Source organism: Alkalihalobacterium elongatum (genome assembly GCF_019024285.1).
GTDB lineage: Bacteria > Bacillota > Bacilli > Bacillales > Bacillaceae_F > Alkalihalobacterium > Alkalihalobacterium elongatum.
In genome coordinates this window covers 1-45,619 of the sequence record NZ_WMKZ01000035.1, presented here as the reverse complement: position 1 = coordinate 45,619, position 45,619 = coordinate 1, and the positions used below count along the sequence as shown (strand labels likewise).

The 45,619-nt window shown below is 37.4% G+C and carries 53 protein-coding genes and 3 pseudogenes; 45 read left to right on the top strand and 11 right to left on the bottom strand.

Going from position 1 to position 45,619, the window contains the following annotated elements; all coding sequences use genetic code 11:
- The first annotated feature begins 213 nt into the window (after positions 1-213).
- Positions 214-636 (top strand): hypothetical protein, encoded by a 423-nt coding sequence (locus GKP30_RS21580; RefSeq protein WP_216831533.1) that lies wholly within the window; start codon positions 214-216, stop codon positions 634-636.
- A gap of 16 nt (positions 637-652) precedes the next feature.
- Positions 653-826: a hypothetical protein gene (locus GKP30_RS21575; protein WP_216831532.1), complete on the top strand. Its 174-nt coding sequence runs from the start codon at positions 653-655 to the stop codon at positions 824-826.
- A gap of 55 nt (positions 827-881) precedes the next feature.
- Here the strand turns inward: GKP30_RS21575 and GKP30_RS21570 are convergent, their stop codons facing one another.
- Both GKP30_RS21570 and GKP30_RS21565 read right to left on the bottom strand, forming a co-directional pair.
- A complete protein-coding gene (locus tag GKP30_RS21570; protein ID WP_216831531.1) occupies positions 882-2,417 on the bottom strand; it encodes a vanadium-dependent haloperoxidase in 1,536 nt (511 codons plus the stop codon).
- 150 nt (positions 2,418-2,567) lie between these two features.
- Positions 2,568-2,966 (bottom strand): hypothetical protein, encoded by a 399-nt coding sequence (locus GKP30_RS21565; RefSeq protein WP_216831530.1) that lies wholly within the window; start codon positions 2,964-2,966, stop codon positions 2,568-2,570.
- Positions 2,967-3,411: 445 nt separating this feature from the next.
- Here GKP30_RS21565 and GKP30_RS21560 point away from each other — a divergent pair, with 445 nt between their 5' ends.
- Positions 3,412-3,966 carry an REP-associated tyrosine transposase gene (locus tag GKP30_RS21560; RefSeq protein ID WP_216831529.1) on the top strand — a complete coding sequence of 185 codons (555 nt, stop codon included), beginning with the start codon at positions 3,412-3,414 and terminating at the stop codon, positions 3,964-3,966.
- A 32-nt stretch (positions 3,967-3,998) separates the two neighbouring features.
- Here the strand turns inward: GKP30_RS21560 and GKP30_RS21555 are convergent, their stop codons facing one another.
- Positions 3,999-4,802: a LysM peptidoglycan-binding domain-containing protein gene (locus GKP30_RS21555; protein ID WP_216831528.1), complete on the bottom strand. Its 804-nt coding sequence runs from the start codon at positions 4,800-4,802 to the stop codon at positions 3,999-4,001.
- 213 nt (positions 4,803-5,015) lie between these two features.
- Between GKP30_RS21555 and GKP30_RS21550 the strand changes: the two genes are divergently transcribed.
- The 8 genes from GKP30_RS21550 to GKP30_RS21515 all read left to right on the top strand — a co-directional run bounded on the left by GKP30_RS21550 (position 5,016) and on the right by GKP30_RS21515 (position 10,514).
- On the top strand, positions 5,016-5,636 hold the full coding sequence (locus GKP30_RS21550; protein ID WP_216831527.1) for a GNAT family N-acetyltransferase: 621 nt from the start codon (positions 5,016-5,018) through the stop codon (positions 5,634-5,636).
- A gap of 404 nt (positions 5,637-6,040) precedes the next feature.
- The gene (locus GKP30_RS21545) at positions 6,041-6,556 is read left to right on the top strand and encodes a hypothetical protein (protein ID WP_236035282.1); all 516 of its coding nucleotides are present in this window, start codon (positions 6,041-6,043) and stop codon (positions 6,554-6,556) included.
- Positions 6,557-6,673: 117 nt separating this feature from the next.
- Positions 6,674-7,204 (top strand): YcxB family protein, encoded by a 531-nt coding sequence (locus GKP30_RS21540; protein WP_216831526.1) that lies wholly within the window; start codon positions 6,674-6,676, stop codon positions 7,202-7,204.
- A 236-nt stretch (positions 7,205-7,440) separates the two neighbouring features.
- Entirely contained in the window at positions 7,441-7,893 is a 453-nt protein-coding gene (locus GKP30_RS21535) for a hypothetical protein (protein WP_216831525.1), read from the top strand.
- A gap of 172 nt (positions 7,894-8,065) precedes the next feature.
- Entirely contained in the window at positions 8,066-8,548 is a 483-nt protein-coding gene (locus GKP30_RS21530; protein WP_216831524.1) for an immunoglobulin-like domain-containing protein, read from the top strand.
- A 102-nt stretch (positions 8,549-8,650) separates the two neighbouring features.
- The gene (locus tag GKP30_RS21525; protein ID WP_216831523.1) at positions 8,651-9,169 is read left to right on the top strand and encodes an aldo-keto reductase family protein; all 519 of its coding nucleotides are present in this window, start codon (positions 8,651-8,653) and stop codon (positions 9,167-9,169) included.
- Positions 9,170-9,349: 180 nt separating this feature from the next.
- Positions 9,350-9,700 (top strand): PadR family transcriptional regulator, encoded by a 351-nt coding sequence (locus tag GKP30_RS21520; RefSeq protein WP_216831522.1) that lies wholly within the window; start codon positions 9,350-9,352, stop codon positions 9,698-9,700.
- The gene (locus GKP30_RS21515) at positions 9,687-10,514 is read left to right on the top strand and encodes a permease prefix domain 1-containing protein (protein WP_216831521.1); all 828 of its coding nucleotides are present in this window, start codon (positions 9,687-9,689) and stop codon (positions 10,512-10,514) included. Before GKP30_RS21520 ends, GKP30_RS21515 begins: the two co-directional genes overlap by 14 nt.
- Before the next feature lie 255 nt (positions 10,515-10,769).
- Here the strand turns inward: GKP30_RS21515 and GKP30_RS21510 are convergent, their stop codons facing one another.
- The 3 genes from GKP30_RS21510 to GKP30_RS21500 form a co-directional block, all read right to left on the bottom strand.
- Complete coding sequence (locus GKP30_RS21510; protein WP_216831520.1) at positions 10,770-11,120, bottom strand: DUF2200 domain-containing protein; 351 nt, start codon at positions 11,118-11,120, stop codon at positions 10,770-10,772.
- A gap of 183 nt (positions 11,121-11,303) precedes the next feature.
- A complete protein-coding gene (locus tag GKP30_RS21505) occupies positions 11,304-11,939 on the bottom strand; it encodes a vitamin K epoxide reductase family protein (RefSeq protein ID WP_216831535.1) in 636 nt (211 codons plus the stop codon).
- 231 nt (positions 11,940-12,170) lie between these two features.
- Positions 12,171-12,323 (bottom strand): hypothetical protein, encoded by a 153-nt coding sequence (locus GKP30_RS21500; protein ID WP_216831519.1) that lies wholly within the window; start codon positions 12,321-12,323, stop codon positions 12,171-12,173.
- 168 nt (positions 12,324-12,491) lie between these two features.
- On the opposite strand from GKP30_RS21500, the gene GKP30_RS21495 reads away from it, so the two are divergent.
- A complete protein-coding gene (locus GKP30_RS21495; protein WP_216831518.1) occupies positions 12,492-13,433 on the top strand; it encodes a helix-turn-helix domain-containing protein in 942 nt (313 codons plus the stop codon).
- A gap of 120 nt (positions 13,434-13,553) precedes the next feature.
- Here GKP30_RS21495 and GKP30_RS21490 read toward each other — a convergent pair whose 3' ends face one another.
- Together GKP30_RS21490 and GKP30_RS21485 are read right to left on the bottom strand one after the other, a co-directional pair.
- On the bottom strand, positions 13,554-13,841 hold the full coding sequence (locus GKP30_RS21490; protein ID WP_216831517.1) for a hypothetical protein: 288 nt from the start codon (positions 13,839-13,841) through the stop codon (positions 13,554-13,556).
- Between the two features lie 235 nt (positions 13,842-14,076).
- Positions 14,077-14,838 carry a hypothetical protein gene (locus GKP30_RS21485; protein ID WP_216831516.1) on the bottom strand — a complete coding sequence of 254 codons (762 nt, stop codon included), beginning with the start codon at positions 14,836-14,838 and terminating at the stop codon, positions 14,077-14,079.
- 318 nt (positions 14,839-15,156) lie between these two features.
- Here GKP30_RS21485 and srtB point away from each other — a divergent pair, with 318 nt between their 5' ends.
- From srtB to GKP30_RS21425, 12 genes are all read left to right on the top strand, one after another.
- Positions 15,157-15,873 (top strand): class B sortase, encoded by a 717-nt coding sequence (srtB, locus tag GKP30_RS21480; protein ID WP_328703199.1) that lies wholly within the window; start codon positions 15,157-15,159, stop codon positions 15,871-15,873.
- A complete protein-coding gene (locus GKP30_RS21475) occupies positions 15,873-19,349 on the top strand; it encodes a VWA domain-containing protein (protein ID WP_216831514.1) in 3,477 nt (1,158 codons plus the stop codon). Before srtB ends, GKP30_RS21475 begins: the two co-directional genes overlap by 1 nt.
- A 66-nt stretch (positions 19,350-19,415) precedes the next feature.
- The gene (locus GKP30_RS21470; RefSeq protein ID WP_216831513.1) at positions 19,416-19,712 is read left to right on the top strand and encodes a hypothetical protein; all 297 of its coding nucleotides are present in this window, start codon (positions 19,416-19,418) and stop codon (positions 19,710-19,712) included.
- A gap of 120 nt (positions 19,713-19,832) precedes the next feature.
- Positions 19,833-20,039, top strand: a complete 207-nt coding sequence (locus GKP30_RS21465; RefSeq protein WP_216831512.1) for a DUF1659 domain-containing protein — start codon at positions 19,833-19,835, stop codon at positions 20,037-20,039.
- Positions 20,040-20,082: 43 nt separating this feature from the next.
- The gene (locus GKP30_RS21460; protein WP_216831511.1) at positions 20,083-20,295 is read left to right on the top strand and encodes a DUF2922 domain-containing protein; all 213 of its coding nucleotides are present in this window, start codon (positions 20,083-20,085) and stop codon (positions 20,293-20,295) included.
- A gap of 114 nt (positions 20,296-20,409) precedes the next feature.
- Positions 20,410-20,598: a YvrJ family protein gene (locus tag GKP30_RS21455; RefSeq protein ID WP_328703198.1), complete on the top strand. Its 189-nt coding sequence runs from the start codon at positions 20,410-20,412 to the stop codon at positions 20,596-20,598.
- 166 nt (positions 20,599-20,764) lie between these two features.
- Positions 20,765-20,950, top strand: coding sequence for an acyltransferase (locus GKP30_RS21450; RefSeq protein WP_216831510.1), 186 nt, complete (start codon positions 20,765-20,767; stop codon positions 20,948-20,950).
- A gap of 164 nt (positions 20,951-21,114) precedes the next feature.
- Complete coding sequence (gene yiaA, locus GKP30_RS21445) at positions 21,115-21,585, top strand: inner membrane protein YiaA (protein WP_216831509.1); 471 nt, start codon at positions 21,115-21,117, stop codon at positions 21,583-21,585.
- 59 nt (positions 21,586-21,644) lie between these two features.
- Entirely contained in the window at positions 21,645-22,445 is an 801-nt protein-coding gene (locus tag GKP30_RS21440; RefSeq protein ID WP_216831508.1) for a nucleotidyltransferase domain-containing protein, read from the top strand.
- Positions 22,446-22,554: 109 nt separating this feature from the next.
- Positions 22,555-23,046: a hypothetical protein gene (locus GKP30_RS21435; protein ID WP_216831507.1), complete on the top strand. Its 492-nt coding sequence runs from the start codon at positions 22,555-22,557 to the stop codon at positions 23,044-23,046.
- Positions 23,047-23,093: 47 nt separating this feature from the next.
- Positions 23,094-23,558 carry a hypothetical protein gene (locus tag GKP30_RS21430; RefSeq protein ID WP_216831506.1) on the top strand — a complete coding sequence of 155 codons (465 nt, stop codon included), beginning with the start codon at positions 23,094-23,096 and terminating at the stop codon, positions 23,556-23,558.
- 201 nt (positions 23,559-23,759) lie between these two features.
- Positions 23,760-24,173 (top strand): DUF5661 family protein, encoded by a 414-nt coding sequence (locus tag GKP30_RS21425; protein WP_216831505.1) that lies wholly within the window; start codon positions 23,760-23,762, stop codon positions 24,171-24,173.
- A 35-nt stretch (positions 24,174-24,208) separates the two neighbouring features.
- Here GKP30_RS21425 and GKP30_RS21420 read toward each other — a convergent pair whose 3' ends face one another.
- Complete coding sequence (locus tag GKP30_RS21420) at positions 24,209-25,312, bottom strand: S8 family peptidase (protein WP_216831504.1); 1,104 nt, start codon at positions 25,310-25,312, stop codon at positions 24,209-24,211.
- 715 nt (positions 25,313-26,027) lie between these two features.
- Here GKP30_RS21420 and GKP30_RS21415 point away from each other — a divergent pair.
- The 11 genes and pseudogenes from GKP30_RS21415 to GKP30_RS21365 all read left to right on the top strand — a co-directional run bounded on the left by GKP30_RS21415 (position 26,028) and on the right by GKP30_RS21365 (position 36,047).
- Positions 26,028-26,201, top strand: a complete 174-nt coding sequence (locus GKP30_RS21415; protein ID WP_216831503.1) for a hypothetical protein — start codon at positions 26,028-26,030, stop codon at positions 26,199-26,201.
- Positions 26,179-27,432: a glutathionylspermidine synthase family protein gene (locus GKP30_RS21410; protein WP_236035281.1), complete on the top strand. Its 1,254-nt coding sequence runs from the start codon at positions 26,179-26,181 to the stop codon at positions 27,430-27,432. Before GKP30_RS21415 ends, GKP30_RS21410 begins: the two co-directional genes overlap by 23 nt.
- Entirely contained in the window at positions 27,423-27,839 is a 417-nt protein-coding gene (locus tag GKP30_RS21405) for a DUF350 domain-containing protein (RefSeq protein ID WP_216831501.1), read from the top strand. Before GKP30_RS21410 ends, GKP30_RS21405 begins: the two co-directional genes overlap by 10 nt.
- A gap of 14 nt (positions 27,840-27,853) precedes the next feature.
- On the top strand, positions 27,854-29,095 hold the full coding sequence (locus tag GKP30_RS21400) for a glutathionylspermidine synthase family protein (protein WP_216831500.1): 1,242 nt from the start codon (positions 27,854-27,856) through the stop codon (positions 29,093-29,095).
- Between the two features lie 439 nt (positions 29,096-29,534).
- A complete protein-coding gene (locus GKP30_RS21395) occupies positions 29,535-30,536 on the top strand; it encodes an anti-sigma factor (RefSeq protein ID WP_216831499.1) in 1,002 nt (333 codons plus the stop codon).
- Between the two features lie 599 nt (positions 30,537-31,135).
- Positions 31,136-32,086 carry an ABC transporter permease gene (locus GKP30_RS21390; protein WP_216831498.1) on the top strand — a complete coding sequence of 317 codons (951 nt, stop codon included), beginning with the start codon at positions 31,136-31,138 and terminating at the stop codon, positions 32,084-32,086.
- On the top strand, positions 32,079-33,038 hold the full coding sequence (locus GKP30_RS21385; protein WP_216831497.1) for an iron chelate uptake ABC transporter family permease subunit: 960 nt from the start codon (positions 32,079-32,081) through the stop codon (positions 33,036-33,038). The genes GKP30_RS21390 and GKP30_RS21385 overlap by 8 nt, the downstream gene beginning before the upstream one ends.
- Positions 33,032-33,787, top strand: coding sequence for an iron ABC transporter ATP-binding protein (locus tag GKP30_RS21380; RefSeq protein WP_216831496.1), 756 nt, complete (start codon positions 33,032-33,034; stop codon positions 33,785-33,787). The genes GKP30_RS21385 and GKP30_RS21380 overlap by 7 nt, the downstream gene beginning before the upstream one ends.
- Positions 33,788-33,967: 180 nt before the next feature.
- Complete coding sequence (locus GKP30_RS21375) at positions 33,968-34,957, top strand: siderophore ABC transporter substrate-binding protein (protein ID WP_216831495.1); 990 nt, start codon at positions 33,968-33,970, stop codon at positions 34,955-34,957.
- 72 nt (positions 34,958-35,029) lie between these two features.
- Positions 35,030-35,328: pseudogene (locus tag GKP30_RS21370) on the top strand (antibiotic biosynthesis monooxygenase family protein).
- Positions 35,329-35,409: 81 nt separating this feature from the next.
- Positions 35,410-36,047 (top strand): annotated as a pseudogene (locus GKP30_RS21365) (O-methyltransferase).
- Positions 36,048-36,399: 352 nt separating this feature from the next.
- On the opposite strand, the gene GKP30_RS21360 reads toward GKP30_RS21365, so the two are convergent.
- Positions 36,400-36,789 carry a DUF1259 domain-containing protein gene (locus GKP30_RS21360; protein WP_216831494.1) on the bottom strand — a complete coding sequence of 130 codons (390 nt, stop codon included), beginning with the start codon at positions 36,787-36,789 and terminating at the stop codon, positions 36,400-36,402.
- A gap of 226 nt (positions 36,790-37,015) precedes the next feature.
- Here GKP30_RS21360 and GKP30_RS21355 point away from each other — a divergent pair, with 226 nt between their 5' ends.
- From GKP30_RS21355 to GKP30_RS21310, 10 genes and pseudogenes are all read left to right on the top strand, one after another.
- Positions 37,016-37,492, top strand: coding sequence for a hypothetical protein (locus GKP30_RS21355; protein ID WP_216831493.1), 477 nt, complete (start codon positions 37,016-37,018; stop codon positions 37,490-37,492).
- 296 nt (positions 37,493-37,788) lie between these two features.
- Positions 37,789-38,394, top strand: coding sequence for a class I SAM-dependent methyltransferase (locus tag GKP30_RS21350; RefSeq protein WP_216831492.1), 606 nt, complete (start codon positions 37,789-37,791; stop codon positions 38,392-38,394).
- Positions 38,369-39,055, top strand: a complete 687-nt coding sequence (locus GKP30_RS21345) for a response regulator transcription factor (protein WP_216831491.1) — start codon at positions 38,369-38,371, stop codon at positions 39,053-39,055. The genes GKP30_RS21350 and GKP30_RS21345 overlap by 26 nt, the downstream gene beginning before the upstream one ends.
- Before the next feature lie 188 nt (positions 39,056-39,243).
- Positions 39,244-40,143 (top strand): annotated as a pseudogene (locus GKP30_RS21340) (sensor histidine kinase); the annotation flags it as partial.
- A gap of 389 nt (positions 40,144-40,532) precedes the next feature.
- A complete protein-coding gene (locus GKP30_RS21335; protein ID WP_216831489.1) occupies positions 40,533-41,174 on the top strand; it encodes a hypothetical protein in 642 nt (213 codons plus the stop codon).
- 258 nt (positions 41,175-41,432) lie between these two features.
- Positions 41,433-42,092 (top strand): DNA alkylation repair protein, encoded by a 660-nt coding sequence (locus tag GKP30_RS21330; protein WP_216831488.1) that lies wholly within the window; start codon positions 41,433-41,435, stop codon positions 42,090-42,092.
- 98 nt (positions 42,093-42,190) lie between these two features.
- Positions 42,191-42,586 (top strand): hypothetical protein, encoded by a 396-nt coding sequence (locus GKP30_RS21325; protein ID WP_216831487.1) that lies wholly within the window; start codon positions 42,191-42,193, stop codon positions 42,584-42,586.
- Positions 42,587-42,716: 130 nt separating this feature from the next.
- The gene (locus GKP30_RS21320) at positions 42,717-43,160 is read left to right on the top strand and encodes a hypothetical protein (protein WP_216831486.1); all 444 of its coding nucleotides are present in this window, start codon (positions 42,717-42,719) and stop codon (positions 43,158-43,160) included.
- 377 nt (positions 43,161-43,537) lie between these two features.
- Positions 43,538-43,723: a hypothetical protein gene (locus GKP30_RS21315; protein WP_216831485.1), complete on the top strand. Its 186-nt coding sequence runs from the start codon at positions 43,538-43,540 to the stop codon at positions 43,721-43,723.
- A 137-nt stretch (positions 43,724-43,860) separates the two neighbouring features.
- Positions 43,861-44,187 (top strand): hypothetical protein, encoded by a 327-nt coding sequence (locus GKP30_RS21310; RefSeq protein WP_216831484.1) that lies wholly within the window; start codon positions 43,861-43,863, stop codon positions 44,185-44,187.
- A 282-nt stretch (positions 44,188-44,469) separates the two neighbouring features.
- On the opposite strand, the gene GKP30_RS23925 is transcribed toward GKP30_RS21310, so the two are convergent.
- On the bottom strand, positions 44,470-45,450 hold the full coding sequence (locus GKP30_RS23925) for a rhodanese-like domain-containing protein (protein ID WP_216831483.1): 981 nt from the start codon (positions 45,448-45,450) through the stop codon (positions 44,470-44,472).
- Between the last annotated feature and the right edge of the window lie 169 nt (positions 45,451-45,619).

The window sequence follows — 45,619 nt, the reverse complement described above, 5'->3', positions numbered from 1 at the left end:
CTATTTCCACTAATAATACATATGGAAAAAAGTTTCATATATTCAAAATACATACTATCGTGCAACGCCAATGGGTCTGTCCCCCACTGTGGTAAAGCATTAACGCAGTGGGGGACAGACCCCATTCTTCGAAAAACAAAACTTTTTTCCTACAGGACTTTAGTAAAGTTAGTAGAATTATTCCATTTATGTAAAAAAAAGGAGGTGGAAATTTTGAAACGAGCTTATACATATATGTTAGTTTTTCTTATGGCCTTTAGTATTGTTAATTTAACACCAAAAGAAAAAGTTAATGCATGTACCTATTATAGCTACCCTGCTGTTTCGTGTATTTCAAAGTCGAATTTGCCATCGACTTACCAATTGATGTATCAAGTGCCAGATCGCCGCTTAGGAGCATGGACGGGTGGAGTTACAGTGGGTGCATTAGGTTTTTTACCTTTAAAAGTAGCAGGTGTTGCTTCATGGGGGTTTGCTGCTGGATATAGTTTTTATGATACGTTTGTAGGCAATCAATCTTATAGGGTTTATATGATGAAGAGCCCGGTTAGTAGCAAAAAAATGCGAGTTATGGTTGTATATTATAAAAATACAAACTATTCAGGTGCTATGACAATAAGAATAACAGACAAGTAGTAAGGGAATAACGTTTATGAAAAAATATTATTTATTTAATGCAGCACTGGTGTTTTTAAGTCTATGTTTATTTTCATGGTTTATGTTTTTAGAAGATAGAGAAGGGTCTATTGGAATTTTTGTAGTAGGCGTTATTGCGTTAGGAGTTCTATTTATATTAAATTATTTAAAAAACCTACACAAAAAGTAAAGTTTTTTGGGGTCTGTCCCCCACCGCTTTAAAGCAGTGGGGGACAGACCCCTCTTTATATTGTTATTTTCTTACCGTCAAATTTGGTTAACGTAAATCCATCAAAGTTTTCATTATAAGTTTTTCTGTAGTCACGGAGGACTTCAATGGCTACGGCTTCACCGAGTTTTATGCCTTCTATTCCGTCAGAACGCCAATGAACACCTGCTGTATCTCTCCCAAGGGCAATATTAGAAGCGAGTTTATTTAATTCACCGCCTATTGTTAACGGACCGTCCGAGTATGGAACTAATGAAAGTCCGTTTTTGCTAGCCGTAACGGGGTTAGGAATTTCATATGCCTCATTAAAAAATGCCTTTAGGACAGTGACACCAGCACCTGCCAAGGAGGCGTGGCCAGCTGGATAAGCAGGGTGTGTTGGGCTTCCTTCTGGGTACGCCATCGGGAGAAGGTAAGTCCCGTATTTGTTGAACACTTTAGATATCACTTGAGAGTTTAGTAGCTCTTTATGGATTGGGTAATTAGCAGAATCTGTTAAATGATTGTGGACCCGTCCTCCAAATTCTTCAGGTCGTAAACGACGATGAACTAAGAACTTATGAAACCATGCAGCCTCTAATGCTAAACGAGATACTTTACTTACTAAATCGAGTATATGCGGTCCGCCAAATGTAATAAAGCCGCCTTGAGTTGCTGATTTCAAATAAGGGTTGTTGGGGCTCAGTGCGTCTCTTCCCAAACCATTTAAAATCAAACAAGCAGATAGCGCGGGTTGGTAGGAGAAGTCAATATGAACGTATTTTGCTAAGTCGCGGCCGTTACGTATATATCGAGGCGTTGTGTCTGGAATAGCTGCAACAGGACTTCCGCCGTTCTGGATATTCAACCATTCTTCATAGTCTGTCATGTGGTCAGCGCCAGCTAATGTTGTTTGATAACGTTGAGGGATTGTAGTTGAACCGAAGGGAATGTCTTTAAACAAAAATTGTGAAATAAAAGGTCCCTCAAGGTCTTCCGGGGTAGCACTACGAAATAACGTGCCAGTTGTCACACTTCCATTATCCTTTGGTCCGCGAAAGTCTGAAAATCTTGATAGCTCTGATGCTGCTTCTATCGTAAGCTCATTTGTATCATATTCTTCGAAGTGTACATCACGAGTTAATGCTCGCCAGTATACCTCAGCCATTTCACTTGCTTCCCATGCACTACTGAAGGCTGGAGGTGCAGGTAATTCTGTCTGGTGACAATCAGCTCCAATAAGATCAAAGACATAGGCGGCTTGAGGATTGGCTAATTTCGTTGTTCCTCCCATTGGGATCGCTTCTAAATCCTCCGGATCGCCACTTTTTAACGCCTTCCTTAGTGAGGAATAGGCTTTAAGATCAACTTCACCAAGGGAGTTATGGGGCAATGTTTTAGTAAAGTTTGCAATTTTTTTCTTGTAACGCCGTTCATCTCCGTTACATTTATGCTCGATAGGATCATGCTCCTTGTGGTATCGTGCAGTATCTTTACGTAAATAATAGGCCTTTTTTATTCGTTCCTTGCCAGTCAAAGGACCAAGCACACATTTCCTTTTTTCTTTCCCCACGCGTTTTCAACACCTTTCCCACGGTATGTTTCATTTGGTAGTAAAAGTAAAAGTATTACATAAAACACCCTTTTATTGTATGCATTGATGGTGGGGTCTGACCCCCGCCGCGGTAACGCATTAACGCAGCGAGGGACCGACCACTTTCTTTTATTCCCAAGTGATAATGCCTGGGATGTCGCGATTTTCCTTCCTTAGTTTCAAACGAAATTGGTCTAGCTTTCTAGTAATGGATCGGTGTTTTGCTTCATTCTCTGAAATCTGTTTATGCGCTTGTTTTCTTGCAAATAATAAAACCGCTAACGGTATTCCTCCAATAATAAGCATTTGTAAACCGGTTGGGGCATCAATAAAGATGAGGAAGAACACCATAAAAATCTCCCACATCCATAGAACGATCAAACAAGCCCCCCAAAAACCACTGTCTAGAAAGCTTTCTTTGTTTAAAATGTTCTGGTACGTTAACCTGCCCTCTAATAACAAGTCATCGTACTTCTTTTGTATTTGGCGATCACTCATTTCTGAGAAGTTCATATCTTTAATGTTCATGTGAGTCAAGCCTTTCTGAATTAAATAATACGTTGAGTATATCATTGAGGAAGTGAATTGAAATTGGAGTCTTTCCCCCAATAGAGTAAACGATTACCGCTACGGCGTTACCGATGAGAGAGTTGTGGATAAAGTATTTTTTCATGCAAGTGTAGGTCTGATTACTGTTGATAAAGTCTGAAAATTGTGGATAGTGTGGATAACTTGTACGAAACTTGTGGGTAACCACGAAATGGGGTCTGACCCCCATCGCTTTAAAGCAGTGGGGGACAGACCCCATACAAAACGGTAGTAAGAAAAAAGCAGTTGTTCTATAATAGAACCAGAAAGAAGGTGATACAAATACAAAAAAGTGACTGATAAATTAGTAGAATTACTAAGATTAGGGAATTCCAGTTATTCTTTCATTTGTGAGAAAAATCCAATCGAAAGGTGTGAGTAATTTTTGGCTCGTAAGCCTCGTATTTGGTTCCCTGGGGCGACCTACCATATTACCAGTCGTGGAAATCGCCGTGCTGATATTTTTTATGACCTCAATGACCGATACATGTATTTATCCCTTCTTGAAAAAACCCGCATTCAATATCCTTTCCATCTCCATGCCTACTGTTTAATGACCAACCACATTCATCTGCTGCTAGAAACGAAAGATACCCCTACCAAAGATATTATCAAAAAACTCCATTCTCTCTATGCGATGTATTTTAATAAGCGTCACGATACAAGTGGACATTTGTTTCAAGGGCGCTATCATGCCGAGATAATTCATGATGATACGTATTTCTTAGAAGCGAGCAAGTACATTCATCTTAATCCAGTCGAGGCCAATATGGTGGAGCGGCCAGAAAGCTATCGGTGGAGTAGTTATCCTGCTTATATTTCCTCAATCTCTAATCCCCATGTTTGCACCAAACGCATCCTATCTTATTTTCCTTATCCACAAAAGAAAAGCTACCAAACGTACGTCAATCATGTGGATGCGGGGTCTGACCCCCACTAGAGTAAAGCGTTAAAGCAGTGGGGGGCAGACCCCTACAAAAACGCAATCCTTACTTGAACCAGATCTATGATACTTCCGTCGATCGCGCTGCGGGAGTAGACCCATAATTGTCCACCAGTTGTAGTAGGTGTTCGGTCAAAGACAACTGTTTCAGAAAAATAACCGTAGGCAGGCGGACCTTCTAATGCTGTTGTAAAACGTTCTTCCGAGACGACTACACCGTTGTCATCTTGAATTTGCATCAGAACATTCGCTTCAAAGACACGGGCGAAGCCTTCGATACGGTCGCCACTGCGAACGATATCTCCTGGAAGAGGACGAATGACGACGATATTCCTTGATGATGGAAGGGGAAGAAGCAGGCGAAACCCAGCATAGATCAAATCAAGTGAAAATCCAGGCCTTCCATCGTTGGCGGCTATAATGTTGTTGATTGGAATTTGAAAACGTCTGGAGATGCTGAATAGTGTATCTCCCATTTCGATTTCATACACAAAGGCTGGAGCCCATAGTGGCTGCCCGACAAAGATCAAATTTGGATCTTGAAGCTGGTTCACCCCAGCGAGGAGATCGGTATGGGCCGAAAACCGCTGCCCAATACGAAACAGTGAATCTCTAGGGGAAGTAATATAGATGGTACGAAAAGGACGTTCGGCAAGGACTGGAATGATCAGCGTCCATCCAGGAAAAATTAGACCTGGATCGGTGATCGGGGGGATTAATTGGTTGGCCCTTTGAATTCCCAAGATTGTACTGCCAAACCGTGCGGCGATGGAATATAACGTATCCCCTGGCTGAACGGTATAGACAACATGAGTTTGTCTTACAACAGGCATATCATTCACTCCCTTTGTACCTATGATCATCGTGATAGTTTGGGATGTAGTTTTGTTGTTAAGGGTAGTGAAAACATCATTACGTTTTTTTCACGATTAACAAAATATATAATAAAAATGTGGAAAATATGACGAATGGGGGTCTGACCCCCACCACAGTAAGGCATTAACGCAGTGGGGGACAGACCCCACTCTATGATGGGAGAAATCCTTATGAAAATGATAAGCGTTTGTAATTGGGATGATAAACTTTGGCAGGACGCGCTTCCTCTCTACTTAGAGGCATTTGGAAATAAGGGGGCTAAGCCGACTAAGATCATCAAAAATATGTTTGCAAAAGGAATTGCCGAGCTTCATGTGGGGTACAACGTATCGGGAGTGGTGGCTATGGCTCTCACAGGGAAACTCGAATCTGACGGTGTGATGATCATTGATTATTTGGCAGTATCTGAAAAAGAGCGTGGCCATGGACTTGGCAAACACTTTGTTGATTACCTGCGACAGAAAGCAGTTGATAAGCGGTACCCAAAATTAATTATTGAGGTCGAGTCAGAGGAAACATCAGATAATAAAAGGCGTATCGATTTTTGGCGATCATGTGGTTTTCTTCTCACAGAGTATGTCCATCACTACATTTGGGTCCCAGAAACCTACCGTGCTATGTATCTTCCTCTCATATCCGATTCGAGGAAGGTAACTGGAGAAGAGCTGTTTGTGTATATTAATACCTTTCATCGGCTATCGTTTCGTGGAGGTAGGGGAATGGGGTCTGACCCCCACTACTTTAAAGCGGTGGGGGTCAGACCCCTCCTGTTTATTGGGAATTTATGTTAAAATAAAGACGGTTATCAATAATGTTTAACTACCTTTTTGGCCATCCTTATCGTGTAGCTTTATGACAGTTTAATAGTAAAAGATTGATATTTTAGAAAGGTAGAGTTGATATTTAGTGAAAAAATATGAAAAAATTCTATCTGTTTTAAACAGGATGTTCGCTATCACGCTGACTATACAAGTCATTTTTTATGGTTTTATACACAGACCTCCCAATATCGACTACCATTTTTGGACTCTTGGAGGAACTTTTTTTGTTTTTATAGTCGCTGTTTTATTTATTAAAAGAAAGATGAAGCAATATAAAGATTAAATGTTTAACTACTTAACATCGATTTGGGCGATTCCTATTTTGTTGAATAAACTCAAAATCTATAAAAAATGATAGGTTGGTGATTACTCCCATGAAGTATATGACGGTATTTATTCTCATTTTATTGATCTTATCTGGCTGTAATAGTGGCTACGAGGCGCTTGAAGAAGCGGTACAAAGTCAATGGAAAACTCCAATAGAAATTCTCAATCAAGATGCAGAGAAGCAATTAGTTTATTATTTGGACCAGACTCAACATATTTTAGGCGTGTACCATTATGAGAATGGGAAGTACAAATATGATAATAAACAAAGTGTTGGTTTGACTTTTGAATCAGAAAGTGGTTTCCCTTTTTTTGTTTCAGCTAACCATTTTGAAGGTGTTGGTAATATCATTCATGGTGCAATTCAAACAGATGAACATGAAGTAGATAAGTTTGTTATCCAATATAAAAATGGCAAACATCAGGAAATTAACGCGAAAAACAATACCTTTATAACTGAATTTCCATCGTACCTAACAATAAGCGTAGAAGAGTTCTTTGCGGAAATGGATAATGCTATTGGATACGATCAACAAGGTGAGATAGTAGAAAGTTGGAGATAGGTCATTTTTGGAGATGTAATAAACGAAGCAGAAGAACAGATATATTCAATAATGTGAAAGAAAATAATGCACTATCGGAAAAGGTAACAATCTAATGGAAGTAAAGGAAGTGGTCTTATGGATACGAGCAATGAAATAATCCTTACTGGTAAATTAACCATAGCTGATTACCAGAAGCATAACTACTATCATCACAAAAAATTATTACTATTCTTTTTTATACTGTCTTTCTTCACTTTTCTTATCCTATATATATCTTCAGGAGTAGTGTCAGGGACTAGGACTCTTGTAGAATTTGTGGGGGTAGTCTTAGCTTCAATGTTTTCTGGTCTAATATTGTTAATTATGTGGGTGATTTTGAAGATAAGAATTCGTAATGAGTATAATAGTGACCAGATATTACAAAATGAACTGACATATATTATTACTTGTGATGGTATTACTCAAAAAATAAAAAAGTCAATTAACAACATAGAATGGAATGATATAATCGCTGTTTATGAACATAACGAATTATTTCAACTGTATATCTCTAAAAATAAGGCAATTGTTCTTCCAAAAAAATTCTTCACATCAGTAAAAGATGCAGACTTATTCAAAAAAGTTATTATACAGAATGTAAAGATTAAAAAAGTTAAATTAATGTAATGAAGAATACAGGATTTATTTATTTTAATTTTAGCTGTTCAAGAGCATAACTTTTTCACTAACGGTTTGCGTTAGTAAAATTACGGGCTGTAATAGATGCAGCTTTTCTTTTATGCCTATGGAATAGAAAATTTTCTTAAACTAAAGAATCATTTTAGTATAAGAACAGTTTTTGTAAATATTGTTGTTTATAACACAAATTTGTTATAAGAAGAATTGAAAAGAGGAGAGTTTTCTTGAACAAAATCAGTTTACTTAGGTTAATTCAATATCCGATACTGTTCCTAATTTTTATTTTTTATCTCTTTTTCCTATTCTTTTCTTTGGTAAACGTTTTAGAAGAAGGGTTTAATGGGTTCGTACTATTTGTCTTCTTAACTATAATCATTATTTTGTTAATCCTCTATTATTTTATGATGAAATGGATTGTAAAACACGAAATACATTATTCTGGCTCTTTTATAGTAACTGGCTTAAACATGTCAATGATTATTCTTACTTTTTCCTCTCCAGTTATTGTTTTTTTTGAACTGTTAGCAGAGCGACAATTCATTGATTTGTTGTGGATTGTGATTCTTATTGTGATTATCTACTTAATGTTACCATTTAAATGGGGATTCGTTGTTTATCTAAGAAGAAAGTATTATTCGAATAACCATTACTCTGATTTAGATGATTATGGAAATTGAAGTCTCTATAAATCCCTCACAGCAACAACCTTTGCGAGAAGAGCCTAAAGTAAAGAAGCAGTATGTAGGGGAATGGGGTCTGACCCCCACTGCTTTAAAGCGGTGGGGGACAGACCCCATAAATGAAACTTAATTTCCCATTATACGTCTAATAATAAAAGGGGGAGATATTATGAAGAGATATTTTGGTTTGCTATTCTGTGTGACAATGAGTTTAATAATTTTAGCAGGGTGCGGAAGTTCTAGTAATAGCCCTAAAGGAACTGACTGGGAACCTACAATATATGAAACTGTCAACAACCTCGATGGAGTAACGATTAGTGTAGAGGAAGGAACGGTCTCGTCTACTGGATTGACTGTAATATTTGAAAATAACTCTGACAAGCAATGTATCTATGGTGAATATTTTATGTTGGAAAAGAAGATCGAGGATAGATGGTATCAAGTCCCCGTTGCCCTAGATGGCAACTACGGGTTTAATGACATTGGCTATGACTTGGAGCCTACAGATGTTAGGGAATGGACAGTTGATTGGGATTGGCTCTATGGAAGTCTCGATATTGGTGATTACCGTATAGTGAAAGAGATACTCGATTTTAGAGAAGCAGGAGACTTTGATAAGTACCATTTGATAGCGGAGTTTACAATTGATTAGCCACACAAAAATAGGGTGTAACGAAGAGCTTTACTGGAATATAGCAGTAAAGCGTTAATTGAAGTATAGAGTAGTTTAATAAAAACAAAGAGGAGAGAGGTTATGAAGAAAACCATAGTTATAATGCTTGTTTCTATGCTTCTTGTGCTAGGTTGTTGGGGGTTATTTAACTATATAAGCCATGAAGGCAAATTTACAAAGTTGAGTCATTCGACGTTAGGAATAGACCATTTCGAGGACGATCATGCATATTATTTTGGTTATAATTTTAGGTGGGAGGGTATCGGAAATCCCACGATTGAAAAGATAGAATTTATAAAGAGTGATGGAAGTATTGTGGCGAAAGATGATGATGAAATTCGTATCCAACCCTTTATAGCAAGTTCAGAACGAATAGGTATCCTTGATGAAGAGTATGTAATCAAAGAAGGGCTACATAACGATTTAGTTGAAGTTAAGGATTTTCATGTAGACGAAGATTTTTACCTCGTATTACGTGTAGAACTGGATGTTACTAACTTTAATAATGATATAAGTTCGTTAAGAATTATGTATAAAAAATATGGAGTAACACAATTTCAAGACATACCATTCGATGATGGAGTTGTAACTGACCAATAAGGATTTTTACTAACGAATGCTTTAGTGGGATTGTAGTAGTAAAGCTTTTATTGAAGTATAGAAGCAGAATAGTTAAAGATTAAGGCTGTCATAATGGCAGTTTTTTTTTATACCTTTTAAAAAGAATACCTTGCTTTATTAGGTAATATGTTTTATAACTAATATAGGAGGTGGACAAATTTGGAAGTTAATAAAGAGGTTTTAAAAGGTCATATTGATACATTAATTCTTTCACTTTTAAATAGCAGAGATATGTACGGTTATGAGTTAGCGAAATTAGTTCGAGAAAAAAGTGAAGAGCAATTTGAATTAAAGGAAGGTACGCTATATCTTTCATTAAAGCGATTAGAAAAAAATAAATGGATTTCTTCATACTGGGGTGACGAACAAGGACCAGGGGGAAGACGAAAATATTATAAACTTACGCCTTTAGGTGAAGAAGGCTTTGAAAGAAAGCGAAAGGAATGGCAATTTGTTAAAAAAATTATTGATTCATTTATAGAAGGGGGAGAAGAAAATGAAACAAATTGAAGCGTTTGTTGATGAGGTTTACCATAGTGTCGGTGGAAATAGAGAAGAAATTGAAGAGTTAAAATCAGAAATGAAAAACCATTTACTAGAAGCTGTTCTTGAGCTAAAAAAAGAAGGGAAAACGGAACAAGAAGCAATAGAAATCGCAATTGAAAGATTTGGTGGGGAAAAAGAGATGCGGTCTGTTGTTGGTCAATTATTTCAAACACAAAAAGTATTCGCAAAACGAATACTTTATATAGCATTAATATTCTTTGCCCTTACTTCTATTGTTAGTGGGGTTTTATGGATACTTGATGAAGCAGATATGAACGAAAACTTAATTGTTGCTAGAGAAATAATCAATAGCTTAGAAGGTCAAGAAGTGATTTCTGAAAATATGAAAGCAGGAATATTCGCCTTAGTAGAAGATAAAAGCCAAATTTTAAATCTTCAAATTTATAAAATGGCTGATGTTGAAAGAGTATCAGAAACTGGTTCTGTTTCGTACCATTGGAATGAAGCTACACCAGTTTACGAATATGGAGTATTCAATTCTTCTAGTAAACCAAATTGGATGTTAATTGACTTAGGTTATTCATTAGGAAGCACCGAATGGTATGTGCAAATGGAATCAGTAAAACTTTTTGGTTTTATCCCTTTCATTTTTAATGCAGGCATTGCAATTTATGCAACTTTGTTTACGGTTTGGGCAACGATTAACGCGTATCATCATAGACGACTAAATGCTGGTTGGGTTATAGCCTTTGCTTTATTAAATGTTTTTGGTTATTTGATTTATATTTTAGTGGGAAAAAAGAAAGTAACGGCTTAATAATAGGATAATAGTAATTAGTCATTGGGATTTACTGTTGGAAGGACATTTAATGTAGATATTTAATTATAAACACTTTAGATGGTTTGGTTGGTTTTACCAAGTAACGGGACACCACTATTAGGTTCATTTCATTGTGACACCCCGAATTAAAGAGCAAAATAGTTGGAAATGGGAAAAGCTATTTTAGAGTAATTATTATGACACCATATGATGTGGTTCATCACGCATCACTATACACCATTGGTAAAATTTTTATTTCCGCAAAATCTTCTCCATTGCTTTTCCCTTTGCTAACTCATCGATCAGCTTGTCTAAATAGCGAATTTCCTGCATAGTTGGTTCTTCAATGTCTTCGACTCGTACACCGCATATCACACCTTTGATCAAAGCCCTCGAAGGATTCAACTGAGGAGCTTCCGCAAAGAAGGTCTCAAAGTCAGTCTGTTTTTCCAGTTGTGCTTCTAACTCTTCCTGGTTATATCCTGTCAACCAACGGATGATTTCATCGACTTCTGATTTAGTCCGTCCTTTTTTCTCAGCCTTCGCAACATAATGGGGATAGACACTTGCGAAACTCATTGTATAGATTTTATGTTTGGCCATGGCATGAAACATCCTCGCTCAAATGTTTTTTCATTATTATAGTACGAAAGATCGTCGGATTCAAACGATGTGATCGTCAATTATTTAGTAAAAGTTTTTAACGGGCGCAATTTTTTGTGAATTTTTCTTGTATTATAAAAAGGCGACCATTTCGGCCGCCAAGAATGTTTCTGTTCTTTATTATTATGAACCTGGTGCTGGGATGATTGTCGCGAACCAGAAGCTAATCACAGGAAGTAAGGCTATGATAAACAGAAGGAACATCCAAGTTAAGCCTTTACGATCGAATGCAGAACGTGCATCACGGACAAGTTCACGAAGTGGTGGTAATTTACTCATGCGGAGCATCACAAGTTCAAGCACTAAAAGTAGCACTGTAGCTACCGCAGATACGAGACAGAAAGGACAAATCGCTTCAATGACAAATAATTGTAAATACACAAAGAATGCAGAAGACATCACACCAATGATTGTGATTGGTGTTAACACTTTAAGCACTAACGGATGACGTGTTTGAAACCACAATCCAGAAAGTACGAGAGTTGTCAGGTAATAAAATCCTCCCATTAAAGCAAGTGGAATCCCCATCACATACGCCCATTCACTTGTCATTACCGCCCACGGTGTTCCAGTTACATCAAAGCTTGCTGGTAGTGGAAGTACCCAGAAATGAACTCCCGTTAAGAAAATACTCACAGCCCAACCAATTACGGCAATCGCCGTAAAGACCGCAAATAATTTCGGTACAGTAGATCCATACGAATGCATCGCAGCAACTGTTTCTTTACTTTTAAAATTTATCGTTTTTTCATATACCATCTCTTTCAAAGTAATCCCTCCATCTAATTATAATACCCCGTTAGGTATAATTGGATTATAATATAGGGTAGGGGGTATGTCAAGGGTCTAAAAAAAAGGAATAAAAATAGCAAAACAAGTGGAGTAGCATTCTAAGCTGTGAAAAATAAATAGGATAGTGGGCAGATAACTGATCTATGATCTATAACTCTGCATACACTATCCTATTTTCATTTAATGTAAAATTGGATATCAATGTTCAAACGGGAATGTTTGTGGAGTGATAATAGCTTCGTAGGCATTTGAAGTGCTATCATCTTGCTTTAAGATATCAGATTTAGCTGCTGTAGACGTTGGAACCATTAATACAGTAAAAATAAGTACTTTACATAGTGCTTTTCGCATAATGTTATCCCTCCTGTAGGACTGATAGTTATCTTATGCCTATTATAATAAAAACTAATTTTACGTGAATATCCAATAATCGACTTATTTTGCAGCTTGATACCCATTTAAATTAAGAATGTTATAATGATCACGTTGAATTATGTATCTATGCATGGGGGATATGAGATGGATGCAATAAAATTAGGAAAAGAAATTCAGTTTCTTAGAAAAGAAAGAGGCATATCACAAAAAGAGCTTTCGGAAGGGATATGTAACCAATCGGAGATCAGTAGAATTGAATCTGGTAAAGTGTTTCCTAATGTACAAACACTTTATTATATATCAATAAAATTAAAAGTCTCTATTTCCCATTTTTTAAGTGTAGCATCAATGGAAAGAGATGATTATATTGATAGCACTAAAGAAACGATCAAATTGCTTGCGAAAGAAAAAAAGTATGACGACATTTATAGGCTTACTTCAATAGAACTTAATAATAGCCATAACATCGTTCATGAAAACTACAATAAATTTCTAAAATGGTTCCATCTAATCGCATCTTATGAAATCAAAAAGATTACTTATCAAGAATGTTTGGATGAATTAAATAAAATAAAAAAACAAAACGGTATTGTTGGAAATGCTGACTTCTTGGATCTACAGATTTTAAATAGTATAGCCATACTCTATATTGAAAATGGTTATTTTGAAGAGTGTTTCCAATGTTATGAACACATACTAAATGTTAAAAATGTAAAAATACATGAATTCAAGATTTTTAAAATAAAAGTTTGTTATAACTACGGTAAAGCATTATTGCTGCAAGGTGACTTAGATAAAGGAATAGAAGTCATCAATCTTGGGATCAAGGAATCTAAAAAAAATGAGTACATGGGTTATTTAGGGTTACTCTACTATGAAAAGGGTATCTACAAAGAATTAAGTAACTTTCCCCTCGAAGAGATTGCTATAGAGTTCATTACATCACTTTTTTATTTACTAGAACAAAACAAAAAGTCCTATGCAGAGTGGTTAAAAAAAGAAAAAGAAAGCTATTTTACTGAAACAAACTTTAATTATTTTAGTAGGAAATCTTTTGTAGAGAGCGGAAAGGAACAGCATTCATAAAAGCAGTCCTTCTTTATTGGTTTTGTGACCAATCTAATGAAATAAAAGGTCATAAGCCTTTCAGTAGTCTGTAAGGCTGGGCTTAAAAAGCAACCACTCAATGTCAACATTGCATTTCAATTAGTAAATTACAGCGTCAAGAAGTAAAAAATAAAAAGTAGCCCCTAGTAATAGGAGTAAAAAGGGAAATATTCTTTTTACTGGAATTTGCTTATTGATTTTGTTAGTGAATTCAAATAGTAAAGCTGATACTACACTAAATATAATTACAATTAGAATGGGATTATTTAGTTGCGTAACAATCGTTGATACGAATAAACCATACAAAATGCCAACAGCTAAATTAATAAACGGCATAAAAAGGATGATCCTTTTATTATTATCTGTTGAATATTCTTCCTTAGCCATAACAACAGCTCCTTAATGTATTTACAAAATCATTATATCTAAGTTCTACTATTTTTGAATTATTGGATAAAAGAAGAATTGCTCAATAAAAAGAGAGCATAATGTAAATTTCTTTTTTTTACTTATAAAATATGCATTTATGCATTTAGTGTAGAGGATGTATTTAATTCAAAGAAAGCCTGATCCTTATTTATAGGATCAGGCTTTAGTGGTGTAGTGTCGAGACGGTCCTGTTTTACTGAAATGTATCTCTATCAATCACTAATTTATATTTAATGATATTGTCTTCAAATGAATGAAGGAAGGGGATGCCAGAGACATCGATAGTGAATTCGAAGTTTTGTGATCCGCGTTCTCGTCCTCTTTTGCTTGATGAGAGATAACTGTCATCAATAAAGAAGGAAATCTGTCCAGTTCTTTCTTCACCAGGAGCAATCGGGTCGCGGGTGGAGAAGGAGTTGCCTCTAAAATAGCGATCCATTGCTGCTGAAGAATACCTATAGGTGCGGTCAAATTCGTACTCCCGAGGAATGGTATATGCTGGCCTTGTTAGCTTGATTCTAGAAAGTGAGATTGTTTCTTCTGTATGGTTTTTAACGGTTACATCAAAAGTCAGCACTTTTGACCTTTTTTGCGCGATTCGTTTTACCGTGTCGTGGGATTCGTTATCGATATCTAAAACAGTCTCATACGGCTTAGAAACGGTCAGTTCGATCCCATAAATGTCGGTCGTCTCACCAGGTTCATTATGGATCATATCACTCGTTAATTTGACCTTTGTTTCATCCTCTTCTTTCTTCCGTTTTTCTTTTTCAATTTGTTGCCTTTCGACTCGCTCCAATCGTTCCTGCTCTTGTAATTCTCTTTCAAGCTGTTCTTGCTCTAATTGTCTAGCGTCCTGGCTGCTATTGATGGCGGAAAGTATAAATAAAAAAATCAAAAAAATAACGACCCACCCAAAGCAACCGATCTTTTTCAGTTCCTGAAGAATTCCCATGCTGTAACCACCTTTAGTCTATTATAACAGGGGTTCATTTCACTGTGACACCCCGAATTTCCTCGGAAATGATCGAATGATTTCCACTATGTAATAAAGGGGGTCAGTCCCCCATTACTGTGAAGCATTAACGCAGTGGGGGACAGACCCCGTAGTTCAATAGTAGTAGTAATATTTTGTTTGATTTTTCTAAATATTATAGAATTCACCAAGTTAATGTAATATAATGTAAAACTGTGGAGGTTATTTTTACCAATAAATCAAAATATTTGGTGCATCTTAGTATTTTCTAAGGAGTATAGATGGGGGTGAAATTACATAAGGAAATTCGTCTTAATTTTAATAGTGTTTATAAGTCTTGCGGGAATTGGCTATTCTTCCTATTCACTCTATGAAAATTTTAGTAGTTATTATGTATCAGCTAAAAAATATGAACAATTGGAAGAAATTTATAACTTAGGAGTGGGTGCGAAGGATGAAGCAAAGAGGTTAGTAGTAGATCTAAATCAAGATTATATCGGTTGGTTAAACATATCAGGTACAAAGGTGAATTACCCTGTTGTACAAGCTGACGATAATGATTTTTACCTTTCTCATAATTTTTATATGGAACAAGACTTTGCAGGGGCTATTTTTATGGATTATCGCAACACCACAACAAGTGTAGATCAGAACAACATTATATATGGTCACAATATGAAAGATGGCAGCATGTTTGGAAGTCTAAAAAACTACTTAAACGAGGATTTCTATGAGGAGCATAAACTAATAACGCTAGATTTTCTTGATTCTACATATAAGTGGGAAGTTTTTTCGGTGTATACTTCTGCAGATGTGACTTGGATGAAGACAACTTTTCAAGATGATCAGGAATATGGTGAGTATTTAGAAAAAGTAGTAAATCGTTCGAGAGTGACTACGGACATAGAAGTCGAAAAAGAAGATGTGATTTTAACATTATCGACGTGTACAGTGGATGATCATGAAAGATTTATTGTTCATGCAAAATTAATCAATGTAGAGGAGTCGAACTGATGGGAATTAAACGAATTTTAACCCTTGTTATGCTTATGGTACTAGGGGTTTGGCTACCTTTCTTTTCAACAGTAGCTGCAAATGAAAATCAAGCAATGACCATTGAAGTAACTACAGATAAACAAACATACAATGCAGATGAAGAAGTAAACTATGAAATCAAGCTTTCGAATATTACTGAAAACCAAGCGAAAGATATTCGAGTAACAACGACCATTCCAGATGGGTTGACCATCGTGAAAACAGATGCCCAAGTAGAAAATAATCAACTCATTTGGGAGTTTGATCGTTTAGACGGATCAGAGCAAAAGCTAGTAACGTTTTCTGCTAAACTAGCAGATCCCACTTCTGAAGTCCCCACACCAGATCCTATTGTTGAGGATGGCGCAATCGTCCCCACACCAGGTTCTATTGATGAAGACGGCACAATAGTTACCGCACCAGGTTCTAATCAAAATAGCAATAACTCAGGATTATCTGCTCCAAAGACAGGCGACAATACAAAATTCACTATTTTCTTCATTATTTTAGCTCTTTCGGTTATGAGCTTAATCATCGCCGTTATTATGCTTAAAAAGAAAAAAGGAATTTCAGCAACGATTTCAGTACTGTTCATTGTAGCGTTAGTTACATCTCCTTTACTTGCTGATGCAGAACAAAAGAAAGAAACGTTTAATGAAACGCATCACATTACGATCGGCGACAAGCAGTATGAAATGACAATAAAAGTAGAAGCGTCATTTGAAAAAGAACCAGGAAATGACGATGGTCAACCAGAAAATCTAAGTTTAACAGGGCAATGGGTGTTTGATGAGGAAACAGATACATTAGGCTGGGAGCTCAACTGGAACGAATTAGCTTCAGCAACGACTTATAATGTTTATCAAAGCTTTACGGAAGACGAGGATTCATATGAACTGGTTACAAGTGAATTGGAAGAAACTTCTTTCCTTGCTACCGATTTTGACTTTGATGGTCAGACCTATTTTTATGTTCAATCTAATGGTAATCAAGTCATTCAATCTAACATCAACACGGCAGATGCAACGTTAGATACGGATAACGATGGTCTTACAGATGCTTTAGAGGCTGTCTATGGAACGGATCCGCTAAACCCAGATACCGATGGAGATGGATTACCAGATGGGTATGAAGTTTTTCATACTTTAACGGACCCTTTAAAACAAGACAGTACTGGCAATGGTATTAGTGATGCGGATGAAGATTTTGATAATGATGGTTTAACCAATCTAGAAGAGTTTGAATTAGGAACAGACCCGCTAAATCCTGACTCTGACTTTGATGGTTGGACAGATGGTTATGAAGTTCAAAGAGGAACAGACCCTCTGAATCCAGATACGGATGGAGACGGGATTATTGATAGTTTAGAAGAAGAGTTTGGTTTTGATCCGTTAAATCCTGATACGTTAGGAAACGGCATTTTAGATGGAGATGAGATCGTTACGTATACAACGGATACTAATTCCATTGAAAGGGACCCATACACGAACCCTTCTGTTACTATTCAATCAAAGGCTTCGGAAGTCACTTCAACAACGATAACGAACATCGCTGGAACAAACTGGTTTTTAGGTGAGGACATTCCTGGCTATTTAGGAGCTCCGTTTGATTTTAATACGGATATTGAGTTTGATGAAGCGATTATGACATTCGTTTATGATGATTCTGTTGTGACAGATGAATTCAGACCAGAAATTTTTTACTTCAATGAACAAGAGCAGCGGTTGGACCGTTTAGAAAATCAGGTTCACGATAGCGCTAATAATACGGTAACGACCACTGTTGAGCACTTTAGCACGTATTTGTTATTAAATGGTGTGGAATGGGACAAAGCATGGGAATCTGAAATTAGGCCGCCACTATTAGATGAAGATGGTGGAATGGTAAATATTGATGTAGTTTTTTCAATCGATTCATCTGGAAGCATGTCTTGGGAAGATCCTGATGATATAAGAAAAACAGCAGCTAAAGCATTTGTCGATAAGCTAAAAGAAGAAGATCGTGCCGCTGTTGTTGATTTTGACTCTACCGCTAAACTATTAGTTGAGTTAACAACCGATAAGGAATTGGTTAAATATGCGATTGATATGATCGATAGTAGCGGTGGAACTAATTTATATCGTGGTGTAATGGAAGCTGTTGACGAAATCGTACGAAACGGAAATGAAGACCATCTTCGCTTCGTTATTTTCCTTACCGATGGAATTGGAACATGGAATAATAGTGCGATCAATTATGCAAATGAACATAATGTCACGATTTATACGATTGGCTTAGGAAACGGTGTTGATCAAAATTTACTGGAAAACATTGCAACGAGCACTGGTGGGAAGTACTTTTTTGCTGAAAATGCTGATCGGTTAGACGAAATTTTTGAAGAAACAGCTGGAGATACGATTGATTATACAAAGGATACTGATGGTGATGGAATTCCTGATTACTTAGAAAAACAAGGAATGCGCCTAGGTAATGGGGTAAGGATTTTTACCGACTATACGAATCCTGATACCGATGGAGATGGTTTATTAGACGGAGAAGAAATAACTACCCAATATATTCCGCATAATGGTGGGTATTTTATTAGTTTTTCAGATCCTACTTTAAAAGATACAGATAAAGATGGGATCCCAGATGGGCAAGAGCCGAAGCACCGCAGAATGGTGTATGATGTTTCAGAGCGAACGTTAACACATATTAGTAGTCTTTCGTATGTTGATTTGGAGAGCCAAGTGAATAATATGATTGGACATGCTTCTGGAATTAGCGATGCTGACCTTAAAGATGAACTCTCAAATTGGCGAATTATTAAAGCACAAGATAGTAGTTGGAGAACTGCAGGCTTTGCTGGTGTGGCGATCAAGAAGGGTTACGACATTATTATCGGTTACAGAGGTTCAGAGTCGGAAGCATGGGATGATTATGTATTTGACTGGGCCATTGCTGATGGTGGCATATTTTTCACAAACAATAACGTCCAAGTACCGTTAGCAAGGAAGTTTGCAGCTGAAATTATTTTAGCTCATAACAGTGCCAATGCTTATGTAACAGGCCACTCTTTAGGTGGATTTTTAGCACAGGTCGTGTCTTATGAGATGATCGATAAAAAGTTACACACGTACTACTTGCCGTTCACAAGTAATCGTCAGGCCGTTAAAGAAATTTTGGACAAGGGAACTTACTTTGAAAAAGGTGTCACGTTTAACGCAGCGCCATTCTTATACGCCAATTACCGTATACCATTTATGTCCGCTGTACCTTTGTTAGAATTAAAGAGTAGTAAATATAACGACAAAGTGTTTAACTATTCTATAGAGGGTGACTTTTTACAGGCTGCAGTCAACTTACACCTTGGCGATAAGTTGGGTACACTCGTTAACTCATTAAGTCGGAAACGAGCCGATAAAAATCCTCACTCCTTAGTACAATTTTACGAGCATTTTATAAAATATGATTAATATCTTAATAGTAAAACAGAGAAGAGCTAGTCTCTTCTCTGTCTATCTATCTAAGGAAGTGGAATCATGATAAAAAAATACTTAATTCTAAACTTAATTACAAGTCCCTTACATATTACGATATGCTTCCTTTTAATTGTTGGGATGTTTATGACTGGAGAGCCCGATGATTGGTTTACAAAAGTAAATCGAGGTCTTTTATATTTATTTTGGTTCGGTATGATCCCCAATCTTTTTTACTTTTTTAAACATTTTCATACGGAGAATAATTTAGTTGGTTTCATCGTAAGCAGTCTTCTTTTATTTGGTCTGTATTGGATCATTGTAAATGCTGCGGGTTGGGCGTATTTTCGTTATGTGTAGAGAAAAAGGGGTCTGTCCCCCACCGCTTTAACGCAGTGGGGGACAGACCCCTTTTTTCATTTCATCTCACCGCTTTTCACCCTTTCTCCATATATACAAAGTGAAAGGGGGTGAGGGACGATGCTTACAAATTCTCGTTTAGTGATTATGTTTGAAACAGGTATTCAACCATCGGGTGAGCCTATTTTAAAAACGAAGAGCTTTTCAAACTTGAAAACAGGCGTAACCAACGAACAGCTTAAGGCTGTAGCTGATGCGTTAATACCACTTCAAGGCTGGACACCGTTCAGAATTGACCGTAATAATGTGTATTCTCTTGAAGCTTAATGATGGGCTGGCTAAAAATTGATAGAAAGGAGGAATGAGATAGATGAAGAGATTAGAGCTTATTTTTGAAAACCATCAAGGTAAAACGGTAACTCTTTCATTAGACAACCCTGTATATCCCGCAGATCCAGCTGCCATCGCAGCAGCGATGGATGTGATCATCGCTCAAAATGCGTTCACTTCTGCAGGTGGAAACCTAGTCGCTAAGAAGGGTGCACGCGTGGTTGATCGTACAGTTGAGTCAATTGAGTTATAGGCCAGGTGATGGGCGCTTTCGGGGCGTATAGTGCGGCCCCGAAGTTCCCCGAGGATTATTGGGAAGGAAGGGGTTTTTTGCCTCTTCCTTTTTTATGAAGGAAAGGAGGTTCTGATGATGGATATGGAAATGTGGCTGCCGCTTTTAAGTGAGTTTGGATTTCCTGTGGTTGTGACCCTTTACTTGCTGCATCGAGTCGAGAAAAAGTTAGACACGGTCAACGAAACGATCCAAAGACTACCCGAAAGCCTAGCAACGCTCCATTTTTACCGAAGCTCGGAACAGAAGAAGAATAGTATTTAAATAGGAAAATAGGATGAGTTATTGAAAAGCTCCTGTTATTTTCCTTTCTATATCCCACACTATCCCACAATGTCGAACGAAACTTTTTATCCCTCAACACGTTTCGTCTTACTTCCCAGAGAACTTTTGATACAGTAGATGAAAATGACGATGGGGTGTGAAGATAATGTCCTTCGATTTGTTGTTAGATGCGGTACTAGGCGAGAGACAGCTCTTTCATGTTATAGAGTGTTCGGTGTGCGGTCACGAAGAAATTTACTACATTGATCCTGAAACGAAACAACAAATTGGAAGGGCTTGTTCGCAATGTGGATTTGTGCAGAAGTTTGAGTTTGAGAAGGGTGGGGTCTGACCCCCACCACAGTAAAGCATTAACGCAGTGGGGGTCAGACCCCATTTTGAAAAATTATCTATTTTTTGTAAGAAATTTCTATATAATAAATTTAGGTAGCACTACAGTGTAACTGGAGTGCTTCTTTTTATGAGATCAATAAAAAAGAAGGAGGAGAAAAGTTAATGTCTAATGAGAATGAAGTTGTATTAGATAATGAAAAACAAAAGGTTCCAGAAGCAAAGGAAGAAAGGCAAATCGGGGAGCCAACAACAGCTTTTAAAGGGGCGACTTGGGCAGCGTTGTTGGTAGGTGTTACAGGTTATCTCATCGGTTTATTTAATGCATCGATGGAACTAAACGAAAAAGGATATTACTTCGCCATCTTAGTTTTCGGACTTTACTCCGCAGTATCTTTACAAAAAGCAGTTAGGGACAAAGAGGAGGGTATACCTGTTACTGGTATTTACTATGGAATTAGTTGGTTAGCACTAATTATTTCTGTTTCGTTAATGGCCATTGGTTTATACAATGCAGGGAGTATTGTTTTAAGTGAAAAAGGTTTTTATGGTATGGCTTTTGTTCTTAGTTTGTTTGCCGCTATAACGGTTCAAAAGAATATAAGGGATACGCAGAAGGCAAAGAGTGGGGTCTGACCCCCACCACAGTAAAGCATTAACGCAGTGGGGGACAGACCCCAAGAGGAGATGAAACGGTGGTTTTAAGAGCTGGGTATGGTCTAGACGCTAATGGTTTTATTGTAAGCGATGTTAGTATAGATAAAATTGATAATGCCTATGTACCATGTATTCGAGAATCTGTCGAAAGGCTTAGAACGTTGTTTCATCAACAATTGCACAGTGTATATGTGTACGGTAGCGTAGCCAGAGGCGAAGCGGTTGCAATTAAATCAGATTTGGATCTTATCGCTTTGTTTGTCGGCAAACTGAGTTCCGTGAAGTTGGCTGAATTAAAAAATCTTGCTCAAGAGCTGACCCAAAAGTATCGTGCTCTGGTTCGTGATGTTGGTATAGCTGTTGCATATTACGATTATACGGTTGATCCCTCAAATTATTACGAAAATGCATTTCTTAAGGAACTCTGTGTTTGTGTCTATGGAGAGGATTTAGGAGAAAGATTTGGGCCGTACAAACTTACACCAGAGATAGCCATTCGCTTTAATGGTGATATTGGTGAGGCTCTTGCTCGGACGTTAAATAGGTTAGAAAAAGCGTCTAAGGAAGAATTTATAACATATTCACAAGGCTTCGCTCGTAAGCTTATTCGAACATACTACTCAATGGTGATGGTGCGTTCACAGATTTGGACGACACGACTTCAAGAACAATCTGAAGTCTTCATCGAACACTTCCCAGATAAAAAATCTATCGTTTGTACCCTGCTAAACTGGATAAACGAACCACCGACGGACTGCAAGGCTGTATATGAATTGTTTAAAAGCGAGGGTGAGTGGGCTAGTTCGAACTTTACAAATGAAGCCAATATTTCTTCTTAAACTATGGGAGCGATTGCTAATAAAGGGTAATCGCTTTTTCTTGTTGAAGTAAGAGGTAATTAAACTTCAACAAGATATCCAATAAATTAGTTTTGAAGGGAAAGTTTTAATGAAAAAAACAATAACATTATTGCTTGGAATAGTTGTGGTTATCTTTGCTGGACTTTATTTAAATCAAAAATTAAATACGGTCTATGGAGAATGGGCTATAAATTGGGGATTTGAAATCCCAAAACCAACCGAGGTTAAGACAGTATTTGAAAGTCCACACAGCCCAAGAGGTGAGGGCGAAGCCTACTATATTATCAACTATGATGATAAACAATTTGAAAAGGTACGAATAGAGGATTTCTGGAAACCGATTAATAATGATCATTCACTTAATTTAGTTACAAAATATATATCAGATTTTCAAGGTAACGTCTTAGATCTATATTTTGAGAACCAAGTACATTACTCCAACTTATTTTCTACTAATCAAATTGAATATAAAAAAGGAGACTATTACTTTTATAAATTAAGAGATGATGGTAGTTTTTTTATTTCTGTCCTTAGCATTGAAAACCAATTGATATTATTATGGAATGGATTCAATAAATGAGGACAAATAATTGAGTGCAGAAAATAAAATCAAGGGAGAACCTCGACATGAAGCCAAAGAAAACTGTAGCGATCATTGCGGGTATATTATTTATTACTGTGTTAATTCATTTACTTAATAAGGAATTATGGGACGCAAACGAAAAATTACTCAAAGAAAAAATACTAGCCATTGAACATTCAGTTGAAACCATTGATTTGTTAGATGTAACGCCATTTGAGTGGGAGGTAGTTTATTCGTTTGATCCGTACACCCCAAAAGAAATGGTGTATGAAACGGTAGGTTATAAATGGGATAGAATTAGTGAAACAGTTAGTGAAGGAATGAACCAGATCGTTTTCATGAAGGAAGGAAAAGTGGTTTGTTATCTATATGGGTATCCTGAGAATAACGGCTATGGTCTATATTTTTCAGGTGAAAATGTTAATGGTGTTTCGCAAATGCTTACAGCAAATGAAGATGATTTGACTTTTCAAGTGAAAAGAGATGAAGGCTTCATCCTTCTTTACTGATTACGGGACAATTATAGAACTTATAACTAGCATAATAGTAACTTTAATTTAAAATCATCTTAAACTTCCCCCACTTCTTACTTTTAGATGGGGGCTTTATTTTATTTTATATAAAAGAACTCATTTTACAGAAATACATGCTCATAAACTTTTAATTATCATATTTTATTGATAACAATCATATTAAGGAGATGAACTAATTTGTATTACTATAATAATCCGTATATGAATTCCTATTCTAATTATGGCATGGATTATAATCATGTAGCCAATAGAAATTTACTTAACAAATATTCAAATGGGTTTACTACTAATAATATTGCTGCAAATAATTTAAAAAGGGTTCGAACTAGCTTTTCTAAAGAGGAAGCAGCAGCAATAGCGTTATTATTAGGTATCGATTTTACAACAAGTAAGTTTGATTTAAATGAATTTTGGATGGGAGTAAATGTTGAACTTGAACATGGAACACAATCCACGCAAACAAATGTTACTAGTGATGATCCATTATTAACAGGAAAAATTGCATGGGCTCATCTAAACGAGTTTCCTGATTATTACCAAAGATTAAAAGTACTTGAGGATGAAGCAAAGGCATATTGGGGTGGGGTCTGACCCCCACCACATTAACGCAATGGGGGACAGACCCCCTAATAAGCTGCACGGTACGCATTCACTACTCCGCTTCCATAGAAGTTTGAGTTTCCTAGTGGAGTGGCTGTGTCGCGTAAGCGTTGTCTGATTTGACCGTTAGATGCCCAAGGGTATTGAGCTTTGACAAGTGCCGCTACACCCGCTACGTGAGGCGTTGCCATTGATGTCCCGTTGAGAGAAACATAGCGATTTGACGTGTACGTGCTTAGAACGGACACACCAGGTGCCACGATTTCTATTTGGCTTCCATATGTTGAAAAAGACGCTCGGTTGTTATTTGAATCGACGGCTCCGACAGCCATGACCGAGTTGTAAGCAGCCGGGAACATAACCCCAGAAGTTCCTGTATTACCAGCAGCGGCAATCAGAAGTAAACCACGGTTATTGGCATTGTCGACAGCTTGTCTTAATGAAGTCGACCCCGAGGAAGTTCCTAAACTCATGTTAACAATATCCATGTTTTGGCTTACAGACCATTCAATGCCTTGGATGATGCTGCTTAGTGCACCACTACCGTTTCGATCTAACACTTTTACCGCATAGATATTAGCTGAAGGAGCTACCCCAAGCACACCATAGCTATTGTTAAGTGCTGCAATCGTTCCAGCGACATGGGTACCGTGTCCGTTATAGTCTTGGTACGACGGCTCTGAACGAATAAAGCTAGCTCCGCCCGAAATGCGTAAATCTTCGTGTGTCGCAATCCCTGTGTCAAGGACAGCAACTTTTACACCGTTCCCGCGATTTCCCCAAGAATGAACCGTTGGAGCTTGAATATGATTAATGCCCCAAGGAGTTGTCTGCGAAATCGTTACTTCTTCATCTTTTTCAATATAAGCAATGTTTGGGTTTTTCTCTAAGGCTTTTGCTGCTTTCTCTGGCAGCTTGACGTGAAGAACTGGCATGTATTGATATTCATGTAAAACTTCTCCTCCTGCTTGTTTGACGACATTAGCATTCGCATTTTTCTCAAACCCAATTAAGTACTCGTGCCTCTCAACGCCTCCACGCTCATTTGCAAATGAACTGACATGTGGAAAGATCAGCGTAAACAAGAGGGCAAAAACTGCAATAAAACCTAACCATCTTAAATTTCTCATATAATACCCTCCTAAAAAAGTTTTGTAGCGCTACATCTCCATTACACCGTGAATGCTAGTTTTACGCAAAATCTTTGAGAGATTAATAGATTACAAAAATCGGTGAAAAAGATAGAGTATGCGTATCGTATTCGCTATTTTCTAGAAGTAAATTAATATACTCATAAAGTTTCACAAATTTTTACATTTTTACAAAATGAGTCGCGCCTTCACAGTGACACCCCAAAACTTTTCTGAATGTTGCCACCTCAATTTTTCACTCTAAAACTCAACCCACATCAAGCAATTGCACTCATATAAAATGGAAATTTTGCCAAAACTGAATAGAGGAGCTTAAAGCACAAGACAAATTGGGTTACAATTAACAGAGCTATAAAAAAACAGACCTATTAATAATAGATCTTTTATAACCAACCTTCAAAGAGGTGTTAACATGAAGAAGCCAAAAACCGATAAGCTTTTGAAAGGCTTGCTGAGTTCGAGTGTGGCGTTAATGGGGTTGACGGCTTGTGCGCCCGCGCTACCCGATGAATTGTTTACCACACCTGCAGAGCCTGATCCAAATATCGAAGCTGACCCGAACCTCCTGCCTTCACCAGAAGAAGCGGATTGCGATACGTGGACGTGGGACGAGGAGGCCGAGGGCTATCGATGTGTAGAAGAGGGCAACGAAAGATATGGCCATTATTACTATGGCGGGATGTGGTTCCCGACCATGGCTGCGTTCCTAGCTGGTAGAGCATCGGCTGGAGGAGGCACGCGGGCACGACAGCCTGCAGTCACGCCGCCGCGTACAGATGGGAATGTAAATCAGCCGACCCAGCCGAGAAATCCACAAGTTGGAAACCCTCGCTCTGGTATGGGGGATGGAGGACGCTTTGGTGGGTAAGCGAGAATCCTTTTACAAAAGCATCCCGTCGTTTTGGGATCGATTGTACGGTGAGGAATACGCTTTGTATGATTGTTTGCCGATAGACCCGCAAGATATCCGATCGATACGACAAGCAACCAATGAAGTCTACCAGATTTATAAAAAATTCACGCAAATGCTAAGGCAAGCACCAGATGAGACGTTTATTGATCTCGGTTTTCCTGAAAAAGCGCTCCCGTTTCTCAAGCTGTCACTGCACCCTTATGAGACCGTAATTGGGCGATTTGATTTCGTGCAAACCGAGGAAGGCTTGAAAATGATTGAGTTCAACTCGGATACGCCGACTTTTATTCGCGAGCTGTTTGAGGTGAACGGGCTTGTTGCCGAGCAGTTTGGCATGAACGACCCGAATGAAGGGGAAGCGGAGTATCTAGGAAAAGCGCTTCGCAACAGCATTTTTCATTGTGCGAAGCAAATCGGGCTAACGGGGCACCCGTATGTTGTCTTTACCGCCCACGAAGAGGATATTGAAGATCGTGAAACGATGATGTTTTTATTGAAGACCGCGCAAATTAAAGGAGCGACCTTTGTTCCGCTGAACCAACTTCAAGTGGATGCAGGAAAGGGTGTTTACGACGGTGCAGGTAACAAAATTGATATTCTTTACCGCCACACCTATCCATTAGAAGCGTTACTGGAGGACGTCGCTGTAGATGAGTTTCCGATCGGGATCGAGTGCATGAATTTGGTGCTGCAGCGAAAAGTAGGGATGCTAAACCCAGTTTCCGCCTTTTTAATGCAGAGTAAGGCGGTCATGGCTGGGATTTGGGGCTTGCATGAGCATGAGAGTCCTTTTTTTACAAAACATGAACATGAGATGATTGATCGTTATTTTTTACCGACGTATTTAGACGAAGACCCTTTTATGGAAAAGAATGAACGGTATGTTGAAAAGCCAGCCTTTGGTCGCGAAGGGGATACGGTCGTCGTGAGAGAAAACGGCAAGACGCTTCATACCCCAAAGCAAACCACCTACCATCACTACATAAAAATCTATCAAAAGTACGTTGAGCTTCCGAAGGCGCGGATCGAAACAGAAGCTGGTAGAAAAGAAGCTCATCTTTTAATTGGAAGTTTTATTATTAATGAAAAAGCAAGTGCGTTCGGTTATCGAGCGGGCGCGCAAATTACGGATAACCTATCCTATTTCTTACCTTGCGGGGTGAAAGGAGCACGTCAATGGATCTAAGCTATTATCTTCAAACCTTCGATCATTTTTTAATTTACTTAGCGGTATCTCTAATTTTATTTGTCATAGGAACCTATATTTTTAAATGGATCACACCTTACTCGGAACGCGATCAAATCCGCGATGGCAACACGGCAGTCGCCTTAAAGCTTTTAGGAAAAATGGCAGGTCTAGTCGTCGTGCTGCAATCAGCTGTCGTTCACGCGATCAACCTGGTTGATTTAGTAATTTGGGCTTTTATTGCGATTATCGTTCAAATTGTATTACATATCGTCATCGAATATGTGTTTACGCGAAATACGAATTTGGCAAAAGAAGTGGAAAATGGCAATGTGGCTGTCGGTCTGTTTTTAGGCGGTGTTTCGGTGTTAGTTGGCCTGATTGTTGCTGCCAATATTAGCTTTTAATAAGGGGGATTTGAATGCTTCCGTACAAATCACTAACTGAGCCGTTTGAACCTCGGGCTTATTTAAAAAGGTGGGAGGAGCTCGAGCGGAAAGTCGCAGCAAAAGGCTTTACCTGGGGTAGTCTGTATGAAAACTATGAGGACAATCAGTATATGAGCGATTCGTTACTCGTTGTCCCGCCGTCACTCGTTCGGGAGTTAGAAAATGCTTCAAGAGCAGTCAATGATATTTTTCAAAAAACGTATGAACAGATGGTTAAGGATCGTTCAATCGCTCATAAAACAGGGATCTCGGTTTTTCTATGGGATCTTTTGTTTAAAAGCGAGAAGAAGGCCTTTTCCTATTTTACAAGGTATGATTTCATTGCTGCAGCTAACGGCTTAAAGGTCATTGAAGCCAACACCGATACGCCCGTTGGGATCGTCGAAGCAGCGATTGCACAGGATGTCATTTGTCAGGAGCACAAAAGCATAAATCCGAATGATCGCATCGCAGCGAATATTAAAAATGCCTGGAATCAAATCATTCGCGACTACAATATCGGGAGCTCCGATACGCTTTATTTCACATGCGCCGACTGGCACGATGAGGATAAGGCGACCGTTCACTATTTGATGAGTCTTTTCCCGCAGCAAGCGGAATACATACCACTTGAGCAAATTGTCGTTGAAAAAGAAGACGTCCGTACACCAGCGGGCGAACGAATTGAATTTTTGTACCGTCTCTATCCGCTTGAATATTTTCTAGAGGAAGAGGGCGCAACTGGGGAGCCAATTGGCGAGCAGCTGCTTGTCCACATCATGAATGACAAAATCAAAGTCATTAATCCGCCATCGAGTTTGCTGATGCAGTCGAAAGCGATCCTTGCCCTCATTACAGAAAAGAAGGCAGAGTGGTACACAAGCTCGGAACAAGCGGTGATCGAGAAGTACTTTTTGCCAACCTATGAGACCGCCCATGGGATGGATTCCTATGTGAAAAAACCAGTGCTAGGCCGTGAAGGCGGCGGCATCCAAATTGTCTCTGGAGGCCAGGTGCTAGATGAGGACGTCGACTATTATCAGGATCAGCGCGTCGTCTTCCAACAATACTACCCAATGCCCAACCAAACGATTGATACATGGGACGGACCGTACACGGGAAAACTACTCATCGGCTCTCATGTCATTAACGGCGAACCGAGCGGCTTGTTTTTCCGAGTCGGCGGGCTGATAACGGGGAACCTGTCGATGTTTGTGGCGTATACGACAGGATAGGGTGAGCAGTTGGTAGCGCGCTGCCAGTATGTGCGCGGGCTGTTCGCGCAGGTGCAGGTGCGCGCTAGTGTGCAGGGTGTTCGGCAGGTGTGAGTGCGGGGGCGGACTGGGCTAGGCAGTGCTTGTACAGTGCCTCTGCAGTGTGCTGTGCAGTGCGCTGCATGGTGCCTGTGCAACGCCGAAAGAGCACTAATTTTGGAGAAATGCATCTAAACATATAGACGGTTTTCCTGCATCTTTAGTAAGTAAACTAAGGAAGCGCGGGAACCGTCTTTTTCATTTACTTAAGCTAAAATGTAAAATTCTTGAAACCGAATTCTGTTTACTTTCGTATATGAATTGATGCTTAATAATTCACTAGCTAATGAAAATCATAGACTTAAGGAAAAACCAACAAAAGCTGATGCTCAAACTTTGTGAAGAAAGGATATGTGAGTTGATGGACGATAAAAAAACTCAATCAAAGGATTTACCCATTCAGAAACACAATCCGTTGATGGGGAGCGGCAAGTGGCGGAAGCGGAATGTGTTGACTTTTTTTGCTTTCCTGTTCGCAGCGGTTGTTGTTTCTACGATTTTAACGGGGGGGTACTATTTCTTGGGTGGCGAAAATAGTCGGTCAGAAACGGCAATGAAGGTAGTAAGAATCGGCACACAGATGACTATGCCGAATGTTTATATTAATGGGACAGGTGTTTCCAGTCAATTTTTCTTTAGCGCAGATGTGAAGGCGCATATGCAGAAGGTCTTGGGAAATGAAGATAAAGCAGTAGGAGAACTGCACGGGAAAATGAGTTTTAGCAGCTTATGGACGACCGTCGACTGGGTCGATGGGCAATATTTATCAAAGTTATACTTTCTTCATCCACATGACCTTGATCGACAGCCGAATTATCAAGAAACCTACGCACAAACTTGGGAGGCGTTAGACATTCTCCCTGAAGGCACGGTTTCAGAATTAGCGCTTTCTTTTGATGATTTATATAGCATTGATGAGGTCCAATCTTTTCTGCGTGAATTTGATATTCATATTCCTTGGTATGCGGTCCATACTGGAACTGAAGATGAAAAAGGCATGTATTTAACGGATAAGCGAATTTTTGGTTTATTTGATCACCCGACATTTGATGTTTCAAAGAATAGTAGTTTCCGGAGTAGCGGTGAAACGATTGGGAATGAATTTAAAGCAGGATTACAATTTTTAGTTGAAAATGACAGGTTGGCAAAGAAGTTTCTATGGAGTCTAGATGGGACTGTTAATTTTGATGAGATGTATCAGTATGTTGAAGATAATGGGGTTAGAACCTATGGGGTGGTCGTCACAGGCCCTACAAAGGAATTGCTAAAAATTATGGAAAATGAACAAATCCTGTACGCTTCATTAGGAGAAGTAACTTATTGGAATTGGTACAATCGACCAGCTTATGGGGTGATGTATTGATTTGGTGCCTGTGACACCCCGAAAAAGCACGAATTTTGGCGAAGTAAAGCTATTGTGGGAAAACACCCCATGGCTGTGGACAGACATATGGCCATTTTTGTGAGTAATGTAAGGCAGCTTGTTTCTTATGCATGACCATGAATTTATCAGACTTGAGAGGCAGCTATTTACTAGTTTTTGAGGTTAATTCAGCTGATTTTTGCGAAATAAGGGCCTGTGAGGTCCGCAAAAATTCTCAAACCTATGATTTCAATTACTAAAATCATAAATCCAACACCTAGTAACGAAAAATCGTGCAGCTAGGTGTTTTATTTTGCTGCTTAAATACTAGTTTAAACAAGTATTTTATTAGTAAAGTAAATGAAAACAAGCAAAATAGTGATTATGTCGCTATGATATTTACTTGTTCAAACAATTATTTTTCAAAAAGTCCATTGACAATCATTATCAGTTGGTAATATACTGTAACCGTGTTAAAGATAATCATTATCAGTTAGCAAGCGACAAAACTGAAAACATCCCATAATTTTCTTTTTTTAACTCTTTAATTGATAATGATTATTACTTCTAGTGAGCAGCATAGAGAGCAGGGGTAGTAAATGAAATTAAGGTATTTATTTCTTGCACTAATTCTATTATCTATCACTTCGTTATTTATCGGTGTAAAAGGAATTAGTCCGTTAGATATTTTCAACTTAACGGAGGAACAAGCACAAATATTATGGGTAAGCAGATTTCCACGGTTAGTGAGCATCATCCTTGCAGGGGTGGGTATGAGTATTTGTGGTCTCATCATGCAGCAGCTTACGAGAAATAAGTTTGTTTCCCCAACGACGGCAGGTACGTTAGATTCTGCTAGGCTAGGAGTTTTAGTGTCTCTGATGCTATTTGCATCGGCAAGTCCATTTGTGAAAATGCTTGTAGCTTTTGCTTTTGCTCTAGTAGGAACATTCATTTTTATGAAGATCCTTGAAAAGGTAAAGCATAAGGATGTTATTTTTATCCCTTTAGTAGGTTTAATGTTTGGTAGCATCATAGGGTCGATCACTACATTTTTTGCTTATCGAAATGACTTAATTCAGAATATGTCCTCGTGGCTACAAGGTAATTTTTCGTTGATTATTAAAGGACGCTACGAGCTATTATACATAAGTATTCCACTGATGATTATTGCTTACCTCTATGCAAATCGTTTTACAGTTGCAGGTATGGGGGAAGAGTTTTCAGTTAATCTCGGACTTAATTATAAAAAAGTAGTAAATATTGGTTTAATCCTTGTTGCTGCTGTTACTTCAGTCGTTCTTTTGACGGTTGGGATGATTCCATTCTTAGGGCTAATCATTCCAAATATAGTAAGTATCTACAATGGAGATAATTTAAAGAAGAACCTACCTCATACGGCATTGCTCGGTGCAGTATTCGTCTTAATCTGTGATATTTTAGGTCGAGTGATTATTTTTCCGTATGAAATACCAATAGGAACAACGGTTGGGGTAATCGGAAGTGCGATTTTCCTTTACTTGCTAATGAGGAGAAAAGCCTATGAGTAATAAAGCAAAACTAATCATACTTTTTATACTATCACTTGTGTTTACGGCTTTATTTATCTTTTATAACCTAAATTTCAATAGTAACTTGGAATATATTTTACCAAGACGTGGATCAAAAATTTTAGCGATTATCGTAACTGGGGCAGCTATTGCCTTTTCAACCATCGTTTTCCAAACGATAACGAACAATCGAATTTTAACACCAAGTATTATTGGCTTTGATTCACTGTATTTACTAATACAAACGTTTTTAATCTTCATTTTTGGTTCTGCTAGTTTTCTAGTCATGAATAAACAGGTTAACTTTTTCCTGTCTGTTTTAATCATGATGGCGTTTGCTGGAGTATTTTATTACATATTATTCAAGCGAGATGGTGGCAGAAATATATATTTCTTACTGCTCGTAGGGATTGTGCTTGGAACATTGTTTTCTAGTATCTCTACTTTCATGCAGGTTTTAATTGATCCAAATGAATTTCTTATTGTTCAAGACCGAATGTTTGCTAGCTTTAATAACGTAAATACAAGCATTTTGGGTGTTGCGATCGTCTTATTTATACTAGTAACGATTTATTTTTGGAGATATTTGAAGTATTTAGATGTCCTTTCACTAGGTAGAGATACTGCAGTTAATCTAGGTGTTGATTATGACCATGTCGTGAAGAGGCTTCTAATTCTAGTAGCTATTCTCGTTTCTATCTCAACCGCATTAGTAGGTCCAATCTTATTCCTAGGCTTACTTGTAGCCAATGTAACGTATGAATTTCTGAAAACGCATAAGCACTCTTACCTTATCACAGGTGCGATGTTAATTAGTATTGTTGCTCTTGTCAGTGGTCAGTTTTTAGTTGAAAGAGTATTTGCTTTCTCTGTACCCATCAGCGTAATCATCAACTTTATTGGTGGTGTGTACTTTATTTACTTACTTTTAAGGGGGAATAAATCATGGTAATTGTAAAAGGCGTTTCAAAAAAATATGGAAATAAAAATGTCGTAGAGGACATTTCCGTTGAAATTGAAAAAGGAACAATTACTTCGTTTATAGGACCGAATGGAGCGGGAAAAAGTACACTCATATCGATGATTAGTCGTTTAATTGCAAAGGACTGTGGTCTGATTAGCATTGATGATAAGGAACTAAGCGAATGCAAAAGTGAGGACCTAGCGAAGAAAATCTCAATACTTAAACAATCGAATCACCTAAATATTCGTCTAACTGTGCGAGACCTTGTCGCTTTTGGAAGATTTCCTTATTCAAAAGGCAACCTGACAAAAGAAGATTGGAAGCATGTGGATCAAGCGATCGAATATATGGAGCTTGGTGATATGGAAAATAAGTTTCTCGATCAACTAAGTGGAGGTCAGCGCCAACGAGCGTTTATCGCGATGGTTATTGCGCAGGATACTGAATATGTTTTACTTGATGAACCACTAAATAACTTAGATATGAAACATTCTGTTCAAATCATGCAGGTGTTACGTAGATTAGTAGATGAGCTTGGGAAAACAGTTGTAATTGTTATCCATGATATTAACTTTGCTTCCTGTTACTCAGATCATATCGTAGCTCTTAAAGATGGGAAAATTGTTAGGAAGGGAACCACTCCTGAAATTATTAACCCAGAAACTCTTAAGGAAATCTATGATATGGATATTCACATCGAGAACATTAATCAAAATCGCATTTGTGTTTATTTCTAGGGCGGTTGTAGTAGTTGCTGCTCGCAATTTCACAAAAATTTAGTAACTAATCGTCAAATACTGAACCATTGGTAATTCGTTATTTTGATCGTTTCCTAAAATAGCCTGATCAACTATTTAATCGAAGAGACTATCAAAAATAACATTACAATATATTTCAAAACTAAGGAGAAATGATCGATGAAAAAGAATGCACTATTACTAGTCTTAGCACTTGTACTAATGTTTGTTTTAGCTGCTTGCGGAGCACAGCAAACAGGAGGAAATGAGCCAACTGAACCAGCTGAAGGGAAAGAAGTAGCAGAAACAGAAGAAACAGAAGTAACAGAGGAGCCAACAGAGCTTACTTTTGAACACCAATTAGGTGAAGTTACAGTATCTGTTAATCCTGAAAAAGTTGTCGTATTTGACTTTGGAGTACTAGATTCACTTGATAAATTAGGAGTAGAGATTACTGCATTACCACAAGCTAATATTCCTCCATACTTAGCAAAATATGAAGATGCGAAATATGAAAATATCGGTTCTTTAAAAGAGCCAGATTTTGAAAAGATTGCTGAAATTAATCCAGATCTAATCATCATTTCTGGAAGACAACTTGATTTATATGATGAATTATCAAAACTTGGACCAACGATTTTTATGGGAGTAGATAATACGAATTATATGGAGTCTTTCACTCATAACATGGAAGTGCTTGGACAAATCTTTGATAAGGAAGACGCTGTTGCTGCTGAATTATCTGCAATTAACGAAGCAATTGCTGGAATTAGCGAAAAATCTGCTGACGCAGGAAATGCTTTAATTGTTTTAGCGAACGAAGGAAATATTAGTGCTTATGGTCCTGGTTCACGTTTTGGTCTTATCCATGATGTATTTGGTGTAGAAGCTGTAGATGAGGGTATTGAAGTTTCAACTCATGGTATGAACGTATCGTTTGAATACATTGTAGAGCAAGATCCTGACTTGTTATTTGTAGTCGATCGTAATGCAGTTGTAGCAGGTGAAGCGGCTGCTCAAGATACGATTGAAAATGAGTTAGTTCAAGAAACAAAAGCTTATCAAAATGGAAACATCGTATATCTTGATCCAAACTATTGGTACCTTTCTGGAGGCGGTTTAGTTTCTGTTTCTGAAATGATCAAGGCGATCGAAGCAGCAATTCAATAGTTAGCTGAAGACCTGTTTTTGACCTAAAAACAGGTCTTTTTCAAACCAAGGAGAAACAGGAGGATTTACTATATGGTAATTCAAACAAGAACAATTACGGTTCAAACTGGATATAGTGACCAAGTGGTCGAGCGCTTTTCACAGGATAGTCCAATCGACGCAATGGACGGGCTGATTGATCGAACGGTCATGGTCAATCGAACATCGTCATGGTTCGCTGGGAATCATTAGAAGCATGGAAGAACTGGGAGAAAAGTGATGTTCATATCCAAGGCCATAGAAACAACAAAGGAAAAGCCAAGCCCGAATATATCCTCGATATAAATGTAAATATGTATGAAGTAAAAGCGGTTAAGAAAAAAGAAGCTTAAAGAGTCTCAATAAGTTAAGCGAGGAGATTACATCTATTTTCGTTTTAAAAAGAATACGCGAAAAGAAATGAGTGAATGCGAATGGAAAAAGTGGAAAAGTATATTGAATCAACATTTCATACGAATGAAGCTTTTTTAGAAGAAATTAAAGCATCCATTATTGAACGAGGGGTGCCATCGATCTCGGTTTCTCCGAATGCAGGAAAACTCCTTACCATGCTAGTAGCTATTTCAGGTGCAAAGGAGATCCTTGAAATCGGTGCACTAGGTGGCTTTAGTGGAACTTGTTTGGCAAGAGGTTTGAGTGAACAAGGGCATCTAACATCACTTGAGCTAAAAGAAGAATACGGCAAGCTTGCACAAGAAAATCTAACAAAGGCTGGCCTAGGTGAGAAGGTTACATATATGATTGGCGAAGCATTAGCGAGCTTAGAAACGCTTGCGACCGAACAGAAAAAGTTTGATTTTTTTTTATCGATGCAGACAAGGATAACTATGAAAATTACCTCGAAAACTGCATAAAACTAGCTACACCAGGTGCTTTAATAGTAACTGACAACGTACTTGCAGGCGGCAGTGTAGCTGACGAGACGATTAAGCCTAGAAGATATACCGAATCAATGAAGCGATTCAACGAAATCGTAGCCAATCATCCTCAATTGGAATCACTTCTAATTCCAATTAGTGACGGAATGACGGTTTCTAGAGTGAAGGGATAACTAAAGGAAGAGCTCGTTTTACTTGATCAAGTAATGAGTGCTTATTCAAGTAACAGGTGCTTGAACGAAAGAGCTGGGGTTGCCATAACGAAAATGGCAGCAGCTCTTTTTTTGTTCTTGTTCTATTGGGGCGTTGCTGCTTCCAATATCCAATTGCATTAATAAAAGTTCATCTCCTTATGGTTGCACCGATATATTTGTAATTGCGCCGATAAAATGAAAGTTACGCCGATATATTGAATTCAGTCCTACTTAATTCTGTGATGCTAGCGGACTGTGAAGCCGCTATTTACTAGTTTTTGAGTTCGATACAGCTAATTTTTAGAAAATAAGGTCCTCTGATGGTTTTACATTACCGTAGAACCTTTATTGCTTCTGCAACTTTCCGAGCAAAATTTAATGGTGGTTCAACAGATTGAAAGTGAATATAAAGAATGTTGGGTTCGGTGAACAGCCAATGATTATGAAGGGCGCTAATAGTTATACCGTTTCTGACTAAAATATTTGTAAATGCTGGGATTTCCTCTTCAAGTATGACGGTTTCACCAAGATTAAGTGCATTCCCTTCGTAATCTAAGGATTCAAAAGATATTTCTGCATGAAGTTCACTACGACTGGGGCGACCTTGAATTGTGACATTTAGATTACGCTCAATTTCTACAGAACAAACTCCATTATTAATTTTTGGCTTTTCATTTAGAATTTGACCAAATTGTTGGCAAAGTGCACTGATATTATGCATAAGAAAACCCCTTTATTATTGATTTATTTAACTTATGATTTAGACAAAAGTTTAGTAACTTGTATTGCATTTATTTGCAAAGTTTTATATTTTTCTTCGTAATTATGCTATAAACTTTGAATTGGTTTAAGAAATAGGAAAAGCACTGGGGAAGTAAATGTAAATAGAATAGCAATTGGCATAATAGTCATAAGCAGATACTAATTCGCTTTAATAGGAGGAAGACGTGAAGAAAACCATTGTAATTTTGTTAATATCCATTTATAGCCTCGTGTTGATAGGTTGTAATTTTAATGAGGAAGACAAAGCAAAAAGTATTACTAAGAAATATTATAATGCTCTAATGGATGAAAATTATGACAAGGCGTTTGAACAACTGTATTTGTATGATTATACAAAGGAAAAACATCCTACAGATGGAACTACGTTGACCAAAAAAGAGGCGAAAGCGTTTTATATGCAAAAGATTAAATATCTAGTGGAACAAGATTATAAAGTAAAGGACTTCGAAATTGAAAATATTAGATATGAAGATGGACATACTTTTTTCCTCGAAATTTCATTTAATGTTGAGCAAGATGGAGAAAGTATCGAACGGGCGGAAACAGTTGATGTTTGGAAAGGTAGAGTGTGGATTGTCGAAACAGATGACCCCTATACTACATATCGTGATGGGAAAATGAATTTTGCAATTGAAAGATAATAGAAAGAAGCAGGGGGGACGGTTCTCTTGCTTGGTGGAGTGAGCCTATTTGTGAAATTATTGACTCCGAGGGCCGCTATTTACTAGTTTTTGAGATGGTTATGCTAACTTAAGCGAATGAGGTCCTCACAGTCCGCTAAAACCAAAAATCCGTTTTCAATTTCCGAGTAGCTTTTAAACCGGGGGTATTGCGAAGTTAAAATAATATTTAAGAAATCTTAAGATTTTTCGCTGCTTGTTCTTTAGGTTTGAATTTTAAAATTGAACTATCAATTCAAACCAATGGAGTGGTGAAGATGAAACGTTTTTCCTTCTTATTTCAATATATAGTTAATCCGAAAACAGTTGGTGCCATTCTCCCAAGTTCACGGTTCCTCGGGGATAAAATGGTGGAACAAATCGATTTCAATAAAGCAAAATATATTGTTGAATATGGACCAGGAACAGGGGTATTTACTGAAAAATTACTTAAAAAAAGAAACCCTAAAACAATTATTTTGCTAGTAGAAAATAATCAAGAATTTTATTCCTTATTAAGAGAAAAATTTAGAAGGGAAAAAAATTTACTAATCGTACAGGGATCAGCAGAACATATTGACCTACATCTTAGAAAACATAGTATTCCTTATGCAGACTATGTTATTTCAGGTCTGCCTTTCGCAAGTTTACCAAAACAGGTGTCATATAAAATTCTATTGAATACTTCGAAAATATTAGATAAGGAAGGACAATTCATTACTTTCCAATACACTAAATTTAAAAAGGCATTCATTGAACAATTTTTTGGCAAAATAGATGTAAAGAGAGAACTAAGGAATTTTCCACCTGCTTTTGTGTTTAATTGTTCGATGCTAGAAAAAAATGTGGAGGAAATCTATGGAGTCCAAAATTCTTATTGTTGACGATGATAAAGAGATTAGAAAGCTTATTTCAGTTTATTTAGAAAATGAAGGAATGCAAACCAAACAAGCGGAAAGTGCTATAGTTGCTTTGAAATTATTAGAGAATATAGATTTTGACCTCATTATTTTAGATATTATGATGCCCGAAATGGATGGTATTGAAGCTTGTATGCAAATCAGGCAAGAAAGAAACATGCCTATCATTATGCTCTCTGCAAAGTCTGAAGATATCGATAAAATACAAGGTCTTGCATCAGGGGCTGATGATTATTTATCGAAGCCATTTAACCCATTAGAGTTAATCGCTAGAGTGAAATCTCAATTAAGAAGATATAAAAAATATAATAACGATAAAGACAATAATCAGACATTAATCGAAATTGGAGATTTAAAAGTCAATACAGACACACGCCAAGTATCGGTAAGGGGGAAGGATGTTAGGCTAACTCCAAAGGAATTCGATATTCTGGAGCTTCTTGCCCGTAACAAAGGGATTGTCATGAGCATAGGGAAAATTTATGAAGCCGTTTGGAAGGAAGACTTTTTTAAGTCAGATAATACCGTGATGGTTCACATTACAAAAATTCGAGATAAATTAGAAGAAGATCCGAAGCATCCCATTTATATTAAGACAGTTTGGGGAGTAGGCTATAAAATATGAGGATGAATAGGCTTAGAAACAAACTAATTTTAAAGCTTCTAGGTGCGATTGCTGTTAGTTTTTTTGTTTCATATATTGTGTTGGTCTTAAATGCTCTGCTCTTTAGACATCTTTATAACATAGGTTATTTTAATGAGCAAAGTGTACTACATTTTAATTTGATGAACCTTATTATTTTTACAACTGGAATATTAGCATTTATTGCTCCATTCTTATTAATGGTTCGAAAAAAAATAGCATACCTGAAGCTAATCACAGAGAGTGTGAACCACATAGCAAATGGGAGGTTGGGTCTAACTATAAAACTTGAAGGAAAAGACGAATTGACTCAACTTGCCGAGAATATTAACTATATGTCCAAAGAGCTGGAGAATAAATTTGAGCATGAAAGACGCTTGGAAGCGGCTAAAAATGAACTTATAACCAATGTCTCCCATGATTTACGAACACCTTTAACTTCCATCATTGGATATTTGGACTTGTTAAAAAAAGGACAGTATGAAGGCAGAAAACAGCTTGATGAATATGTTGAGACCACTCATGCCAAATCGTTGCGATTGAAACTGTTAATTGATGAACTGTTTGAATATACCCGTTTGTCCGACCCTGATCTAAAGTTAAACTTAGTGGAAGTTGATTTAGCTGCTCTATTGGAGCAAATAGTTGGAGAATACATCCCCATTTTTGAAAGGGAGCAATTAAGTGTAAAAAAGAACATATCAGAAGAATACATACCTGTTTTTTTGGATGTAGAAAAAATTGTTCGTGTTTATGAAAATCTTTTTATGAATGCCATAAAATATAGTTTGAAACCGTCCGATATCATTATTAGTCTGGAAACAAAAGAAAGCCAGGCAGTTTTTAAAGTTTCCAATAGAGTAGAAAAACCCCCAGTAGAAGATGTAAACAAATTGTTTGGACGGTTTTTCACAGGAGACAAGGCAAGAAGTGAAAACCGAGGTACAGGACTTGGACTTGCCATTTCCAAAAGAATTGTTGAACTTCATAAAGGAGTTGTATATGTTGAGTACAAGGAAGGATGGATGACTTTCACTGTTAAACATCCTATACGTTGTAATGGCTTATGAGGAAAGGTTTCTCATACGCTTTTTTGAAGCAGGGGAACTGTTCTCTTGCTTTTTGAGTGAGTATCCTCATGAAATTAGGGAACTGAGAGGCCGCTATTTCATCAAAATTACTGGGTTATATTGAGTTTAGGACACTCTGAGGTCCACAAAAAATGAAAACCGAACTTCGCTTGACCACTTATTACAATTCTATGAAGCAACCAGGGCATTTTCTGGGAGATTATTAGGAAAAATGCTTTTTAGAACTGGAGTTGCAAAAATGCAGCTCCTTTTATTTTTTTGTGCAAAAAAGGCATTTTCTTCAATAAACTGAAACGCATACCGAAGTACAAACGTAACTTTAATGAGGGCAAAGTAAGAGATACCTTATCTGAAAAGGGGATTTATTCATGAAACGTTTAAACAGTGCTCTGCTCCTATTACTATCCGTCCTACTCTTATTCGGTTGTCAATCAGACAATTCTGGTTCAGATGCTTTGCAACCACCGTTTGATGCTGTTCCAAACGATTTTGAGTTTAGAGTGTTTGAATTACCAGATGGTTGGGATGTTGTCATTCTTTCAATGCATTTTCCAACGGAATCGATTGCTTCGGGTATGGTTGAATTAGCTGAACAACCGAATGAAATTAGAATGGTGTTTGGAGAAAAAAGTAGCAAAAATGAGTATAACGTAACTGAAATCAACAAAAATGAACAAGAAAGAAATGCGAATTTTAGAACGCTCTATGCTCACTCGGAAGATATAAGATATGGTGAGATGTCCATCATGAAAATTCAAGAACCTGTTGAGGATGAAAAAAATGCGTTGGAAAACACGGTTTTCCATTCATTCGATGAAATGCCTCATATCGATGTTGACGGAAAAAAAGTCTATTACTATATTTGGGATGGTAGAGAGACTCCGATGTTCTATTTGTGGTTTTCCGATGATAAAAAATACCGTTATAGCTTTGGACATTATGAGAATGAAACACTCACCGTAGACGAGACCATCCCTTTTTTGGAAAAACTAATTAGTGAAAATAAATAATTTTCTATTAACAGAAAGAAGGAATTGATATGGAACTCCTATTTTTGATTTTGATTTTCGCTGGGATTTATGGAATTTATGATGCATTAAGAAAACTTAACAATAATGTCCTCGAACAAACAGAGGAGCTTAAAAAAATACGGGAAGAATTGAAAGAGAGTAGAAGCAAGTAGGTTTTATTATGGAACAACAGTTTAAACTGCGAACCTTATTAAAGGAGAAAGAAGAATTTTAGCATTAATACAGGAGTGATAATCCATGCAAGTTCAAGACATAACCGATCATTTTAAAGAAATGGAAAATAAGGAAAAAGCAAAAGGTATGTCTGCCTATATGAAAAATCATTTTGAATTCTTTGGAATTCAAACCCCAGAAAGAAGAAAGATTACTGCCAAATTATTCAAAGAGTGGCAAGTAGGTAAGAAACCTATCGACTGGAAACTAATCTTTGATCTTTGGGAGCAGTCCGAGAGAGAGTACCAATACGTTGCCGTTGATTATTTAAAGAAATCCCAGAAACACTTATCTTCTAGTGACTTAACACAGGTGAAGGAACTAATAACTTCAAAGTCATGGTGGGATACAGTCGATTTAATTGCAAGTAATGTGGTTGGGTATATTCTTATGAAATTTCCTGAACAAGCGAAAGTAATGGACGAGTGGATTGAAGATGATAACATGTGGGTAAAAAGGACAGCCATCTTGCATCAACTTTCCTTTAAGGAAAATACGGATGAAGAACGCTTGTTTTATTATTGCGAAAAGCATGCGAGTGAGACGGAGTTTTTTATCGCAAAAGCTATTGGTTGGGCATTAAGACAATATGGAAAAAGCAATCCACAATCCGTCATTACTTTTGTTGAAAAAACGCCGCTGCAAAACCTTAGCAAACGTGAAGCACTTAAACATTTGTGTTAAGGAAGCAGGGGTACGGCCTGCTTCTTAGAATGAACATGGAGAAGCACAGGGACGGTTGGGACGGTTCCCGTGCTGCGTTAGTTGAGGGGGTAATGTTATTGATATTAAACAGCAAAAAATGGTTTGTTTTAGTAGTAATGTCTGTTGTTGCTCTAGTGATTAGTTATTTCTTCTTCTATGAAAATTCTCAAATGTCCAAGAGTATTGGTATGGGAGGTATGATCGTAGAAGAAAAACACCACTATATTGAGCCAGGGCAATATTTTGAAATGTGGATTATTGGATATAACGCGTATGAAAAGGAAGAGAATCGTGAGCGTTTTAAAATATTCATCGAGGAATCAATGGTCTATAACTTAATTGAAGAGGGCGAAGAGTACATGGTTTCCGCTAGATCATTTAGAGAAGATGACGATTTTGGTCATGTCTATAAGTTGGAGCAAATAAGTAACCAAGAGGAGTATCAGTTGGCTGGTAAGGGACGTATTAAGTAAATGGGAATTAGTTTATTGATTACTGGTATTTATATATTGTGGTTATCTTACTGGGATTAGGTATAGTCATATTTTGGGTTATTAAAAAGTAACAATTAAGAGATAAATTTAATTGTTAGGGGGATTAGAGATGAAAAATCTATTTATTACTTCAATATTTATAATGATTATGATACTTGGTGGATGCTCGAATGAAGAAGTGACTAACTATGAGTACACGTTTATAGGTGAAGGTGAGTTTTGGGAGGCTGAATATATTTATAAAGGGGCGGAAATATGGGGTGAAGAAGAAGGAGTAACCACATATTCTAATGAAGCCAATGAAGATTTTAGAATAACTTACAAGGGTTCACCTGAAGATATCCAAACAATAGAAAATCTAGAGTTTTCTTATGATGCAAGAGCTAGTGGAGGCAGTAGGAGTAGGGAGTTTGATGAACCTCCTAATGATATTACGTTTTCAACGAGTGGTCGTAGCACTGGTGCAAAAGTACAAGAAGATGAGGTTATTAAAGTTAATGTAAAATGGGATGATTTTGAAGATTCATTTGAATTGATCAATAAAGAGAAATGATTAAATAAATCTTATTTCATTAACAAGAGCGGAAGCAGAACAGGGCTGCCGCATCTTCAACTATTGTGGGATAAGAATAAGAAACGGTTGGAGGAGTTATGAAAAAAGGAATAGCTTTGTTCTTTATAGGATTAGTAATGTATGGCCAGAGCTGAATAAATGCTCCTATTTTTTATAGAAACAATGAGAACAGGGAAAAGAAGTTACTATTTGAAGTAACTTCTTTTTGGGATAGCGAGAATGTTTATGGAAAAAAAGTAATTCAAGCACTTAATTGCATTAAGCGTTAAAGGCCCGAATGATAATGAAGCAGGTTAATAAAATAGTAGTTTTTATCAAAGGTAAATTTCAATTTTATTTGAAGGGAGGAGAATAGAATGAAAACTAAACTATTATTAGTGATTGTAATATCGTGTATTTTAGGTTCTGCGATGGTAAGTAGTATGGAATCGCTTAGTTATACATTTAAATCCATATTCTACGGTACTTCAATGACAGTTTTATTTATAATCGCATTGTCAGGTTTATATAAGTATTTGAGAAGAGGGAAAAAGGCATTATAGAGTTCGTTCTTCAAGTAACGAAGTAGGATACTTTGATAAACTAAAATATGGTAATGTTGAATTAGATGGGTTATTGCTATTAATGTTAAGGAGTTTATGGAATGCGAATAATTCGAGTCATACAAAGATTTTTATGGATGGCTGTTTTGAGAGTGTGGGTATTTTTTAAAAGAAAAAAGAATGTAGGATATACTTTATTTGTTCCCACAGGAGTACGTCACCAATATCCAGAGGTTAACTTAAAGGAACAAAAGGTAATCGGTACTGTTATTTATAAAAATAGGATTTATATGAAGGTGTTCATAGATTTAAAAGAGGATACTGTTAATGTAGAGGGTAGTGTTGACGAGTTGGGCGATTTAAGTATGGCTAAAGAGACTTATATAGATATGTTTAAAAGGGAAGCAAAATTTTTTGTTGAAAATAAAATATCCAACCCTGAAAAATATTATGAAGAAAAATAGAGAATAGCTAATTCTTCTTAACCTAATGGAAGCTTTAAAGGGTAAGGATATTGTATTGATTGATATTGGGGCAGGACTTTTTGGATTAATTTTGATTTTATTAGCTATATTTGTTTATTAATTAGTATCAACTATACCAGTTCTTAAAATCACAGTTCTTAGAAAAATTTATGAGGAGTTATCTTCTGGTTTACAAAGTATAGTCGAGTAAGAAGATAAAAGGGTGGCTGCAACAGTTTATTGCAGCCACCCTTTTTCAATCTGGAAAGCTTAATATATTTATTAGCAGGATTTAGCTGGTGTTTTTACTTTTTCCCAACTAGAGTAGCCCCCGCGTAAATGAATTACATTCATAATACCATTTGCTTGTAATATGCTTGTTGCAATGGCTGCTCTAGCCCCTGCTTGACATGTTGCGACTACAGGCTTGTCCGTTGGTATTTCGTTAATTCGTCCCTTTAACGTTCCTAACATGATATGGTGAGATCCAGGAATAGCTCCTTGTTTGTATTCACTTTCATTACGAACGTCTACCACATAGACTTCATTTTTTTCAATTTTAGATTGTAAATCATCTGCTGAAATTTGATCGTATTTCTGAAGTTGAAGGCCTTCTTGTTCAAGCCTCTCGATGATCGTAGTATTCATATAACCTTTCAATGTATCAATACCGATAGAGTGGAGGTCTTCGATCACATTTTTGATTTGTCCTTCTTCAGCGATAACATAGAACGGTTTGTCATATTCGAGAAACCAGCCAGCCCAATTTGTAAAAGAATTTGTATAAGGGATATTAATGGTTCCTTGAATGTGTCCTCTTGAAAATTCATGGAACGACCGAACATCAATGACCGTAGTATTATTGTTTATCCAGTTTTCTATCATTTCTTTTGTAGGTGATAATCGTTTTACAGCTTGTAAGTCACTTAGAAGTTTAATACCTACTTTGTTGACTCGTTTCATTTCAGCGAAATATACAGGAGGTTCGGGTTGATCAGAGAGTAATTCTTTTACAAACTCGTCCTCATTTTTATGTTTAAATGCCCAGTTGGCCATTTTTTCATAGCCGACTGTACTAGAAGGAACTGCACCAAGAGCTTTTCCGCAAGCGCTCCCAGCACCATGAGCAGGCCAAACTTGAACGTGATCTGGTAATTCTGCAAAGCGTTTTAAAGATTGGAACATTTGCTTTGCACCTTTATCTGCAGTATCTTTGATCCCTGCTGCTTTTTCAAGCAAGTCTGGTCTCCCAATATCACCCACAAAGACAAAGTCTCCTGTAAAAATACCAATAGGCGAAGACGCGCCCCCATCAAACACTAAAAAAGAAATATGTTCTGGTGTATGGCCAGGTGTAAACTGGTCCCCATGTCAAGGACACTATAAAAAAAGAGACTATGCAACTAGAAGGTGATCCCTATATTGAATAGGG

What these genes read in the sequence shown, in the direction of transcription:
- GKP30_RS21345 (WP_216831491.1), top strand. Translation starts at nt 38,369, where the DNA reads ATGGAGTCCAAAATTCTTATTGTTGACGATGATAAAGAGATTAGAAAG.
- GKP30_RS21310 (WP_216831484.1), top strand. Translation starts at nt 43,861, where the DNA reads ATGGCTGTTTTGAGAGTGTGGGTATTTTTTAAAAGAAAAAAGAATGTA.
- GKP30_RS21545 (WP_236035282.1), top strand. Translation starts at nt 6,041, where the DNA reads ATGAAGTATATGACGGTATTTATTCTCATTTTATTGATCTTATCTGGC.
- GKP30_RS21380 (WP_216831496.1), top strand. Translation starts at nt 33,032, where the DNA reads ATGGTAATTGTAAAAGGCGTTTCAAAAAAATATGGAAATAAAAATGTC.
- GKP30_RS21510 (WP_216831520.1), bottom strand. Translation starts at nt 11,120, where the DNA reads ATGGCCAAACATAAAATCTATACAATGAGTTTCGCAAGTGTCTATCCC.
- GKP30_RS21500 (WP_216831519.1), bottom strand. Translation starts at nt 12,323, where the DNA reads ATGCGAAAAGCACTATGTAAAGTACTTATTTTTACTGTATTAATGGTT.
- GKP30_RS21575 (WP_216831532.1), top strand. Translation starts at nt 653, where the DNA reads ATGAAAAAATATTATTTATTTAATGCAGCACTGGTGTTTTTAAGTCTA.
- GKP30_RS21435 (WP_216831507.1), top strand. Translation starts at nt 22,555, where the DNA reads ATGAAAAAAACAATAACATTATTGCTTGGAATAGTTGTGGTTATCTTT.
- GKP30_RS21385 (WP_216831497.1), top strand. Translation starts at nt 32,079, where the DNA reads ATGAGTAATAAAGCAAAACTAATCATACTTTTTATACTATCACTTGTG.
- GKP30_RS21505 (WP_216831535.1), bottom strand. Translation starts at nt 11,939, where the DNA reads ATGGTATATGAAAAAACGATAAATTTTAAAAGTAAAGAAACAGTTGCT.
- GKP30_RS21330 (WP_216831488.1), top strand. Translation starts at nt 41,433, where the DNA reads ATGCAAGTTCAAGACATAACCGATCATTTTAAAGAAATGGAAAATAAG.
- GKP30_RS21400 (WP_216831500.1), top strand. Translation starts at nt 27,854, where the DNA reads ATGCTTCCGTACAAATCACTAACTGAGCCGTTTGAACCTCGGGCTTAT.
- GKP30_RS21335 (WP_216831489.1), top strand. Translation starts at nt 40,533, where the DNA reads ATGAAACGTTTAAACAGTGCTCTGCTCCTATTACTATCCGTCCTACTC.
- GKP30_RS21495 (WP_216831518.1), top strand. Translation starts at nt 12,492, where the DNA reads ATGGATGCAATAAAATTAGGAAAAGAAATTCAGTTTCTTAGAAAAGAA.
- GKP30_RS21530 (WP_216831524.1), top strand. Translation starts at nt 8,066, where the DNA reads ATGAAGAGATATTTTGGTTTGCTATTCTGTGTGACAATGAGTTTAATA.
- GKP30_RS21395 (WP_216831499.1), top strand. Translation starts at nt 29,535, where the DNA reads ATGGACGATAAAAAAACTCAATCAAAGGATTTACCCATTCAGAAACAC.
- yiaA (WP_216831509.1), top strand. Translation starts at nt 21,115, where the DNA reads ATGTCTAATGAGAATGAAGTTGTATTAGATAATGAAAAACAAAAGGTT.
- GKP30_RS21540 (WP_216831526.1), top strand. Translation starts at nt 6,674, where the DNA reads ATGGATACGAGCAATGAAATAATCCTTACTGGTAAATTAACCATAGCT.
- GKP30_RS21350 (WP_216831492.1), top strand. Translation starts at nt 37,789, where the DNA reads ATGAAACGTTTTTCCTTCTTATTTCAATATATAGTTAATCCGAAAACA.
- GKP30_RS21415 (WP_216831503.1), top strand. Translation starts at nt 26,028, where the DNA reads ATGGCTGCGTTCCTAGCTGGTAGAGCATCGGCTGGAGGAGGCACGCGG.
- GKP30_RS21565 (WP_216831530.1), bottom strand. Translation starts at nt 2,966, where the DNA reads ATGAACATTAAAGATATGAACTTCTCAGAAATGAGTGATCGCCAAATA.
- GKP30_RS21470 (WP_216831513.1), top strand. Translation starts at nt 19,416, where the DNA reads ATGATAAAAAAATACTTAATTCTAAACTTAATTACAAGTCCCTTACAT.
- GKP30_RS21430 (WP_216831506.1), top strand. Translation starts at nt 23,094, where the DNA reads ATGAAGCCAAAGAAAACTGTAGCGATCATTGCGGGTATATTATTTATT.
- GKP30_RS21375 (WP_216831495.1), top strand. Translation starts at nt 33,968, where the DNA reads ATGAAAAAGAATGCACTATTACTAGTCTTAGCACTTGTACTAATGTTT.
- GKP30_RS21320 (WP_216831486.1), top strand. Translation starts at nt 42,717, where the DNA reads ATGAAAAATCTATTTATTACTTCAATATTTATAATGATTATGATACTT.
- GKP30_RS21315 (WP_216831485.1), top strand. Translation starts at nt 43,538, where the DNA reads ATGAAAACTAAACTATTATTAGTGATTGTAATATCGTGTATTTTAGGT.
- GKP30_RS21360 (WP_216831494.1), bottom strand. Translation starts at nt 36,789, where the DNA reads ATGCATAATATCAGTGCACTTTGCCAACAATTTGGTCAAATTCTAAAT.
- GKP30_RS21475 (WP_216831514.1), top strand. Translation starts at nt 15,873, where the DNA reads ATGGGAATTAAACGAATTTTAACCCTTGTTATGCTTATGGTACTAGGG.
- GKP30_RS21515 (WP_216831521.1), top strand. Translation starts at nt 9,687, where the DNA reads ATGAAACAAATTGAAGCGTTTGTTGATGAGGTTTACCATAGTGTCGGT.
- GKP30_RS21465 (WP_216831512.1), top strand. Translation starts at nt 19,833, where the DNA reads ATGCTTACAAATTCTCGTTTAGTGATTATGTTTGAAACAGGTATTCAA.
- GKP30_RS21420 (WP_216831504.1), bottom strand. Translation starts at nt 25,312, where the DNA reads ATGAGAAATTTAAGATGGTTAGGTTTTATTGCAGTTTTTGCCCTCTTG.
- GKP30_RS21550 (WP_216831527.1), top strand. Translation starts at nt 5,016, where the DNA reads ATGAAAATGATAAGCGTTTGTAATTGGGATGATAAACTTTGGCAGGAC.
- GKP30_RS21450 (WP_216831510.1), top strand. Translation starts at nt 20,765, where the DNA reads ATGTCCTTCGATTTGTTGTTAGATGCGGTACTAGGCGAGAGACAGCTC.
- GKP30_RS21455 (WP_328703198.1), top strand. Translation starts at nt 20,410, where the DNA reads ATGATGGATATGGAAATGTGGCTGCCGCTTTTAAGTGAGTTTGGATTT.
- GKP30_RS21555 (WP_216831528.1), bottom strand. Translation starts at nt 4,802, where the DNA reads ATGCCTGTTGTAAGACAAACTCATGTTGTCTATACCGTTCAGCCAGGG.
- GKP30_RS21525 (WP_216831523.1), top strand. Translation starts at nt 8,651, where the DNA reads ATGAAGAAAACCATAGTTATAATGCTTGTTTCTATGCTTCTTGTGCTA.
- GKP30_RS21410 (WP_236035281.1), top strand. Translation starts at nt 26,179, where the DNA reads ATGGAGGACGCTTTGGTGGGTAAGCGAGAATCCTTTTACAAAAGCATC.
- GKP30_RS21390 (WP_216831498.1), top strand. Translation starts at nt 31,136, where the DNA reads ATGAAATTAAGGTATTTATTTCTTGCACTAATTCTATTATCTATCACT.
- GKP30_RS21405 (WP_216831501.1), top strand. Translation starts at nt 27,423, where the DNA reads ATGGATCTAAGCTATTATCTTCAAACCTTCGATCATTTTTTAATTTAC.
- GKP30_RS21485 (WP_216831516.1), bottom strand. Translation starts at nt 14,838, where the DNA reads ATGGGAATTCTTCAGGAACTGAAAAAGATCGGTTGCTTTGGGTGGGTC.
- GKP30_RS21490 (WP_216831517.1), bottom strand. Translation starts at nt 13,841, where the DNA reads ATGGCTAAGGAAGAATATTCAACAGATAATAATAAAAGGATCATCCTT.
- GKP30_RS21460 (WP_216831511.1), top strand. Translation starts at nt 20,083, where the DNA reads ATGAAGAGATTAGAGCTTATTTTTGAAAACCATCAAGGTAAAACGGTA.